The sequence below is a fragment of the Thiohalocapsa sp. ML1 genome (assembly GCF_001469165.1).
Lineage (GTDB): Bacteria > Pseudomonadota > Gammaproteobacteria > Chromatiales > Chromatiaceae > Thiohalocapsa.
Genome location: NZ_JABX01000006.1, coordinates 55,775 through 113,323 on the forward strand (window position 1 = coordinate 55,775; position 57,549 = coordinate 113,323).

The following is a 57,549-nucleotide window of genomic DNA, read 5'->3' on the forward strand; positions in this document are numbered from 1 at the left end:
GACTCCGCCTGGCGCAGATCGTTGCAGCGCGAGCGCCCCGCAGGCAGCAATGCCGCCCGATAGGTGTGCGCCGAGGCGCCATACAGGAAGCCGAGCGCACTGCCGGCGACCTCGCGGCGCGCGTCCTGCGCCGCCATCAGGAGCTTCTCGTTCTCGCGGTCAAGCTTCTTTTCCTTCCCGTCGTCGAGGCGGTTGCGTCGCTCGCTCAGGGTCAGCAGCAGCCCGCCGTGGTAGGACACGCGGCTCGTTGCATTGCGGTCCGGCTGTAGCTCCAGGGCTTTGCGATAGCCGGCCTCGGCGCAGTCGAGCAGCTCGCGCACCTTGGCGTCCTGCGCGGAGGCGGTCACCGGCTGCTGGATCGCGAGCTTCAGGCAGGCATCCCCCTTCACGGCATGGGACTTAGCGCACTCCTCGGTGCGGGTATTGCAGCGAATGTTGGTGACCGCAATGCTATGAAAGTCGCCGGCGACGGCTCTGGCCGTCATGGCCTCGTTGAGCTCTTTCTGATCGGCCGTGCCGGCGCAGCCCGTCAGCGCAGTCGTCGCGACCGCCGCCGCGAGCAAGAAGAAGTACCCAGATCTCACGCAAGCCCGCTCCGCAGTTCAGCCTAATCCAATGGGTCCCGGCCGCCGGGCGTCTGCGCCGACGGCGTCAAGCCGGCAATCATCGCACAGTTCAGCGCAACTGCCGCTCGCCGTTGGCCGCGTCCGGGCGTGTCTCCGGATCCTCTGCGCGGCAGAAAAGGTGCCGCAGCAGCAGGTAGCCAAGCAGCACCAGGAACATGGACGCCAGCACATCGCTCAGAAAATGCCCGCCCGCGGCCATCCGCGCCAATCCCACCAGCGCCGTGTAAAGCACCGCCGCGATGAACCAGCCCGAGCGCGGACCGCCGAGCAGGTGCGCGACGGCGATCAGGTACGCGGCCGCCGCGACATGCCCGGAACAGAAGGAGCCCCCCCGCGCGCCCGTGTGCACGAAGGCCGGCGTAAAGGGGCGGTCTCCGCCGAGGGCGCTCACCTGCACCGGCCGCGCCCGCCCCCAGTGCTCCTTGAAGATCTGGTTGACCACGAGCCCCGGCAGCAGGGCGAGCAGGCACAGCAGGAGCGCGAGCTTGCGCCCGCTGAGCCCGAGCAGCGCCGCGGCGCCCCGGCGGCGCTGGCGGCGGTTCAGGACCCAGACCAGGATCAGGGCCAGGTTGCCCGCGACCATCAGCACCTCCACCGAGTGGTAGAGGAGGCGCTCCCAGGGTGTACCCAGCGCCTCGAAGCCTGCGCCTGGTGTGTAGAACCAGCCGGCGACGGCCAGATCGATGCCGGGGAAGGCGAGCATGAGATTCGCAAAGGCCAGGAACAGCAGCAGCCAGCCGATGGGGATGCCGGCCACGGGCTCTCGCAGCGATGGCAGCCAGCGCTTCGTGCGCTCGCGCATGAAGCCCCAGGGGCCGTTCAGCAGATCCAGCATGGCATCGTCGCGGGTGGGTCGGTAGGTCGCCCGTGGCGGGGTTCGCGCAGGGTCGGCGCCGGCAGTTTAGCGGCTGCAGCGCGGCCTGGCGCGGGCGCGGTGCCGGCCAGACTCAGCCGGTCCAGTGGCGCGGCAGGGCGAAGGCGTCGAGATAGGCATCGGTGCCGCGCTCCACCGCGTAGGGCCGCACGGCCTCGCGCAGCCTGCTCGCGTCCGCTGGCGCTGCGAGCGTCGCGGCCATCGCCGCTGCCAGTGCCGGCGCATCGCCGACGGGCACGAGCTGCCCGACGCGCCCGTCGTCCAGTACCTCCCGCGGGCCGCTCGGGCAGTCCGTCGATACCACCGGCGTGCCCATGGCCAGCGCCTCCACCAGCACCAGGGGCATGCCCTCCCAGCGCGAGCTCAGCACGAACAGGTCGGCGTGGGCCAAGGCGCCGTAGGGGCGCGGCATGAACCCCGCCAGATCCAGGTCCGCGGCGACGCCGACCTCCGCCGCCAGCGCCGCGAGCCGCCCGCGCTCGGCGCCTTCGCCGAGGATCATCAGTCGGCAAGGCCGCTCGGCACGCAGCGCAGCGAAGGCCCGGACCAGCGTCGCGAAGTCCTTGCGCCGGCTGAGCTCGCCGACGCCGAGGATCAGCGGCGCGGCGGGGTCGTGGAACCAGGCATGGTTTGGTGCCGGTAGGGGGGTGTCGAACAGCGCATCCGGCACCACCGGCGTCGGCACCACGCGGATCAGCGCCGGGTCGAGGCCGGCGAAGCCGACGAGATCCTGCGCCGCGCCGCGGCTCGGCACCAGCACCCCGGCGGCGCGCGGGTACAGCCGCGCGACGGACTGACGCTGCAGCCAGCGCTCCAGCGCACCGCGGCTCGCGAGGTCCACGGACAGCGTGGTGCCCGAGCGCAGATAGAGCCGCGTGCCGCCGCCGGCCAGGGCTAGGGCCGCGAGCGCCGTGCGGTTGACCCGGTCCTTGTCGGACAGCAGCACCGCCGGGCGATGCCGACGCAGATAGAGCACGATGGCGGGCACGCAGGCGTAGGTGTGGCGGCTGCCCAGATCCACGATGCCGAGGTTGGGCGTCTCGACGGCGGCCTCGGCCAGGTCCGGCCCGTGCCCGCGCACCTTGAGCAGATCGACCCGATAGCCGCGCCGGGCGAGGGCCGGCAGCAGGTGCTTCGCGAGCCGGTCCACGCCGCTGTGCCCGGACGTCGAGAAGAGGCAAGCGATGCGGCCCGGGTCGGTGGTGGTGGGTCGAGCCGTCATTCGGCAATCCAGTCCAGCAGGCCCTCATCGACGCGCGGGCGCGCGGCGTCGGGCTAGATGAAACGCCGATGCAGGATCGCGAGCTGCCGGTTCCGAGCGCGGCATGCGGCCCTCTAGGCTTGAGGCCATGAACATTTCACGACAATAACCTGAGCTGGCGTAGCGGGTTGGGCGCTGTTGCCCTAGCGCGGGAAGAGGTCCGGCGGTGGCGCCTCTAGCGCGACGCCAGTTGCGCCCGCAATGCGGCCAGTTCCTGCTCTGCTGCGGCGCGTGCCGCGGCCTCGGCGTCGGCGCGCTTGTCTGCGGACTCGGCGCGGGCGGCTTCCGTCTCGGCGCGGGCGGCCTCGGCCTCGGCGCGAGCGGCCGCGTCGCGCGCCTCGCGTTCCAGGTGCCGCCAGCCGGGCAGCACGAAGTCCCAGTACACCGGGTCGCGACTCATCGCCTCGGGACCGGGGCGGGTGATGAGATCCGTCACGCGAAACTGCCAGCCCGGCAAGACCGACGAACGGATCAGGCCGTCCGCGGGCGCGATGGGCACATACAGGCCGCCGTCGTCCAGGCGGAAGAAGGCTTGGCGCGCCGGCTCCCGGTGCACGATGAAGTATTCTGGCACCCCGGCGGCGGCGTACTCGGCGCGCTTGAGCACCAGATCGCGGTCGACGCTCTGGCTGTCCTTGTCCGACAGCGCCTCGACACAGAGATCGAAGATGCCGTGATAGGACACATCGAGCGGCAGCAGCGGCTCGGGGTTGTCGTCGCGCACGATGCCGAAGTCGGGCCGGCGGATGACGGTGCCGCTGGGCAGCGCGAGCCGGAAGCCCATCTCCAGCCCCACCACCTGGGCGATGGGCTGGGCACGCAGGTAATGGCGCACCAGTTCCAACAGCCAGAGGTAAACGAGCCAGGTCTCGCAGTCCGACACGGGTTTCTCCTCCAGCCGGCCGTGGTTCCATTCGTAGGACCGATCGCCCGCCAGGTAGAAATCGGTCCAGTAGTCGCGCTCGCCGACCCGCAGGCCGTCGGCGGACGGCGCCGAGGTCGCGGCGAGCGGTGCCGACGTGCGCGGCTTATGGCGCGCGGCGGGGGCGTCGCGCAGGGCGGTTGGGCTCATGTCGGGAACCTCTTTGGAAACCTGTTCGGAAACCTGCTCGGAAACCTGCTCGGAAACCTGTGCGGAAACCTGTGCGGAAACCTCCGCGGGTCGCGGATGACGCGACTCGAAGCACGCGATGATGCCAGAGGGCCGCCGGCCGTGGCCACTCGGCGGGACGCTGCCGCGACCGTGCGTGCTCGATCCGGACCCCGGCCGCGGCTGTCGGCCGGCCCTTATTCGGCAATCCAGTCCAGCAGGTCCTCATCCGCGCGCGGGCGCTCGGCGTCGCCGTCGATGAAGAGCCGGTGCCAGATCGCGAACTGAAGCAGCCCGAACAGCTCGCGGTCGCCGCCGCGCCCGGCGCGGCGCGCGGCGACCAGCTCCGGGATGGCGGCGGCATTGAACCAGTCGCGGATGCCGCGGTTGCGCTGCAACAGCGCACCTAAATGGCTGAGTCTGTCCCCGGCGAGCCATTCCGCGACGGGCACGTGGAAGCCGCGCTTGGGCCGGTCCAGGTGTCCGGGCGGCAGCTTCGGTGCCGCCCAGCGGCGCAGCAGCCGTTTGCCAGTGCGCCCGCGGAGCTTGAGCCCGTCCGGCAGCGCGAGCCCGAGCTCAACGAGACGATGGTCCAACAGTGGCACCCGGCCCTCTAGCCCGAAGGCCATGAGCATGCGGTCGGTCTTCACCAGCAGGTTGTCCGGCAGCGCGGTGGTGAGATCGACGTATTGGCGCCGCTGCAGGTCCGACCAGGCTGGCGGCGTTGCCTGCCAAGCGTCCACGAAAGGCTGCCGCGCCCGCCCCGGCAGCCCCCGCAGCGCCGGCCCGAATAGCGCTCGCACCCAGTGCTGCGACCACTGCCCGCGGGTGCGAAAACCGCCGCTGCCGGGCCGCAGCAGGCCCTTGCCGAGCCGCTCGGCCAGGCTCGGTCGGTAGCGCCGATAGCCGGCGAAGGCCTCGTCGCCGCCTTCGCCCGAGAACACGACCTTGAGCGAGCGCGCCGCAGTCTCGGCGAGGATCGAGGTCGGCAGGCAGGCGTAGTCGCGCATGAGATCGTCCGCTGCCCAGATCGTCAGCGGCAGCCGCGCGCAGAGCTGCTCTGCCGTCAGTCGCAGTGCGGTGTGCTCGAAGCCGAACCAGTCCGCGATGCGCTCCGCGCCGTCCAGCTCATCCGCCATGGCGGTATCCTGGAAGCCCACCGAGAAGCTCTGGATGCGCCCGGCGCCGTGCTGCGCCAGCGCGGCGGCGAGCGTCGCCGAATCCAGCCCGCCGGACAGGAAGAGCCCGAAGGGCACGTCCGCGCGCATGTGCTCGGCCATGGCGGTATCGAGCAGCGCGTCCAGCGCCGCGGCGGCGTCGGCATCATTCATCGGTTGCGGTGCGATGTCCGTCAGCGACCAGTAACGGCGGTGCTCGACGGCGAGATCGGGGCCGATGACGAGCATCTCCCCCGGCAGCACGCGCTCGATGCCTTGGAAGATCGTCGCCCGGCCCGTGCTGAACTGCTGCAGCAGGAATTGTCGCAGTGCCGGGCCGTGCACCTGCGGCTTGCCCGGCAACAGCGGCAGCAGCGCCTTGAGCTCCGACGCGAAGGCGATGCGATCGGGCAGCCTGGCGTAGAACAGTGGCTTGATGCCGAGCCGGTCGCGCACCAAGATCAACCGCCGGCGCGCGCGGTCGTGCAGCGCGAAGGCGTACATGCCGCGCAGCACGTGCACCGAGGCGTCGGCGTGCACGGCGTAAGCGTGCAGAATGGTGGCCGAGTCCGAGCCCCGCGCCGGCGCCGGCGCGACGGCGCCGAGCTCGGCGTCCAGCTCGCGGTAGTTGTAGACCTCGCCGTTGGCAACGAGCGCGAGGTTGCCGTCGTTGCTCAGCATCGGCTGGTGGCCGGTGGCGAGCCCGATGATGGAGAGCCGGGTCTGCGCGAGCGCGACCCCGTCGGCGCAGTGGCTGCCGCGGTCGTCCGGCCCGCGATGGGCGAGCCGCGCCGCCATCGCCGCGAGCAGCTCGGGCTCGGCGGGGGTGCCGTCGCGCCGCATGAAGCCCGCTATGCCGCACATGGATGCGGCCTGCGTTGTGACGGGCGGGGCAGGTCGGTGGTCAAGGTCGCGGTGGGTCCGGTGGGGTGGTGCAAGCCCGGCTAGGCTTGTGGGCGCTTGGTACGCGGCATCTTGCCACGTGTGCGCGCCGCGCCATAGCGCGCCGACGTCCGTGGTGGGCGGCGCGTCTGCTACCATTCCGGCCGCGCGCCAGGGCGCTCCGGACATCGGCGTCCGGGCGGGCCGGGGGCGGCGACGCTTCAAAAACAAGTGGTTGCCGTCTCCATCGAAATCGAAATCGAAATCGGTACCGAAATCGCACCTCTCATCGCCTTACCCAATATCATGTCCGGTCGATCCCGATCCCGATCCCGATCCCGATTTCGATGCCCTTGACGTCGAGTTTCGCTGCGCTGATGCGATCCCGGGAGTGTACCGGTAGTTTCTGAACCGTCACTGACTGAGGAAGTGTCCGCCTTGAGCAACTGGATCGCGCGCCTGCAGCGCTTCGGGCTGTACCTTCTCGCATTGGCGCTCTTCCTCGCGCCCGCCGGCGTCTCCTGGGGGCTCGGCCTGCTTGTGCTGGGCTTCCTGATGGAGCTTGGCGTCCGCATACGGCAGCGCCGGCCGTGGCCCGCGTCGACTGCGCTCTGGCTCATCCTCGGCCTCGCGGTCTATGCACTTTTGCGCGGCTGGCTCGCGAACTATCCGGGCGGCACCTGGTCGGTCCGTTGGGGCGCTGGGCTGGATTGGGCGCAGCTCGCCGTCGTCGTGCCCGTGGCCTACGTGATCGGCGGCAATCAGCGCCGGCTGCTGCGCGTGCTGGCCTTGGCGCTGCTCGGGATGCTGCTCGGGGCAATGTACCGGCTGGACTGGGCGCTGCTCTGGGCGGACCCGGCGGCGTTCGCGGAGTCAAGACCCGGCTTCGGCGTGCCGACAATCGTGTTCGCGCTGTTCTCCGGCACGGCACTGATCGGGCTGTTCACCCTGCGTTGGCGCTGGTGGGGCGGGCGCCATGACTCTGTGCATTTGCTGCGGATCGGGCTGTGGCTGCTGGTGACGGCGCTGGTCGCGCAGGCCTTCCTGCTCACGCTGTCGCGTGGTGCCTGGCTCGCGCTCGCGGCCACTGCAGTGCTTGGGCTGCTGTTGGTGGCGAGCCGCCGCGGGCGCCGACGCAGCCCGCGTCTGCTGACCTGGCTGGGTGGTGGAGCGGTGGCGGTGCTGGTGCTGATGAACGCGGGCTCGATGGTGGAGCGCGTCACGGCGGAATTCGACACCGCGCGCGCGCTCGTGCAGGGGGAGGTCGGTTACGTGCCGGATTCCTCCTTCAGCCAACGCTGGCATGCGCAGCGCTTCGGCCTCGACCTCTGGCAGCAGCGGCCCTGGCTCGGCTGGGGCCCCGGCAGCGCCAAGGCGCTGCTCAAGGCCAGCGATGATCCGTCCGTGATGCTGACCGGCTACGGGCCGCTGGAGCACCTGCACAACACCTATCTGGAGGTGCTGGTGCAGCTCGGCGTCGTCGGCCTCCTGCTCTGGCTCGCGCTGTTTGCGGCGCTGTGGCGATCGGTGCAGTTGGCCTGCAGGGCCGGCAGCGTTGACGTCGATGTCGGCAATTTCCTGTTGCTGTCGCTCGTTTATCTCATGCTCTGGAGCCTGTTCGACTTCCATTCGATGCAACAGGCTTGGCGGGCCTACTGGGGCGTGCTCGCCGGGGGCATGCTCGCGGTCGGACTGTTCCCGCGCACCGCGCGCACCGAGCCCGGTGCGGGAGCCGGCTAATGCTGCCCGCGTTGTTCATTCGGCACTTCGAGGATGGGGGCGTCGAGCGCAAACTGACCAACCTGGCACGCGGACTGGTGCTGCTCGGTCAGCCTTGCGACCTAGTGGTAAGCAATGCGCGCCACGCATACGTGCAGGGCTTGCCGGCAGCGGTCACGCTGACGCCGGTCGGGGATGGCGAGGCAGCGCTGGACGCCTACCTGCTGGCGCGGCGACCGGATCTGGTCATCACCGGCAAGCTCGCCGATGATCGGGATCTGCTCGCGGCGCGGGAACGGCTCGGGCTGGGAGTGCGGCTCGTGACGACGGTGGGCACGCCGCTGTCGGCGAGCTTGCGAGCGCGGCGCTTTCGGCCGCTGCGGGTCTGGCGCGAGACGCGCCGGGTCCGGCGCGATTACGCCAAGCTCGATGCGGTGACGGCGGTGTGCGGCGAGGTCGCGGCGGATCTGCGGCGCCACTTCCTGACGGGCGAGGTGCCGCTGCGCGTGCTGCCGAATCCGACGTTGCCCGACGACTTCGAGCTGCGCGCCGCGTCGCCGTGCCCGCATCCCTGGCTGCAGCCCGGCGCGGGTCCGGTGCTGATCGCCGTCGGCGGGCTGCGCAAGGTCAAGGACTTCGCGACGCTGCTGCGCGCCTTCGCGCTGCTGCCGCCGGCGACGGGCGCGCGCCTCATCGTGCTGGGCGAGGGCAAGGAGCGCGCGCCGCTGACGGCGCTGATCCGCCGGCTCGGGATCAGCGACCGGGTGGACCTGCACGGGTTCGTGCCGGACCCCTTTCCCTACTTGGCACGGGCGTCGGCGCTGGTGTTATCGTCCCGGCGCGAGGGGCTGCCGAACGTGGTGGTGGAAGCAATGGCGCTGGGCAAGCCCGTCGCGGCGACGGACTGTCCGGGCGGTGTCCGCGATCTGCTTCAGGACGGTGCGCTGGGCCCGCTGACGCCCGTCGGCGACGCCGCGGCCTTGTCAGGCTCCATGGCCACGCTGCTGGCCGCGCCCGCCGACAGCGCGCGGCTGCGCGCGGCGGCCGTGCCGTACCGCATGCGCGAGGCGGCGGCGGCCTATCTGGAGCTGTTCGCCGCTCTGGCAGCCGGAGACGGGCGTGTCGCCTGACCTGGCCAAGCGTCGCGCACCAACGCCGGTGCCGCGCCGGGTGCTGCTCATCCGCCTGAGCGCCATCGGCGACATCGTGTTCGCCTCGCCGCTGATCCATGCCTGTCGGCGCGCGTACCCGGATGCGCATCTCGCCTGGCTCGCGCAGCCGGCCTGTGCGCCGCTGCTGCGCCGGCATCCGGAGCTCGACGCGGTCATCGAGTGGCCGGATGCCTTGCTCCGAGCGCGCTGGCGCGAGCGGCGTCCGGCGGCGCTGTGGGCCGAGCTCGGGCGGCTGCGGCGGGCGCTGCGGGCGCAGCGTTTCGACCTCGCGCTCGACCTGCAAGGGCTGTTCAAGAGCGCGCTGCCGGCCTGGCTCTCCGGCGCACCGGTGCGCATCGGGCTGGGTGCGCGGGAAGGCAGCCGGCTGCTGCTGACGCGCGTGGTGCCGCGGGCCGGGGATGACCGGCGCATCGGCTCCGAATACCGGCATCTCGCCGAGGTGCTCGGGCTGCCCGTCGATGACTTCGCGATGGCCGTGCCTGTCGGCCCCGCGGACGCCGCGGCGGCGCGCGATCTGCTGGCCGCACATGGGCTGGAAAACGGCTTCATCGCGCTGTGCCCGTTCACGACCCGACCGCAGAAGCACTGGATTGCGGCGCGCTGGGCCGCGCTTGCCCGCAGGCTCGCGGCCCAGACCGGCCAACCCGCGGTGCTGCTCGGCGGCCCCGGCGACCGGGCGGCGGCGGCGGAGATCGCCGTAGCTGCCGGCGCGGCGGTGGTGGACCTCGCCGGGCGCACGACGCTCCTGCAAGCCGCCGCCGTCATCGACCGCTGCGGGGCGCTGATCGGCGTCGACACGGGCCTGAGCCACATGGGCATCGCCCGCGAGCGCCCGACGCTGCTGCTGTTCGGCTCTACCTTGCCCTACATCGACACCGGGCGGGCGGATGCGCGGGTGCTCTACCACGCCCGGCCCTGCTCGCCGTGCCGGCGGCGGCCGACCTGCGACGGGCGCTTCGATTGCATGCGCGATATCGAAGTAGAAGAGGTCCTGGCGGCGCTCGCGGAGCTGCCGGGTGGGCCTTTCGCCGGCGCAGGCTCAGCGGGGCCACAGCCGTGAGGGTGCTGCACGTGGAGGGCGGCGCCGAGCTCTACGGCGGCGCACAGCAGGTGCTCTACCTGCTGGAGGGGCTCGCGCGGAAAGGCGTCGAGAGCCATCTTGCCTGCCGGCGCGGCAGCGAGCTCGCCCGGCGCGCGGCGCCCTTCGCGAGGGTGTACGAGCTGAAGCTCGGCGGCGATTTGGATGTCGGCATCGTGCGGCGGCTGCGGCGGCTGATGGCGGCGGCACCGCCCGACGTGCTGCACCTGCACAGCCGCATCGGCGCCGACGTGATGGGCGGCATCGCGGGCCGGCGCGCGGGCGTGCCCGTGGTGCATACCCGTCGCGTCGACAACCCGGAGCCGCGCTGGCTCGTGGCGGCCAAGTACCGGCTGCACGACCGTGTGGTCGCGATCTCCGAGGGCATCGCGCGCGTGCTGCTGGCCGAGGGGCTGCCGGCCGCGAAGCTCCGGGTCGTGCGCAGTGCCGTGGACGCCGCACCCTTCGCCCGCGGCTGCGACCGGGCGGCGCTCGCCGGCGCCCTAGGCGTGGACGCCGGCCGGCCGACACTGGCCGTGCTGGCACAGCTCATCGCGCGCAAGGGGCATCGTTATCTGCTCGCGGCGATGCCGGCGATCATTGCCGTGGAGCCGCGGGTGCAGGTGCTGCTGTTCGGCAAGGGGCCGCTGGTCGGTGCTCTGCAGGAGCAGATCGACACGGACGGGCTCGCGTCCCATGTCCGGCTCATGGGCTTTCGGGACGACCTGCCGCGGCTTTTGCCCTGTATGGATCTGGTCGTCCATCCGGCGATCATGGAGGGGCTCGGCGTGTCGCTGCTGCAGGCCTCCGCCGCCGGCGTGCCGGTGGTCGCGAGCGCCGTCGGCGGCATCCCGGAGGCGGTGCGCGACGGCGTCAACGGCGTCCTGGTGCCGCCGACGGACGTGCCCGCGCTGGCGGACGCGGTGGGCCGGCTGCTGTCGGACGCGGACGCGCGTCGGCGCCTGGGTGCCGGCGGGCAGCAACTCGTGGCGCAGGAGTTCTCGGTGGCGCAGATGGTGGCCGGCAATCTCGCGGTGTACCGGGAGCTGGTGGGTGCGTCGGCGCGGGTGACGCCCCGCGCTTGATCTGCAGCGAGGCGAAGCGGCGCCTTGATCAGGGCCGAGGGCCGAGGGCCGAGGGAGCTCTCCTCGGCCCTCGGCCCTCGGCCCTCGGCCCTTCCCCGCCCCTGTCATCGTGAAACTTGATTCATCTGCAAGCATTTGGCGCCGTCAAGGAACCTAGTCATGCTGCTGTCCCAACCGGGCTCGCAGACCACGCTACGCATCATTGCCGCGGCGCTCGCCTACTTTTCGCTCAATGCGCTGCTGCTCGGCAGTGTGACGCCCACGGCGGAGTGGGACCACGCCGAGCAGCTCATCCTGAGCCAGTTCCCGGCGCTCGGCTACAACGGCCAGCCGCCGCTCTATACCTGGCTCGTGCAGGGGCTCTTCGCCGTCACCGGTCCGAGCTTGTCGGCGTTGCTCGCGCTCAAGGCCGCGCTGTTGACGCTGCTCGTCGCCGGCGTCGCGCTGGCCGCGCGCGAGCTCGGCTTGACCCCGGCGCAGCAGTGGGTTGCTGCGCTCGGGCTCGCGCTGATGCCGCAGCTCGTCTGGGAGGACCAGCGCAACTTCACGCACACGGTGCTGGCGGTGGCCGTCGCGGCCTGGACGCTTGTGGTCTTCCTGCGGCTGCGATGGCGGGCGGACTGGTGGGGCTATGTCGCGCTCGGTGCCCTATTCGGCGTCGGGGCGCTGGGCAAGTACAACTACGGCATGTTCGTCGTGGCCCTGCTGGTCGCGGCGCTGTCGCTGCCCGACTGGCGACGGCGCCTGTTGTCGCTGCGCTTCGGCGTCTCGGTGGTCGTCGCGACGTCGCTGTTGGCGCCGCACGCGCTGTGGGTGCTCGGCAACCGTGCCGCGGCCGGGGAGGGCTTTCGCAAGCTTCAGATGCAGACCGGCGTTGGCTGGGAAACGCTCTTGGACCTGGGTGCCGGGCTCGCCGCCAGCCTCTTGCCGTTGCTGCTGCTGTCGCTCTTGGTCCGCCGCCGTGTCGGCAGCGCCGGCGGTGAGGTCGTGCCGGGCTGCCGGCTGCTCCGGCGCACGCTGCTCGTGGCGCTCTTGGTCGCCGTCGCGTTGATCATCGCGAGCGGTGCGCGCGATATCAAAGAGCATTGGCTGCAGCCGCTGGTCTTCTACGTGACGCTCCTGGTGGCCTGCTGGGCCGACCCGGACGGGCGTGGGCTGCGGGTCTTCGTCGGCATCGCTGCGGCGGCGCTGCTCGGTGTGTCCATCGCGTTGCCGGGGCAGGCGCTGTGGGCCGACCCCGCGCGGCCGTCGCGGCTGAACGCACCCTATGCGGACATCGCCGCACGAATCCGCCAACAGATCCCGCCGCCGGCGCTGGTGCTGGCGGACAAGGACCCGCTCGCTGGCAATCTCCGGCTCGCGTTCCCGACGGCGGTGGTGATGTCGGAGCGGAGCTTCTTCCCGGCGCGGCTCCCGGAGGGGGCTTGGCTCGTGATCGGTGAAGGGCTGGCGGATGCCCGATCGACGTTTCGCGGCTGGCTGCGCGAACGGCTGGGCGTCGGCGAGCTGGCGGTGACGACGACGGAAGCGCCGCTCTATCATCGGCCGGACGGGCGCCTGCGGCTGCAATGGGCGGTGCTGCCGGCGGGCGCGGACGTTGTTCGCTAACGGCCATGGCGATCAGCCGCGGCCGGCGGCCTGCGCGGCCAGCCGGTCGAGCAGCGCCACATAGGCCCGCGCGCTGACCTCGGCCCGGTAGGCATCGACGGCGGCGGTCAGCCGCTCGGGCGGCGGCGGTGTGTCGAGCACCGCGGCCATGGCGGCGGCCATGGCAGCCGCGTCGCCCACGGGCACCAGCGGTGCGATGCGCCCACCGTCTAGGATCTCACGCGGGCCGCTCGGGCAGTCCGTGGCGACCACCGGTGTGCCGAGGGCCAGCGCTTCCGTCAATACGTTGGGCGACCCCTCCCAGGCCGACGACAGCGCAAACAGGCTGGCCCTTGTCAGATAGGGGTAGGGGTTGCTCTGGAAGCCGGGCAGGTGGAGGTCGTCGCCGATGCCGAGCTCCGCCGCGAGCGCCAGCAGGCGCTCGCGCCAGGCGCCGTCGCCGAGGATCACGAGCCGGCACAGTCTTAGTGCGCGCAGCCGCGCGAACGCCCGCAGTAGGGTCGGGAAGTCCTTCTGGCGCTCCAGCCGACCGGCGCCGACGATGACGGGTGTCCCGGCGCGGCTGGCGTCGTTGAACCACGGGTGCGGGCAGGGCTCCGCCGCGCGAAAGGCCAGCGACGGCGTGATGACGGGATTGCGGATCACGCTGATGCGCTCGCGCGGATAGCGGGCGACGCGGACGGTGTCGGCGGCGACGCCCTCCGAGACGGCAACGATGTGCTCGATGTCCGGATAGAGCCGGCGGATGGGCAGGTAGCGCAGCCAGCGCTGCAGCGGATGCTTGTGCACCATGGCCGCGGACAGGTTGGTGCCGAGGCGTAGCGCCAGCGCCGTCGGTACCTCGGCGCGCCGGCGTGCCAGCACGGCGGCACGGCCGGCACGGTCCTTCGCGGCGAGCAGCACCGCCGGCCGCTCGCGCCGCAGGTGGCGGGCGAGGGCGCCGACCGCGGTGCGACTGTGGCGCGCGCCGAGGTCGATGCGGCGCACCCCGTCGGGCAGCTCCGCGAGGTGCGGGCTGTCGGTGCGGATGGTCAGCAGATCGACCTCGCGACCCAGCGCCGCAATGCCGTGCAGCAGGTTGACGAGCATCCGCTCGACGCCGCCGGCACCGGAGAAGGAGGCGAGAACACTGAGCCGCACCGGCGGATCTGGTTCGGGTGACATGAATCCTGCCGTTGCGGTTGCCGCCGGGCTGCTCCGCACGCGGCTGCGTGCGTTGACACTGATCTTGAGCAGCCGAAAACCGCATCTCCAGCCGGTATTGCCCTGCTCGCCCCGTTACAATGGCCCGCGGTGTGGCCAGTCGGGTGACCCCGGGGCCATTGTCCTATACTCGATCCCGCGCGTGAGTGAGGAATCATCGATGGCAAAGAAAACGAAGAATCCCGGGGAGACCGACGCCGCCGCGGCGAAATCGCCGCAGACCAACAGCCCCTTCCTCTGGCTGCTGACGTTGCTGCTTGCGGTGGCGTTCGTCTCCATGGGTTTGGTGGGGCATGCGCCATGGACCGAAGAAGAGGCCTATTCCCTCGCCGCGGTCGAGAGCATTCTCGAGAGCGGCGATTATCTGGTGCCGGAGGTGGACGGCGAGCCCGCGCTGGAAACCCCGCCGCTCTATTACATGACCAGCGCCGCCCTCGCGGAGGCGCTCGCGGATCGCATGCCGGCGCCGCAGGCGGCGCGTCTCGCCACCGGCGTCTACCTCGCGCTGACGCTCTTTTTCACGGCGCTGTTCGCGGGCGCCGCCTGGCGGCCCGGCAAGGAGCAGAGCGCGCCGGTCGGCATTGGCCCCGCGGCGGTGCTGGTGCTGATCAGCACGCTCGGCATCGTCTGGTACGGCCATGACATGTCGGCCGACAGCGCACTGATGGCCGGCATGGCCATGGGCCTCTACGGCATGACCATGGTGCCGCGCAAGGTACTGACCGGTGGCCTGTGGCTCGGCACTGGCGCCGGCATCGCGTTCATGGCCAAGGGGCTGTTCGGCCCGGTGGTGCTGCTCGCGGGCGTCGTGGTGATGATGCTGATCGGCATCGCGAAGCTCTGGCGCTATCTGCGCGGCATCGTCGTCGCCTTGTTGTTCGCGCTGCCCTGGCTGGTGATCTGGCCGATCCTGCTGCAGCAGCGCGATCCGGCGCTGTTCGATGCCTGGCTCGCCACCAGCTCGCTCGACACCTTGCTCGGGAGCTTCTCCCTCGGCACGCCCGAGCAGCAGTTGCAATGGCTGTGGATCTTCCTGGTCATGGCGTTTCCGGCCTGGCTGCTCGCCGTGATCGCGCTGGTGGTGCGGCCCGGCGCCCTGTTCGGCTTCGCCGGCGTGCGTGCCGCGCTCATCGTGGCGGTGCTCGGCTGGGCTGCGATCATCACCTCCACCGCCGTCGGGCTCATCTACGGGCTGGCGCTGCTGGTGCCGCTCGCGGCGCTCGGTGCCGGTGGCCTGCACCGGGTGCCGCGCTGGGTCGTCTGGCCGGTACACTGGCTGTCCGTACTGCTGTTCGGCGCGCTCGCCGTGGTGCTCTGGGCCGGCTGGATCTGGATCCTGTACCAGGGCTCGCCGCCGCCGATCGCCGGGCTCGCCAAGTACCTGCCGACGGACTACGAGTTCCAGTGGCAGCCAGCGGTCTATGTCACGGGCGCCGCGGTGTCCTTGATCTGGCTATGGGTGGTAATGCGCTTCCGCCCGTCGCGCCCGGCGGCGCTGCTGGCATGGCCGGTGGGCATCGTGATGTTCTGGAGCCTGCTTGCGCTGCACCAGCCGTGGATCGATGCCGCCATTGCCGAAGGCAAGCTCGCGAAGACCGTGCCTGCCGAGCTGCTGCCGGATGCGAGCCCTGCCGCTCTGCCCGCGGAACCCGCCCCGAGCGACACGCCCGCCGCCGGCGACGCGCCAGCGGCGGCCCCGGCCACGGGCCCGATGTAACGCGATCCGCTGCCCGAGCGGGCCGGCCCGCTCGGGCGCTTCGACAGCCGCCCGCTCCCGCCTTGTCTCGTCGTCTCTACTCCTTGCTCGTCGCGCTCGTCGTTCCCTTCGCGCTGCTCCGCCTGCTGTGGCGCAGCCGACGCGCGCCGGCCTATCGCGAACGCTGGCGCGAGCGCCTAGCCGCCGAACCGAAGCCGCCCCAGGCCGCGGATGTCTGGGTCCACGCCGTCTCGGTCGGTGAAGTGCAGGCGGCGCTGCCGCTGCTGCGCCATCTGCTCGGGCAGGATCTGCGCGTGCTGGTGACGACCACCACGCCCACCGGCGCCGCCCGCCTCAAGGAGCTGCTTGGCGATGCCGTGCAGCATCGCTATACGCCCTTCGATCTGCCCGGGATCGTTCGCCGCTTCCTCGGGCACGTGCGCCCGCGGCTCGTGTTGATCATGGAAACCGAGGTCTGGCCCAACCTGCTTGCCATGTGTGCGCACCGTGGCATCGGGACCATGCTCGTCAACGCGCGGCTCTCGGCACGTTCCGCGCGGGGCTACGCGAGGTTGCCGCGGTTCAGCCGGCAAGTCATGCGGAGCTTCTCGCACATCGCCGCGCAGTCGCAGGCGGACGCCGTGCGCTTCCTCGGTCTTGGTGCGGACCCCGCGCGCATCAGCGTGACGGGGAGCATCAAGTTCGATGCCCTGTTCGACACGCTGGAGCCGCCCGGGGACCTGACGGACCGCGCCGAGGCGCTGCGCCGCACCTGGGGTAACGACCGGCCGGTCTGGGTGGCGGCGAGCACCCGCGAGGGAGAAGAGGAGCAGGTGCTTACCGCCCATGCCGCGGTGCGCACCGCGGTACCCGGCGCGCTGCTGGTGCTGGTGCCGCGGCATCCGGAGCGCTTCGAGCGCGTCGCGACACTGGTGCAGCGGCGGGGGCTCGCGCTCGCGCGGCGCAGCCGCGACCAGACCTGCGGCGCGGAAACGGCCGTCTACCTAGGGGACAGCATGGGCGAGCTGGGGCTCTTCTACGCCGCCGCGGACCTGGCCTATGTCGGCGGCAGCCTGGTCCCCACCGGCGGGCACAATCTGCTGGAGCCGGCCGCCGCCGGCCTGCCGGTGCTGGCGGGGCCGCACACGTTCAACTTTGCGGAGGTGACCCGACTGCTGGCGGACCGCGGAGCGCTGCGCCAGGTCGAGGATGCCGACGCGCTCGCGGCTTGGGTCGGCGCCTGGCTCGGTGATGCGACCGAGCGGGCGCGCATCGGCGAGCTGGGTCGGCGCGTCGTCCATGAGAACCGTGGCGCGCTCAAGCGGGTCACGGCGCTGGTGGACGCCTGCCTCGTCGGCGACTGCGCGCCGCGGACGCCGCTTATCCCCTAAACATCCGCGACACCTCGCGGAACCGGGCGTTGGACGAGTCGCTGAGCCACTCAAAGGCGACGGACTCGGTGTTGGTGACGTGAATGCCGCTGTAACGCATGCGCTCCAGGGCGTTCTGCCGGTTCGCCGGGTGGCGCGAGCAGATGGCGTCCGCGGCCACGAAGACCTGATAGCCCCAGCGTTGCAGGCCGGAGGCGGTCTGCACGATACAGATGTGCGCCTCCATGCCCACCAGCACCACCTGCTTGCGCTCGGGCTGGCTGGTGAGCGCGCGCTCGAAGCCGGCCGCGGTGCAGCAGGAAAAGCAGGTCTTTTCCGTGGGCGCGGCGTCGGCGGGCAGGTTGTCGCGAATGGCGTCGATGGTCTTGCCTAGGCCCTGCGGGTACTGCTCCGTCGAAATGATCGGAATCTCCAGGGCTTGCGCTGCGTGGACGAGGCGGTTGATGTTGGCGACGCTGATCGCGACTTCGTCCTTCGGCATCGCGGCCGCGAGCCGCTCCTGCGCGTCAATGATCAGGAGCTGCGAGTACGCAGCGTTGCACAGCGGCATCGGGGCCTGGTGAATGCTCATGGCGGACAATGACCTCGCTCGTCTCGTTGTTGGGGCCGTGCACGGGCATCAGCCCTGGCCGACCTGATTGTTGTTGGCGCCCGTCAGTACGTCGCTATGTCCGCGTCGACCTCGCGCGCCCAGGCGTCGATGCCGCCCTGCAGGTTGATGACCTGACGGAAGCCGCGTTGATCCAGGAACAGCGCCACCTGCTGGCTGCGGATGCCGTGGTGGCAGATGACGACGATCGGGCGCTCGGCATCGAGCGCCGCCAGCGCAGCCGGGACCTGACGCATCGGGATGTGGGTGCTGCCAGTGAGCCGGCAGACCCCGACCTCCCAGCTTTCGCGCACGTCGAGCAACTGCGGTGCCGGCACGTCGCTGCGCAGCAGGGCATCGAGCTGCCGAGCCGTGATCTGTTGTACCACCTTGGGCAGGCCCGTTAGAACACGAACCGCTCGGGCTGCGGGACATTGCGCAGCGCCGGCACCGAGGTCTCGAACAGATCCTGCCGGCGCAGATCGGGTCCGTGTCCGACGCGGGTCTCAAGCCGTGCCTGCATCAACGGCTCCTCGCCGACGATGACGAAGAGCCGCCCGCCCGGGGCCAGTTGCTGCGCCAGCGCGGGTATCGGTTCGTCCGTGGGCACGGAGCCGGTCACGGCGATGACGTCGAAGGGGCCGCCGTCTACCGGGCCCGCCAGCGCATCGCCGGTGCGTACCTCGACCCGGCGCAGGCCCAACGCGTCGAGCCGCTCGCGCGCGCCCTCGGCCAAGTCGGGGTCGATCTCGACGCCGATGACGCGGCCGCCGAGCCCCGCCAGGCAGGCCGTGGTGTAGCCGGTGCCGGGGCCGATCTCCAGCACGCGATCGCCCTCGCGCACGTCGAGCGCCTGCAGCATGCGGCCGACGAGCTTCGGCGCCAGCATCGAGGTGCCCGCGCCGATCGGGATGTCCAGGTCCGCGTAGGCCAGTGCCCGATAGGCGCTGGGCACGAAGGCCTCCCGCGGGAGCTCGGACAGCACCCGCAGCACCCGCTCGTCGAGCACGTTCCACGGGCGCACTTGCTGCTCGATCATGTTGAAGCGTGCGATCTCGGCGGGTGACGTCATGGCATCTCCGACAAAAGCCTTAAATCGGGAGGGGAATGCAACCTTGGCAGGCTACGGATTTTCGCGGGCCGCGGCAAGCTGTCCGATGCCGCATCCATGCTGCACCCCGTCCGCATGCGTCCGACGGCAGGCGCAGGGTGCGCTGCCGGGTTGCCGCGTGCCGGGTACAATCGGGCACTTCCATGACCGACGTAATCGGGCACTTCCATGACCGACGTGACCACCAGCATGACACCGACACCGCGTATCCGACCCCGAGCCGCCTGGCTCGCTTGCCTGCTGGCGCTTGCGGCCGGGCAGTCCTTGGCAGAGGACGACACCGGCGAGGTCGCCGCCGCCCCCGCGGTGGAGGAGCCCACCGAGGAGGAGATCCGCAACGCCTATGCCGCGAGCCTCGCCGCCGTCAACGACCGCACCATCGCCGTGATGGGGGGCGAGGACGGGGCCATGCTGACGGTGGCATTGGAGGCCCTCACAAAGCTCGGCTGTCGCGGCATGAACCGCCCCGGCGCCCAGTATGACTGCCGGGTCGAGCGTCGCATCAAACAAGGCAAGCGCACGGCGAAGACGGATGTGGTGCAGTTGTGGCTCGCGCACGAAGACGGCGAATGGGTGGCGCGCTGAGACGGCCGCACGGCACGGCACTTGCCGCCGCACCCCATCCGGGCGGCGCTACACGAGCACCAGGTTGTCGCGGTGGATCAGCTCCTCGTCGTCGATGAACCCGAGCACCGCCTCGAACCGGCTGCTCGGGAGCCCCTTGATCCTTAGCGCGTCGCCGGCGTCGTAGTTGATCAGGCCGCGGGCCACCTCCTGGCCGCTGCCATCGACGCAGGCCACCACCTCGCCGCGGGCGAACTGGCCATGCACGGCCGTCACGCCCACGGCCAGCAGGCTCCTGCCCTGAACCCGCAGCGCCCGCACGGCGCCATCGTCGAGGGCCAGCCGGCCGCGGACGCTGAGATGCCCCGCGAGCCAGCGCTTGCGCGCCGCCTGCGGCCCCTGCGCCGGCACCAACAGGCTGCCGACGAGGGCGCCGGAGGCGATGTCCGTGAGGCTGTCGGCGCGCCGCCCTGGTGCGATGACCGTCGCGCAGCCCGAGCGGGCGGCGAGGCGCGCGGCACGCAGCTTGGTCACCATGCCGCCGGTGCCGAGCGCGCTGTTGCTGCCGCCGGCGGCCTGGTCCAGCCGCACGTCGTCGACGCGGGCCTCGCGGATCAGCGCCGCGTCCGGGTCCGTGTGGGGGTTTGCGGTGAACAGGCCGTCCTGGTCCGTGAGCAGAATCAACAGCTCCGCCTCGACCAGATTGGCGACCAGCGCGGCGAGCGTGTCGTTGTCGCCGAAGCGCAGCTCGTCCGTGGCGACCGTGTCGTTCTCGTTCACCACCGGGAACACGCCGATGCCGAGCAGCGTGCGCAGGGTGCTGCGGGCGTTCAGGTAGCGCTTGCGGTCGGCGAGGTCGTCGCGGGTGAGCAGCACCTGCGCCGTGTGCAGCCCGTGGCGGGAGAAGCCGTCCTCGTAGGCGCGGATCAGGCCCATCTGGCCAATGGCCGCTGCGGCCTGTAGCTCGTGCAATGCCTGCGGGCGCTTGTGCCAGCCCATGCGCGCCATGCCCTGTGCCACGGCCCCGGACGACACCAGCACCACTTCGCGCCCGGCCCCGCGCAGCGCGGCCATCTGCTCGATCCACGGGGCGAGGATGTCCGGGTCGAGCCCGGCGCCGTCGCGGGTGAGGAGCGCGCTGCCGATCTTGATGATCCAGCGGCGCGTGGCGGGGATCTGCGTGCGGTGGAACACGGTCGGGCGGGAGCTGAGTGGCGATGACGGCGCGCGCGGCCGGGTCAGCCGAGCGGATGCCACGGCGCTGCCGCCGCATCCGCCGGGGGCTCCGCGCGCAGCGGATGGGGTAGGACCGTGAGCCGGTCCATCAGCGCGGCCGCGAGCGCCGCGGTGCCGGCGCCGGAGGTGGCGGAGATGGCGTGCACCGGGCCTTGCCAGTCGAGGGCGTGCAGCAGCGCCGTGCGGCGCTCGGCGAGGGTCGCCTCGTCGATGAGGTCGGTCTTGTTCAGCACCAGCCAGCGCTCCTTGGTCGACAGCTCGGCATCGAAGGCGGCAAGCTCGGCGGCGACGGTGCGCACGGCGTCCGCGGGGGCCTGGCTGCCGTCGGGCGGTGCGATGTCCACCAGATGCAGCAGCAGCCGGGTGCGCGATAGGTGTTTCAGAAAGCGCGTACCGAGCCCGGCGCCGCCGGCGGCGCCTTCGATGAGCCCCGGGATGTCCGCGATGACGAAGCTCCGCTTCGGCCCCAGGCTGACGACGCCCAGGTTCGGATGCAGGGTCGTGAACGGATAGTCGGCGACCTTCGGGCGGGCGCTTGACAGCGCGCGGATCAGGCTCGACTTGCCGGCGTTCGGCAACCCGAGCAGCCCTACGTCGGCGAGCAGCAGCAGCTCCAGGTGCAGGTCGCGCTGCTCACCCGGCGTGCCCGGCGTGAACTGCCGCGGGGTCCGGTTGGTGCTCGACTTGTAGCGCGCGTTGCCGATGCCGTGGAAGCCGCCCGCCGCCACCAACAGCCGGTCGCCGTCGCTCAGGATCTCGCCGATGACCTCGCCCGTGTCGGCGTCCATAATGCGCGTGCCCAGCGGTACCGCCACCACCTCGTCGGCGCCGGAGCGACCGGTGCGGTTGCGCCCCATGCCGGGGCGTCCGGACTCCGCGCGGTGGCGGCGCTGATGGCGAAAGTCCACCAGCGTGTTCAGATTGACGTCGCCGACCAGGTAAACGCTGCCGCCGTCGCCGCCGTCACCACCGTCGGGGCCGCCCTTCGGGATGAACTTCTCGCGCCGAAAGCTCACGCAGCCGGAGCCGCCGTTGCCGGCCTCGACGCGAATCTTGGCTTCGTCGACGAATTTCATGGTGTTGGCTCAATGCCGCGGCGCGCGGTCTGCGCGTCGGCCAACGACACAAGCCCCGGCGGGGCGGGGCTTGTGGCGGAGTTCGGTCCTCGGCGGCGGCGCTAGCCGCCGCCGCGAGCCGGGCGATGCGGGTCTGCGTGCCCCGGGATGCGACTCAGGGCTGCTCAGCTCTCGGCGCGCGGTACAACGCTGACGTAGCGGCGGTTGCGCGGCCCCTTCACGTCGAAGCGCACCTCGCCGTCGGTCAGCGCGAACAACGTGTGGTCGCGACCGCAGCCGACATTGACGCCGTTGTGGAACGGCGTGCCGCGCTGGCGCACCAAGATGCTGCCCGCGGTCACGCGCTCGCCGCCGAAGCGCTTGACGCCCAGGCGCTTGCTTTCGGAATCGCGGCCGTTGCGGGAGCTGCCGCCTGCCTTTTTGTGTGCCATGAGCCTCTACTCCTCGACTGAATTCGTCGCGGCCGCTGCCGCCGCGCTGCCGCCGGGGATGCCGGTGATCTTGAGCTCCGTGAACCACTGCCGGTGGCCCTGGCGCTTCATGTGATGCTTGCGGCGACGAAACTTGATGATCTTCACCTTGTCCGCGCGACCGTGGCCTGCGACCTCGGCGGTGACCTTGCTGCCCTCGATGAAGGGCTTGCCGACGGTGACGCTGGCTCCGTCGGCGATCATCAGCACCTTCTCGAAGTCGATGGTGCTGCCGGTCTCGGCGTCGAGCTTCTCGACGCGGACCTTGTCGCCCTCGGCGACGCGGTATTGCTTACCGCCTGTTTCGATGACTGCGTACATGGCTCCAAATTCCATACCGACATGCGAGCGCCCTGATGTGGGGCGGCTCCAGGATAACGGGGGTGCCTGGACCGATCCGCAGATGACGCCCGCCGGTCCGTGAGAGGAGCGAATACGAGCAGCGAGCCTGGCAGCGGTCGCAAACGAGACTCGCCAGTATGGTGGCTAATGCCCAGTCCAGTCAAGCAGCCCTGGGCGTCGATTGGGCTCATCCGCACCGCCGAGACTTCGCGGGCGCCGCGCGCCGACACCGCCCGCGGCGCCGGCGAGCGCCGGCTGGGTGCGCGCACACTGCGCCTGCGCCCCCTGGGTCTTCTGCGACAGCAAGGGCCAGCGCATCGCCAGCATCAAGAAATCCTTCGCGAGCGCCTGCCGGCAGGCCGACATCGAGGACTTCACCCCGCACGACCTGCGCCACACCTGCGCCGCCTGGCTCGTCTCCTCCGGCAAGGTCACGCTGCCCGAAGTCCGCGACCTCCTCGGCCACAGCACCATCCGCATGACCGAGCGCTACGCACACCTCGCCCCCGAGCGCGTGCGCGCCGCGGTCGAAGTGCTGGACGAGGAGGGCGCGAGTGCCGGGCGGGCGTCCGGCCTGCGCGTGGTCGGCGGCGACGATGCCTGAGCGCGCGCGCTACAGCGAGCGTCGCGCCGCCGGCCTGTGCGTCGCCTGCGGCCAGCAACCGGCCGCCGCCGGCACCTGCTGCAGCACCTGCGCCGCCGCCAAGCGCGCCGCCGAAGCCGCACGCCGCGAGCGCCTGCGCCGAGCTGGAATCTGTGTGGATTGTGCCCGCAAGCCCGCCGCAAGCGCCGCCTACCGCTGCCCGACCTGCCTGGAGCAGCAGCGCCGACGGGTCAGCGTAGCCCCCTGCAAGGGGCGAGATGTCACGTTGGATGTCACGCTGCCTTGCCGCGAGATCGAGAAACCGGCGACAAGTGCTTGATTAGACTGGTGGGCGCGGCTGGGTTCGAACCAGCGACCCCTGCCGTGTGAAGACAGGGTCCGCCCGGAAGGGCACGTTTCTAGGTGCCGACGCTATCGGCGTTTTCTCGTTAAGTCAAGGGCTTGCCCGGCATGCTGCTCGGGCGGCCAGCCCTTTGGACGCCGGTCTATCCCACTTTTGAGCGGTTGGCGTGGGCTCAGGCGCGCAAATGCTAATGGTGCGTTTTGCACCATTCTTCCGACTCCAATCCTGCCGCAGCGTTGCGTTCTCGTGCCCACGGGGCTGGGTGGCGAATCGTTCGGATGACAGGACGCGGGGGTAGCGACCAAGCTTCTCGCCTCGGCGCCTGAAACAGACCCTTTACGGCGGTGGCCGCAGCGGCTTGCGCCGTCCGCGCCGCTTGGTTGGTTTCTGGACGACGCCGGCACAAACGGTCGCGTGACGATTCGATGCATGCCATAGGGAGCAACTCAGGCACTCGCCTGAGCCCTGCCCCTCCGCACGGCGCGACCAACGAAGGCACAACTGAGGCCGTCGTCACCAGCAGCGGCGAGGTGCTGGTCCGACAGCCCGATGGCTCCGCGCACCGCATCCGCGGGCGTGAGCTGCTCGGCGGCGAGTGACGTGCGGATGACGTAGAGGCGTCGGCGCTGTTGCCGGGGAATGCCGAGATCGCCACCGGGCAGCCGCGCGCATCGGTGAGCAGCCCGCAGTTGACCGGCAGCGTGCCGCGCTTGCCGTCGCGCGATTACACGCGCGCCGCCAGCGGGCAGGTCTTGCCCTTGAAGTAGCTTGAGGACAGGTCATAGAGCAACGCCCTGGCCGCCACCCGCGCGCCAAAATCTGCTCGTCGTCAGGTCAAGCCCCAAGGACGCAGCGTGAACTATGCGGAACGTGTCCGACCGGCGCGGGCCGGCGTCCCGCCGCCCGGTAGCGCGCCCCGGCAGGCGTCAGCCGCACAGCATCTGCTCGATCTCTTCCGGGCTCAGCTCCGCGAGCAGCCGCTCGAGCTCCTGCACCTGCATGGCGTCGCCGAGCACCTCTACGCCGTCCGCCGAGGCGCGGATGCGCAGCCGCAGGCGCCGTCCGCGCGGGTCGGCGGCGTAGTCCTCGGGTTGAATCAGGTCGGGCAGGTCCGCGACGAAGCGCCGTGCGGTCATGTCGTTTCAGCTCCAGACCCCGGCGAGGGGTCGCCCGCAAGCCGGGCAGCCGTCGCCGTGGAGTCGGTTGTCGGTGAGGCGCCAGCGCCCGCGCTCGATCAGCGCGGCGCCGCAGCCGGGGCAGCAGGTGCGCCTGCCCGCGTCGCCGAGGGCGCGCTCCACGTAGACGTGGCGCAGGCCCAGATCCCGCGCCATCGCCACCGCGTCCGCCAGCAGGGCCGGCGGCGTCGGCGGCAGCGCGGCGAGCCGATGCTCCGGCAGGAAGCGTACCAGATGCCAGGGCGTCTCCGGCCCCAGGGCCAGCACCCGGCGGGCCGTGGCGCGGATGGCCGCGGGCCGGTCATTGATGCCGTGGATCAGCGGCGTGCTCACCTCCAGCCAGACCCCGTGCCCGCGCAGCCCCTCCAGCGTCGCCAGCACCGGCGCCAGCGGTGCGCCGGTGAGGCGCCGGTGGCTCGCGTCGTCCGCGCACTTGAGGTCGACATTCACGGCGGCGAGGCAGGGCGCGAGCAGGTCCAGCGCCGCCCGGGTCAGATAGCCGTTCGACTTCCACAGGATCGGCACCGCGCCGCCCTGCGCCTGCGCCGCCTGGTGCAGCGCCAGCGTCAGCTCCGCGGCGAGCCCCGGCTCCGAGTAGGACAGCGCGATGCCCGCGCCGCGCGCCGCGGCCGCCGCCAACAGCGCGGCCGGGTCCGCCGCGGCGCCGGTCCAGGGCAGGTCCGCGTCCCGGCCGTACTGCGACAGCGGGGCATTCAGGCAGTAGTCGCAGCGGAAGGTGCAGCCCGGCGCGGCCAGGGTCAGGGTCGGCAGCCCCGGGCGAAAGTGATACAGGGGCTTGCGCTCCACCGGCTGCCAGTGCCGCACCGCGCTCGCGAAGGTCGCCGTCTCCAGCACCCCGCCGCGCCGCCGGCGCACCCGGCACGCGCCCGGCCCATCCGCCGGCAGCACGCACGCGCTCGGGCAGAGGTCGCAGACCAGCCGCCCCCCGTCCCGGTGCCACAGCACCGCCGGCCGCCAGCTCGGCCCGCCCGCGTCCTGCCCCGCGTCGCTCATCGCATCGACCTCCGAATCAGGTGGTGGACAAGGGCGATTCCGCCGGCTCGCGGCGCCAGGCGCCGCCTTGCCTTCCGGTGCCGAGGCTCACCCTTTCCTTCTGGTGCCGAGGCTCCGCCTCGGCACCGGGCGCGGCGGCTCTGCCGCCAGTGCGCGGCGCCGGGGCGGCAGAGCCGCGAAGAGGCGTACCGAGGCAGAGCCTCGGTACGAGCTGAAAAAAGAAGGCTCGGCTCGCACGGAGGCACGGAGACACGGAGAAGAGAAGAATTCTGCCTCCGTGGTCGCCGTGGCTTTGCGGCTCCGTGTGAGCCCTTCTTCCTTCTGGTGCCGAGGCGGAGCCCTGGAAGGGCGTCCAGGCCAGCGGCACGGCGCGGCGTTGACGCACCGGCACGATGCGGCCGGTGGCGCCTTCGAGCTCCAGCAGGTCCGGCGGGACATCGAGCCCCATGACGTGCCGCAGTCTGCCTCGGCACGCCTATTCGCGGCTCTGCCGCCCCGCGCTGCGCGCCGTTCCCGCGCCTGAGCGCACCTGAGCGCCTGAGCGCACCTGGGCGCAGAGCGCCCGCGGACGCGCGACACCGCTGGAGCGGTGTCGCGAGAGTGAATGACTGCTGCAGGCGACCCACAAGGCCATGATCAACGACCGGCCGGATCTCGATCCAGGATGCCGTTCGGGCGGCCACCGCGCCCGGAATCTGATCACCATGGTCGGTCAGCTCCCGGAATACGGCCTCCGGAATCACGATACGACCGAAGATACGTTGCATCAGGTCCAGCCGACCCACCGCGGCCAGGTTTGTAACAGCGGTGGTATCGCTCACGTGAACGGGCGGCGATCGACTCATGAATCGATGCCGCGTCGCAGTGTCTCCAGGTCGGCGTCGAGCGTCTCCTCGGGGTAGTAGAGGTCCACGCCGGCATGAGCCAGCAGACGTTGAAACGCGATCTCGCTGAGCCCGGTTATCCTGCAGCCGTGACCGAGCGTGATCCTGCCGTCTCGATAGAGTGTGATGGCGAGTGCCTCCAGCAGCGCCTGCTCATCCAGGCTCTGGCCGATGAGGATCTCGTCCGGAATCGTCAGTTGCATCGTGTGGCTCCTGGAGTTGCGCGTGCCGACGCGCCGCCTCGGCTCTTCGCCTTGGCGGCTTTGCCGCCGGTTCTTCGCAGCCTGGCCGGGGTCGGTGCCAAGGAGGATTGAGGCTCACGCGGGGCACGGGGGCTTGATCATAACTCCGACCATCGCGTGGACGGTCCGCGAAGCGGACGACCCTACAGCTCACGCGATCAACCGTCCGATGGCCGCCGCCACGCGGCCGAGCTCGTCATGCCCCAGGCACTCCCAGCGCTCGCAGTGGCGGGCGAAGGCGGGGTGGGTGCGGGTGTCGCAGCGGTAGCTGTCGGGCGCGCTCGGGCGTTTCGGCGGCGGATAGCGGACGAACAGCGCCCGCAGGCCCGGCAGCGCCGGCAGGCGCTCGGCCTCCGCGGCGAAGAAGCAGTGGGTCAAGAGCAGCACGATGGGCGCGAGGGCGTCGCCGTCGAGCCCGGCGAGCAGGGCCCGGGCCTTGGTTAGGCAGGCGACGGGGTCCGCGGGCTCCAGGGTGCGGGCGGTGAGGATCTCGAGCCGCCCGGCCGGGTGGTCCAGCAGGTGCAGCTGGTGCGCGCCGGTGCCGAGCAGCACGGCGGGGATGCGCCGGTGCGCCAGGGTCTCTGCCAGGGCATAGGCGCCGGGGCGGGTGAGGGCCTCCACCGGGCCGTAGCAGGCGGGGCCGGTGTCGAGCAGGATCAGCGTCGGGCGCAGCCGCGGCGGCTCGCGGCCGGTGCGGGCGCGATACAGCAGGCCGCCGTTCAGGTGCCGATGCAGCAGCAGCGCCGGCGGCAGCGCGAGCTGCGAGGGCAAGAGCGCCGTCACCGGCCCGCGGCTGGCGAGCCCGGCGCGGTCAAAGCCGGCGCCGCCGCCCTGCGCCGGCCCGGCCTCCACCGGCGCGATGCGGGTCGCGAGCAGCCGGCGCTGCGGCGCGGCCAGCGCCGGCAGGTGCCCGACGCGGTGGCGCAGCCGCAGCACCAGGCCCGGGTCGGCGGCCAGCGCCCGCGGGCCCAGCGCCGCCAGCAGGGCCAGCAGCCGCTCGTCCACCGCGGCCAGGGCCGGCAGCAGAAAGCCCACCGGCGGCGGCGGCGCCGCGGCCGGCACCGCCGGCGCGCACAGCGCCGCGTGCAGGCGCTCGGCGAGTTGGCTTGGGGCGAGCGCCGCGGCGGCGTCGGCCCCCCCGTGGGTGCGGCTTCCAGCCGCGAGCGGCGGCGCCCAGGCCGCACCGCCCGGCCAGGGCCCATCCCGATTGCTGAGCAGCAGCGCCAGCAGCGCGGGCCAGGCGCCGCCGGGCCAGCGCAGGGCGCGCAGCCGGGCGAGGCCGGGGTGCACCGCCACCGGCGCCAGCGGGCCGTCGGGCTCGGCGGCGGGGGGCAGCCGCCCGGAGAGCAGCGCATGCAGGTCCGCGAGCAGCGACAGCGGGCAGTCGATGCCGAGGCGGTGCAGGGCGGACCACAGGCGCGGGAGTGGGGCGAGGGCGGCGGGGATGACTGTGGGTGCCGCCGCGGGAGCTGAGGTGGGAGCGGCCTCCGGCCGCGCCGCGCCGACGCCCGTTGCCGGCTCGGCCGCGATCGCTTCGTCCGCGGCCGACGGGACGCTGGAGCGTCCGCCCTGGCTCCCACGCTGGAGCGTGGGAGCGAGGTGGGCTGGGCGGCCTGGGCTTGCCGCGCGCGCCGGCAGGCTGTCGCGGGTGTCCCAGAGGCGGAGCCCATCCCCGGCGCAGGCGGCGGCGAGGAAGGCGCCGTCCGGGGACCAGGTGAGGTGGCTCCCATACCCGCGCTCGAAGCGGAAGCAGTGCAGCTCGGCGCCGGTGGCCGGGTCCCAGAGGCGCACGGTCTGATCGCTGGAGGCCGAGGCGAGCCGCTGGCCGTCCGGGCTGAAGCGCAGGCAGAAGGCGGCCTTGGTGTGGCCGGTCAGCCGCCGGACCTCGCGGGCGGGGCTGGTCTGCGCGCCGGCGCCAGGCCCGGGCAGGTCGGCCCAGAGGCGGATGCTCGGGTCGGCGGTTGCGCCCGCCGAGGCGAGGAGCCCCGCGGCCGGGCCGTGCCGCGGCGCGAAGGCGACGGACCAAACGTTGTCCGCGTGCCCCGCCAGCACCCCGAGGGCGCCGCCGCGGTCCGGATTCCAGAGCCGGACGCGTTGGTCGCCACCGCCCGAGGCGAGCAGCCGCCCGTCGGCGCTGAAGGCGACGGTGAGGGCGGCGCCGCGCTGGCCCTCCAGCCGCGCGACCTCGCGGCCGGCGCGCGGGTCCCAGAGCCGCACCGTGCCGTCGTCCGATGCGGAGGTCAGCAGCGCCGGCGCGGTGGCGTCGCCGGGGCGGAGCGCGATGGACCAGACCGTACCCTCGTGACCGGTCATGCGCCGCACCTCGGCGCCGCCGGCCGGGTCCTGGATGCGGATGCTGCGATCATAGGAGCAGGACAGCAGGCCCAGGTCCGGGTCCGGCAGCAGGTCCGTGATCCAGTCCTGATGCGCGCGGGTCTCCCACAGCAGGCGGCCGTCGGCGAGGTCCCAGGCGCGCAGCCGGCCGCCGAAATCGCCGCTGTAGGCCCGGCGCCCGTCGGGGCTCAGCGCGACGGCCGTGACCCGATCGTCGTCCGTCCCGCCGCCGAGCCGCCCGAGCGAGCCCGGCGTGGCGTCGTTCGGCAGCCCGGTCGGCACCCAGGGCGGGGGCGGCGCGGGCTCGGGGTCCGGCGCCGGCGCGCGCCCGACCGTGCGCGCCTGACGCGCGAGCCAGTGCGCGAGGCTCGGCTCGGTGCGCAGCGCCGCCGGCCGCGCCGGCTGCACCAGGTCCGTGCAGTCCCAGAGGCAGACGCTGCCGTCTTCGGACACGGAGGCCAGGGTGCCGTCGGGGGCGAAGGCGACGGACCAGACGAAATTCTCGTGCGCGTCGAGCCGTGCCAGCTCGCGGCCGGTCTCGGCGTCCCAGAGGCGGACGGTCTTGTCCCCTGAGCCGGAGGCGAGGATGGGCCGGCCCGCGCCCGGGGCGAAGGCGACGGAGATGACTTCGCGCTTGTGCCCGGTCAGCACCCACAGCTCCCGGCCGCTGTGCGGGTCCCAGAGGCGGATGGTCCGGTCGCTCGAGCCCGAGGCGAGCAGCGGGCGGTGCGGGTCCGGGGCGAAGGCGACCGACCAAACCACGTCGGAATGCCCCTCCAGCCGCCGCAGCTCGCGGCCGGTGGCGCAGTCCCAGAGCCGAACCGCACGGTCAGAGGAGCCGGAGGCGAGCAGCAGGCCGCCGGGGGCCGCCCGCGGGTCCGGGCTGAAGGCGACCGATCGGACCAAGTCCCAATGGCCTTCCAGCACGCGCACCTCGACCGCCCGTTCCGGGTCCCAAATCCTGATCGTGTAGTCGTGCGAACCCGAGGCCACAACAGTCTCCGATGCGCCCTCCCAGATCGCAACCGATGCCATCCAACCCGTGTGCCCCGCCAGACGGGCAAGCTCATCGCCGGTCTCTGCGTCCCAGAGCCAGATCGAGCAAGCATCGTGTCCGGACCCGGCAGCGACGAGCTGCCGGGCCCGTCTGTCGGTTCGGCGCCTCTCCGACGTAGCGACCGATATCACCCAGTTGTTTCCCACATCTCCACGCCAAACGACCTCGCCGGTACGGCTCATCTTGTACAGGGGGCTGTCATTGCCGCCGGCAAAGAGCCATTCCCCATCCGCCGACCAGGCGCAAGCGAGCAGCGGCGTCTCGCCCGGCCGAAAACGCCGCAGCAGCCGTGCGCCCCCCGCCGAGACCGCCTGCGACAGGGTCATCCTGAGCACCGCACCGGCGCCGCCCGGGTCCGCCGGCCTTCAGCCGGCCGCGCGCGCCCTGCGGCACCGGCGGATGGACCGGGATGCCACGCCCGGCGACCGCCCGCGCCCGCGCCCCCGCACCAGCCCGGCCGCCGCCGATCCCGCATCGATCCGGACGATCGCCGAGCCGGCCGAAGGCCGCTGCGCCCAGCGCCCGCGAGCCGGCCGGCATCGCGACCGCCCGTCGCCCATCGCCAAGCCGTACCAAGCCACTGCATGGTCGGCGACCGAGCCGGGGACGCCTCGGGGCTAAAGGCCGCTCGCGGGCGCGGCCTCGGGTGCGCGCCGGGCCTCACGACGCCGCCCGCTCCGCCGCCCGCTCGTACAGCCGCCCGGCCGCCGCCGGCTCGCCGAGCTGCTCCAGGCGCTGCGCGGCCTCCACCAGCCGGCCCGCGCGCTCCAGGGCCAGGGCCTCGCGCAGCAGGGCGTCGCGGTCCGGGGGCGCCTCGCGGCGGCGGACGAAGGGCAGGCGGAGCTTGCGCTTGGGCTGCTCGGGGGCCTTGGGCTCCAGGGCCGCGGCCAGGGCCTGCAGCCGGGCCGCGGCGGCGCCGTCCACGCCGGCGGCGATGGCGGGGGGCGGGCCGGCCCAGAGCGTCCAGACCGGCAGCGCGTCGGCGGCGGCGAAGCGGTCCGCGCGCGGGTGGCCGCCGGCGGCGGCGCCGGTGAGGCTGTCGGTGTCGGGAGCGGGGTCCGCGCTGACGGCCAGCAGGGCGTCGTCGCCGGTGGGGAAGAACCGGGCGCGGGCGGTCTCGGGCAAGGGCGGGCTGAAGGCGAGCCCCTGCTGGAGGTAGAGCCCGCCGGGGCCGAGCAGCGCCAGCGGCAGGCCGAAGGGGATGCCGGCCAGCAGCCCGCCCGGCGCGAGCAGCAGGTGCCGGCCGGGGCCGAGCACCAGGTAGGCGCTCTCGGCGGCGGGGCGGCCTTGCAGGTAGACGGCGAGCGCGGAGAGCTCGCCGTCGTCCAGCAGCACTGCGTCCGGTGCCCGGGTCGGGCCGTGGCGGCGGACCAGGCGCAGCGGCAGCGGCGGGGTGGGCAGGGCGCCGGCGACGGGGGCGGTCCCGGGCGCCGGGCGGGGCGCGCCCTGGGGCGTGCTCGTGGCCGTGGCTGCCGGGGCCGGCACCGCCGCGGCGGCGGGCGGCGCCACCAGCTCCGCGGCGTCCACGAGCCGGCCGCGGAGCCGCACCCGCCAGTGGCCCGCGTCCGGGCCGGCCAGCAGCCAGTGCTCGCCGGCCGGCACCAGCGGGGCGATGAGGCCGCTGGAGAGCGGCGTCGCGTGGCGGTAGTCCACCAGCAGCGGCGGCAGGTCGGCGTCGGCGGCCGGCGCCGGCGGGCGGTCCGGGGCCGGCTCGGCGCCGGTGGCCTGCCCAGGCGCCCGCGCGACGATGGTGTAGGGCAGGCGCATCAGGGCGTCCAGGAAGGCGCCCGGCACCCGCTCGCCGCCCCAGGCGATGCAAAGCCACGCGGCGGCGCCGCTGCCGGCGGCGGGGGCGCCGGGGGCGAGGGGCTCGCGCTCCGCCGCGCCCAGGCGCACCGCGAGGCCGAGGTTCAGGGCGCGGCGCAGCACGGTGCGGGCGAGGGCGGCGGGGGTGATGCAGACGACGTGGTCCAGCCGGCGCGCCCGCGCCGGGCGCAGCGCGGTGGCGATGACGAGGTCCGCGAGGCCGGCCTCGGGCCAGTCGGCGGCGGACAGGGTGAGGTCGCCGGCCGGCTCGTGCAGCCGCAGGGCGCCGCGGGTTGCCTCGCCGACCGCCTTGCCCGGTGCGGGCGGGGGCGCGGGGGCGCTGCCGTCGGCGGGCAGCAGGGTCCAGTCGGTGCGCTCGCCGGCATAGGCGCGGGCGCCGGCGGCAGCGGCGTGGGCGGCGAGCCGCGGCCAGGGTGCCGGCACCTCCACCCACCAGGCGCCGGCGGGGCCGCGCCGGGCGCGCGCCTCGGCGGCGAGGCCGGCGGCGGCGACGGCGCCCAGGAAGGCGAGCGCGGCCTGCGCCGAGGCGAAGCGGCAGCCGGTGTGGGGGGGCGGGGGTGCGCCGGGGTTGGGCGGCGCGGGGGGTGGGGCGGGTGCGGTGGGTGCGGGGCGGTTGTCGGCCCCGGCAGCGGCGGATGCGCTGCGCTTATCCGCACGGGGGGCGGCGGTGGATGTGCCTGGTTGGTCCGTTCGGCCCTCGGTGGTGCCGAGCGGGCGGATGCGAAAGCCGAAGCCCGAGTCCTTGCCCTCCGTCATGGGGCGCCTCCGTTAGCTGTGCGTCGTGGGTTGTGCGTCGTGCTCGCGCGCGGGGGCCGGGTCGGGCACGGGGCCGGTGGGGTCGTCAGGCCCCGCCGGCGGCTCGGGCACGCCGGTGCTGTCGCCGAGCCGGCCGTGCGCCCAGGCCTCCCAGCGGGCGGCGCCGTCCGGCAGGCCGGCGCGGTGGGCGGCGGCGTGCAGCTCGGCGGTGAGGTCGGCGCGCTCCAGCACCTGCTCGGCCAGGGTATGTGCCCAGCCCCAGGGCCGCGCGTGGCCCGGCGATGGCGCGAGCGCCGCCAGGTCGGCCGTGGCCCGGCGCAGCAGCCGGGCGGCGGCGGCGTGGTCGCGGTGGGCGGCGATGCGGGCGCGGACCAGGGCGCGGGCGATGGGCAGCGTGGTCGCGGGCAGCGTGGTTGCGTTCTGGTCGGCGCCGGCCGCGTCGGGGTTGGGCCGGTCCTGGGCCGTCGGCGCGGCGGGCGAGCGCGCCAGCACGGCGTCCGCGTGCTGCGGTCGCCCGGCCAGGTGCGCCAGCAGCCAGGCGGCGCCGGGGATGTCGCCCGCCAGCTCCAGGCAGCGGGCGGCGGCGTCCGGGCGCCCGGCGCGCAGGTGGCAGTCCGCGGCGTCGGCGTGGCGCCCGGCGCGCTCGAAGCAGTCCGCGGCGCGGCTCGGGCGGCCCGCGTCGCGGTGCATCAGCGCGGCGCCGAGCCAGTCGCCGGCGAGCTCCAGGCAGCGCACGGCGTCGGCGCCGAGCCCGGCGTTGTGGTAGCAGCGGGCGGCCTGGGCCAGCAGGCGGGCGCGGGTGGGGGCGTCGGTCATGGGTCGTCGCCGCCGCCCTGCAGGGTGGCGCGCTCGTCCGGGGCGCGCTCGCGGTCGCGCGCGCCGGGCTCGTCCTCGGCGGGCTCGGGCGCGGCGGGCGTGGGTGGGCCGAGGACTTCTTCCAGCACTGGGTTGCGGGCGATGACCCGGCCCACCTCGGCGGCGATGCGCTCGTGCTCGGCCTCCGGCAGGGTGCGGTCCTGGTCGTCCACCAGGAACTCTTCCACCTCGCCGGTGAGCTTGTTCAGACGGAAGCGGATACGGGTTGGCATTTGGTGGCGATTCTTTTGATGGCGATTGTCCGATTGCGATCTCGGTTCCGATGTCGATCCCGGTAGCGATCCCGATGTCGATGTCGATCCCGATCCCGATGTCGATCCCGATGTCGATCCCGATCCCGATCCCGATCCCGATGTCGATCCCGATCCGGTCTCGGGGGCGCTAGTCCGGCAGCAGCAGGTCGATTTCCAGGTAGTCGTCGGTCTCGCGGGTGTCGATGTCGCCGGGGGCGACGCCGCGGCGGCGGGCGAGGCCTTCCAGGGCGTCGCGGTAGCCGAGGGCGAGGAGGCGGTGGAAGGCCTGGCGGGCGCGGATGCCGACCTCGGCGAGGTGCTCGCGGGCGCGCTGCTCCAGCTCCGCGCGGTGCAGCTCGGCGCGGGCCTCCAGGCGGCGGCGGCCGTCGGCCGCGGCGGCGGCGGTCAGCGCGGGGTCGGCGGCCTGTTCGGCGGCGTCGGCGGCGGCGTCGAGGCGTTGGCGGGCGCCGGCGTCGGCGTTGCGCGCGGCGGCCTGCTCGGCCTCGCGGCGGGCGGCGGCCTCGGTGTGGCCGCCCCAGCCGTCGTCGTAGTAGCCGGCCTCGGCGGTGGCCTCGATGTCGGCCTCCAGGGTGCCGCCCAGGGTCTGGCTCGCGACGCCGGTGCCGGTGAGGGTCGCGCTGGCTGTGGCGACGATCTCCAACTGGCGCTCGGCCGGGTGGTACAGCACGTAGCCGCCCTCCACGTCGTGGCGATAGGCGCCGTCGGGCTGGGCCACCCAGCCGTCGCAGCCGCCCTCGGCGCCGCGCGCCAGGCGCAGCTGCATCGCCATCAGCGCCGGCGCGCCCACGGAGGCGTCGAGCTGCTGGCGGATGCGCGCCTCGCCGCCGACCGTGAGGCTCACTGTGGCGGCGCGGCGCACCTCGCGCTCCCAGGCCTCGCGGACCTGGCGGGTGGCGGTGACGCGGACGCGTCTGGGGTTGCACATGGCGGGGTTCCCGGGTCGAGGTGCTCGTGAAACGATGGGCGCGGGGGATTATCACACGCGAGATTCGGGACAGCGGTGGTGTCGCTTACGTGAAGGGTCGGCGATCGCGGGTCAGCCTTGCCTGCTGGTGCCGAGGCTCCGCCTTTCCTGCTGGTGCCGAGGCTCCGCCTCGGCACCGGGCGCGGCGGCTCTGCCGCCAGTGCAGGGCGCCGGGGCGGCAGAGCCGCGCAGAGGCGTACCGAGGCAGAGCCTCGGCACGAGCTGAAAAAAGAAGGCTCGCACGGAGGCACGGAGACACGGAGAAGAGAAGAATTCTGCCTCCTTGGTCTCCGTGGTCTCCGTGGCTCTGCGGCTCCGTGTGAGCCCTTCTTCCTTCTGGTGCCGAGGCGGAGCCCTGGAAGGGCGTCCAGGCCAGCGGCACGGCGCGGCGTTGACGCACCGGCACGATGCGGCCGGTGGCGCCTTCGAGCTCCAGCAGGTCCGGCGGGACATCGAGCCCCATGACGTGCCGCAGTCTGCCTCGGCACGCCTATTCGCGGCTCTGCCGCCGCGCGCCGCGCGCCGTTCCCGCGCCTGAGCGCACCTGAGCGCCTGAGCGCACCTGGGCGCACCTGGGCGCAGAGCGCCCGCGGACGCGCGACACCGCTGGAGCGGTGTCGCGAGAATGAACTGCTGATCGTCACGGCGCTCCAGCGCCGTGACGCATCCCTCGGCCGCTCCAGCGGCGCGTCTGATCGTCGTTCTGGTGCCGAGGCTCCGCCTCGGCACCGGGTCCGGCGGCTCTGCCGCCAGTGCAGGCGCCGGGGCGGCAGCGCCGCGAAGAGGCGTACCGAGGCAGAGCCTCGGCACGCGCTGAACGGTCGGCGTGGGGCTCACGCGATCAACCGCCCGATGGCCGCCGCCACGCGGGCGAGCTCATCGTGCCCCAGGCACTCCCAGTGCTCGCAGTGGCGGGCGAAGGCGGGGCGGGTGCACTGGGTGCGGTCGCCGCCGGCTGTGGCCGCTTGGCCCCGGCGCGGCGGATAGCGCACGAACAGCGCCCGCAGGCCGGGGACCGCCGGCAGGCGCTCGGCCTCCGCGGCGAAGAAGCAGTGCGTCAAGAGCAGCACGATGGGCGCGAGGGCGTCGCCGTCGAGCCCGGCGAGCAGGGCCCGGGCCTTGGTCAGGCAGGCGGCGGGGTCCGCCGGCTCCAGGGTGCGGGCGGTGAGGATCTCCAGCCGCCCGGCCGGGTGGTCCAGCAGGTGCAGCTGGTGCGCGCCGGTGCCGAGCAGCACGGCAGGGATGCGCCGCTGCGCCAGGGTCTCCGCCAGCGCATAGGCGCCGGGGCGGGTGAGGGCCTCCACCGGGCCGTAGCAGGCGGGGCCGGTGTCGAGCAGGATCAGCGTCGGGCGCAGCCGCGGCGGCTCGCGGCCGGTGCGGGCGCGATACAGCAGGCCGCCGTTCAGGTGCCGGTGCAGCAGCAGCGCCGGCGGCAGCGCGAGCTGCGAGGGCAGCAGCGCCGTCACCGGCCCGCGGCTCGCGAGCCCGGCGCGGTCGAAGCCGGCGCCGCCGCCCTGGGCTGGGCCGGCCTCGACCGGGGCGATGCGGGTCGCGAGCAGCCGGCGCTGCGGCGCGGCCAGCGCCGGCAGGTGCCCGATGCGGTGGCGCAGCCGCAGCACCAGGCCCGGGTCGGCGGCCAGCGCCCGCGGGCCCAGCGCCGCCAGCAGGGCCAGCAGCCGCTCGTCCACCGCGGCCAGGGCCGGCAGCAGAAAGCCCACCGGCGGCGGCGGCGCCGCGGTCGGCACCGCCGGCGCGCACAGCGCCGCGTGCAGTCGCTCGGCGAGTTGGCTCGGGGCGAGGGCCAGCGTGTCGTCGGCCTCCCCGTGGGAGCGGCTTCCAGCCGCGACGCCGCGGTTTGGCGGTTCGGGCGGTTCGGTCGGCGGCGCCCAGGCCGCACCGCCCGGCCAGGGCCCATCCCGATTGCTGAGCAGCAGGGCTATCAGCGCCGGCCAGGCGCCGCCGGGCCAGCGCAGCGCGCGCAGCCGGGCGAGGCCGGGGTGGGCGGCGACCGGCGCCAGCGGGCCGTCGGCCTCGGCGCCGGGGGGCAGGCGCCCGGAGAGCAGCGCGTGCAGGTCCGCGAGCAGCGACAGCGGGCAGTCGATGCCGAGGCGGTGCAGGGCGGACCACAGGCGCGGGAGCGGGGCGAGGGCGGCGGGGATGACCGTGGGTGCCGCCGTGGGGGGTGATGTGGCAGCGGCCTCCGGCCGCGACGCGCCGGCGCCCGTTGTTGCCGGCTCGGGCGCCATCACCTCGCCCGCGGCCGACGGGACGCTGGAGCGTCCGCCCTTGCTCCCACGCTGGAGCGTGGGAGCGAGGCGTGTCGGGCGGCCCGGGCTTGCCGCGCTTGCCGGCAGGCTGTCGCGGGTGTCCCAGAGGCGAAGCCCATCCTCTAAGCAGGCGGCGGCGAGGAAGGCGCCGTCCGGGGACCAGGCGAGGCGGCGGCCATAATACCCGAGCTTGAAGCGGAAGCGGTGCAGCTCGGCGCCGGTGGCCGGGTCCCAGACGCGGACGGTGCGATCGCCGGAGGCCGAGGCGAGCCGGTGGCCGTCCGGGCTGAAGCGCAGGCACAAGACGGCCCCGGTGTGGCCGGTCAGCCGCCGGACCTCGCGGCCGGGGCCGGTCTGCGCGCCGGCGCCAGGCCCGGGCAGGTCGGCCCAGAGGCGGATGCTCGGGTCGGCGTTTGCGCCCGCCGAGGCGAGGAGCCCCGCGGCCGGGCCGCGCCGCGGCGCGAAGGCGACGGACCAGACATCGTCCGCGTGCCCCGCCAGCACCCCGAGGGCGCCGCCGCGGTCCGGGTCCCAGAGCCGGACGCTGTGGTCGCGACCGCCCGAGGCGAGCAGCCGGCCGTCGGCGCTGAAGGCGACGGTGAGGGCGCCGCCGCCGTGGCCTGCCAGGCGCGCGACCTCGCGGCCGGCGCGCGGGTCCCAGAGCCGCACCGTGCCGTCCTGCGACGCGGAGGCCAGCAGCGCCGGCGCGGTGGCGTCGCCGGGGCGGAGCGCGATGGACCAGACCAAATCGTCGTGACCGGTCATGCGCCGCACCTCGGCGCCGCCGGCCGGGTCCTGGATGCGGATGCGATCACCGGAGCAGGACAGCAGGCCCAGGTTCGGGTCCAGCAGCAGGTCCGTGATCCAGCGCTCATGGGCGCGGGTCTCCCACAGCAGGCGGCCGTCGGCGAGGTCCCAGGCGCGCAGCCGGCCGCCGAGATCGCCGCTGTAGGCCCGGCGCCCGTCGGGGCTCAGCGCGACGGACGAGACCCGATCGTCGCCCGTCCCGCCGCCGAGCCGCCCGAGCGACCCCGGCGTGGTGTCGTTCGGCAGCCCGGTCGGCACCCAGGGCGGCGGCGGCGCGGGCTCGGGGTCCGGCGCCGGCGCGCGCCCGACCGTGCGCGCCTGCCGCGCGAGCCAGTGAGCCAGGCTCGCCTCGCCGCGCGGCGCCGCCGGCCGCGCCGGCTGCACCAGGTCCGTGCAGTCCCAGAGGCAGACGCTGCCGTCGTCGGACACCGACGCCAGGGTGCCGTCGGGAGCGAAGGCGACGGAGTTGACCCAATCCTCGTGCGCGTCGAGCCGCTGCAGCTCCCGGCCGGTGTCGGCGTCCCAGAGGCGGACGGTCTTGTCCGTTGAGCCGGAGGCGAGGATCGGCCGGCCCGTGCCCGGGGCGAAGGCGACGGAAAGGACCAAGTGCTCGTGCCCGGTCAGCACCCGCAGCGCCCGGCCGCTGTGCGGGTCCCAGAGGCGGATGGTCCGGTCGTGCGAGCCCGAGGCGAGCAGCGGGCGGTGCGGGTTCGGGGCGAAGGCGACCGACCAAACCACGTCGGAATGCCCCTGCAGCCGCCGCAGCTCGCGGCCGGTGGCGCAGTCCCAGAGCCGGACCGTGCGGTCATCGGAGCCGGATGCGAGCAGCAGGCCGCCGGGGGCGGCCCGCGGGTCCGGGCTGAAGGCGACGGATCGGACCGTCATGGGGTGGCCCGCCAGCACCCGCGGGCTGGCGGATCCTGCTGACGTTGCTGCCGCGGCCAGGGCCGCCCGCGGGTCCCAAAGCCGGATGGTGTTGTCGTCCGCGCCGGAGGCGAGCAGCAGGCCGTCCGGTCCGTCGGCGAAGGCGAGCGACCAGACGTTGTTTCCGCCGCCGTGCCCCGCCAGCCGCAACAGCTCCGCGCCGGTCGCGAGATCGCGCAGCAGAATCGCATCATCATGCTCCGCGGCCAGCCAGCCCCGGCCGTCGTCGCTGCCGCCGCCGGGCGTCGCCTCGGAGGGCGGGAAGGCCACGCTGGTGATGTAGCCACGCGCCGCCTCCCCCTGCCATCGCTGCGCACCGTCCCGGTCCAGCAGCCGAACCCGGCCGTCCATACCCCCCACCGCCAACCAGCGCCCATCCGGCGACCAGGCGCAGCACCGAAGCGCCTTCGCCCCCGGCGAGAACCGCCGCATGAACCGCACCGGCTGCGCTGCCACTGTCTGGCCCTCAGCCCAGCTCCTCGCGCATCCCCTCCAGCACCCGGGCGATGACGGCCTCGGTGCGCCCGCGCAGCTCGGCCTCGTCCGGGTGGTGCAGCAGCAGCTCGCGGCGGATCTGGGCCAGGGCGCCTAAGTGCGCGGTCTGGGCGCCTTGGCCGGTCAGGTCCGCGGCGCGGCTCTCCAGCAGGTCCAGGGCGTCGGTGAGGTCGGGGATGGAGCGGTGGGTCTCGCCGGCGGGGCCGCCGGCCTCGTCCACCAGGGGCTGGATGACCTCGGCGAGCACGGCGCGGTCCTCGGGGGCGTTCCAGCAGTGGAGCAGGGGCCAGAGGTCGGCGGGGGTCGCTTGGTCGCGGCCTTCCAGCAGCGCGGCGCCGCGGATGAGCTTGAGGCCCTTGACCAGGCGGCGGTCGGAGAGCTCGACGCCCTCGGCGCGCAGTTGCCGGGCGAGCTCCTGGTACTGGGTCTGGAGGGGGCCGAGCTTGACGGCGGCCAGCTCGCGGTGCAGGGCGCCGAGCTGCTCCGGGGCGAGCAGGGCGGCGGTGTCGTCGGCGGCGGCGGTGAGGCGCCGCTGCTCCAGCGCCCAGCCGCGCTCCAAGAGGTCGCCCAGGTGCTCGTCGGCGACCGGGGTCATCTCCAGGCGCAGCACGAAGCGGTCGGAGAAGGCGCGCAGGGTGGGGTCGTCCGGGAGCTGGTTGGAGGCGCCGAAGAGCGCGATCAGCGGCACCTGCGTGCGTTGCGCGCCGTTGTGGAAGATGCGCTCGTGCACGACGCTGAGCAGGGTGTTGAGGATGGCGCTGCTGGCCTGGAAGACCTCGTCCAGGAAGGCGATCTCGGCCTCCGGCAGCATGCCGGCGGTGTTGACGACGTAGGTGCCGCCCTGGAAGCGCTCGATGTCGATGGGGCCGAACAGCTCCGAGGGCTCGGTGAAGCGGGTCAGCAGGTAGTCGAAGCGGCGCGCGTTGACGCCGTCCGCGAAGCGCGCCACCAGCTCGGACTTGCCGGTGCCGGGCGGGCCGAGCAGCAGGCAGTGCTCGCGGGTGACGAGCGCGAGGCGCAGCAGGTCCACCGCGGCGTCGCGGCGGGCGAACAGGAGCTTGAGGTTGGTGGCGACCCGGTTCAGGCGCGCGATGGTGTTGGCGGCGTCGTGGGAGAGGGGCATGGCTGGGTGGTCCTTGTGCGGTGCGTGGGCGTCGGGTGGCGGTGCGAAGGCGGTGGTGAAGGTGCGTGGGCGGAGCCGGTTGGTGGATGCGCTTCGCTTACCATGAAAGTCGCGCGCAGCGCGCTCCTTAATCTCCCTCTCCCTCTGGGAGAGGGCCGGGGTGAGGGAAACGGCCATGGCGAGCAGCGCCTTTCATCTTCCGGGGTGGCGCTGGTCGCCATGGTCGTTAGTCACAGTTTTCAAAAACAAGCAATGCAGTTTTTTCAACTACGAAACACGCGAAATACGCGAAAGGACAGCCGGACAGTCAGGGTTCACCGCAATTTCGCGCTTTTCGCGTGTTTCGTAGTTTCAAGAGGATGTGCAACTTGTTCTTGAATCGTTAGTAAGGGTCGGGCTCGGCGGCTTCGCCGGTGCGGCGCCGGTAGGGGATCATGCCGTCGCTGGGCTGGCGGCGCTCGCCGCGGCGGGGCGGTGGGCGGGGCTCGGTGGCGCCGCTGCGCTGGGTGTCGAGGCGGGTGCGCAGCCGGCCGACCAGCCAGCCGAGCTGCCAGGGGTCCATGGGCTGCGGCGGGTCTTCGAACCAGTGGCCGACGCAGGCGTCGCGGAACAGGGAGCGAATGTCGTCGCCGCTCAGGCCCTCGGTGGCGTCGGCGATGACGTCGAGCAGGCCGTCGTCGGCGGGCACCTGGAAGTGCTCGGCGTGGATCGCGGCGATGTGCCGGCGGGCGGTGCGCATGGGCGGGCCGATGTGGATCGGCTGGAAGCGGCTCGGGCGCAGCAGGGCCGGGTCGATGAGCTCCAGGCGGTTGGTGGTGCCGATGACGAGCATGGGCACGTCCGGGCGGAAGCCGTCCATCTCGGTGAGGATCTGGGCGACCAGGGCGTTGCCGGCGCGGGAGCCGCCGTCGTCGCGGCCGGTGCGGCTGGCGGCAATGGAGTCGATCTCGTCGAAGACGATGACCGACGGGGCGTTGCGCCGCGCCTCGGCGAAGATGGCGCGCACCTTGCGCTCGCTCTCGCCGACGTACATGTCCGTGACCTCGGGGCCGGAGACGACGCGGATGGTGGCGTTGAGCCGGTTGGCGACGGCCTTGGCGAACAGGGTCTTGCCGGTGCCGGGCGGGCCGTGGAACAGGAAGCCGCGGGGGATCAGCTCGCTGCGCAGGGCGTCCAGCCCCGGGTTGTCCTGCAGCCGCCCGCCGCCGGTCATGAGCGTGATGGCGCGCCCGAGCAGGTGCTTGACCTCGTCGTAGCCGCCGATGTGCTCGAAGCCGATGTCCGGCACGGCGAACTGCTCGGCGGACTGGGCCTTGAAGGCGCGCAGGGCGTCGATCAGGAGCGCCGTCGGGGCCGGGTGCTCGGGGCCGTGGCCCTGATCGCGGGCGGCCTGGGTGGCATAGGTCATGGCCTGGCGCAGCCGCACCGGGTTCAGGCCGGCGATGTTCTTGTAGAGCTCCTCCGGGGACAGGTCGGCGAACAGGGCGGCCTCGCCGGCGGTGATGAGGGCGCGGCCGATGGGCACCGCGGGCGCGTCCGCGGCGGCCGCCGGGTCGGCGACGGCCGCCGGCAGGCCCTCCACCTCCGCGCGCACCGCGAAGCGCGCGGCCACCACCTCGGGGGGCGGCAGGGTCGGGTCCACGAAGGCGAGCACCAGGGCGTCCAGGGCGCCGTAGATGGCCTCGGTCAGCTCGCGGGACTCGCGGCCCAGGGTCTTCTCGCCGCCGCCGCCCAGGAGGTCCAGGTTCGGGATCACCAGGACCTCGTCGGGCTTCAGCTCGGCGATGGTGGCGCGCAATTGCGCGAGGCGGTTGGGGCCGCCGCCCAGGCCGGGCTGTTCCGCCTCCGCCGGCAGGTCCAGCAGCCGCGGGGTGAGCTTGATCTCGCGCGGGCTGCCGTCCGCGGCGGGCACGAAGAGATCGGCGACGATGCGCGGCCACAGGTGCGGCACCACGAGCTTCTCGCAGGCGACCAGCACGGACAGGCGCGCGCGCAGGAAGCTCGCGAGCTTGCCGACCTCGGCGCGGTAGGCGATGGCGACGGCGCGGGCCTCGGTCATGGTTGGCGGGTGCCCGGTGCCGAGGCCCGCGGCCGGGTCCGGCGCGGCGCCGGGCTGCGCCGCACCGGCGGCGGGCGGGGCGGGTGCAGTGCCGTCGCCGGTGTCGGGGCGGGCGTCGCCGGGGCCGGCGGGGTCGCGCGCCGCGGCCGCATCGGGCGGGACCAGGCCCGCCTTGGCGGGGTCGACGACGCTGATAAGCAGGAGCGACAGGGGCGTGCCGAGGGTCTTGGCATCCAGCACGGCGTTGGTGGCGATGGCGGGGGCCAGGGCCAGCAGCTCGGCCAGGGTGCGGCGGTCGTCCGCGACCAGGAGGTCGGTGAAGGCCTGCGGGTCCAGGGTGAGCGGGGCGAGGTTCATCGATGTGGGGCGGGTGCGGGTTCTGCGGGAGGCGAGCTGGGGGGACGACAAGGGTCGCGTCGGACTAAAGGGCAGGCGCGAAGCAACAGGTCCGCACAGCGGACCCTACGCGGCGCCCTCGGCCGCGGCGCGCAGCGACGCGGTGAGGGCGGCGAGGCGCAGGCCCTCCAGGTAGACGTGGAAGTCCAGATAGCCGCGCTCGCGCACCGCCCGCGGGTCGTTGCGGTAGACGGCGCGGAAGGACTCCCACCAGCGCCCGGCGGCGAGCGCGAGGTGGAGCCGCGCGGGGTCGGTGTCGGCGCCGAGGCTGGCGAGGGCGCGCCGGATCAGCGCGGCCCAGTCGGCGCGGTGCCCGGCGAGCGCGGCCTCGACGATGTCGACGATCAGCTCGGGCCGCGCCGGGGCGCCGGCGGAGCCGAGCCGCAGCGCCTCCATGAGCCGCCCGCGCCAGGCGAGCAGGCCGGGGTGGTCCTCGGCGGCGGCGAAGGCGTGCACCAGGAGGCGCCGCCCGGCCGCGGTCGCGGCCAGGCGCTCGCAGAGCAGCACGGCCTCGTCCTCGCCGCCGCGGGGCGGCAGCATCAGCACCGCGGTGAGCGGCGAGCAGAGCAGCAGTTGCTCGGCGGTGACGGCCGGCAGGTGCAGCAGCGCCGGGCCGACGACGGCGTGGCGGGCGATGAGGTCGGCAAGGTCGCGAGTCGGCGGGCAGGCGTCGATGAGCCGCTCGGCCGCGGCCTGCGGCGCGGCGCCGATGGCGGCGGCGAGCCAGAGCGGCTCGGGGGCCAGCGGCGCGGCGGGCTCGGCGAGCAGCGGCGCGAGGCCGAGCCGGGCGGCGGCGATGGCGACGGCGCGGGCGAGGGCGGCGCGGGCGGCGGCGCCGGGGCGGGCCAGCTCCGCCAGGTCGCCCAGGTCGCCGCGCGGCGGCGGGCCGTCGGGGGCCTCGCACCAGGCGAGCACGGCGATGGCGGAGCGCTCAGCGGTCATGGGCTGCTTGCACCCGCAGAGGGAAGGGCGGGGTGATTCGGGATCGGGATCGGGATCGCTATCGGTATCGAGATCGGTATCGGGCTCAGGCTCGGCCTCGGTATCGACCTCGGTATCGACCTCGGCCTCGGCCTCGGTTGCGATGGCGAGTGCATCGGCAAACCGCAGCCGCCACGGACCAGGACGGCGGATGCGCTTCGCTTATCCGTACGGCGGGCACCCTGTTGCCGAGTCATGGCCGAGCACCACGGGTTTGATGGTGGCACAGCAGCATGTCCTCCCCCCGGCGCACGTACCAGCGCAGCACGCGGTGCGGGCCGTCCAGGTTGACGAGGCCCGCGACCTGCCAGGGGATGCGGAAGGTGGTGAAGTGCAGCCGGTAGTCGATGGACGACAGGCCCATGGCGTCGGTCGCCGGGAACAGGTGGGTGTGGTACCAGCCGAGCAGCACGGCGCCCTGGTGCTCGGTGGCGAGGCGGGCCTTGATGGCGTCGAAGGAGTCGCCGGTGAAGGTGAAGTGCAGGAAGGAGGCGCCCACCTGCTCCGCGGGGACGGCGGCCCTGACCAGGACGATGAAGGTCTCGGGCGCGTCGGCGTCGGCGAACACCTCGCCCACCAGGAAGCCGCCCTGCTCGACCTGATCCGAGAAGGGCCGGTCGCGCTCCAGCTCGGCGGCGACGACGGGCTCCATGACGACCTTGACGAAGCCGGTGTGCAGCGCGGCCTCGGCGAAGCCGGGCGGCGGCGGCGCGGCGCCGAGGTCGGCCAGGCGCCGCGCCGGCGGCGGGGCCGGCGGGATGGGGCGGATGCGAAAGCCGGGCCGCTCGCCCCGGGCGTAGGGCGTGACCTCGGCGACGCCGAGCGGGACGGGGGCGGGGATGTGCAGCAGCCGCTCGATGCCCGGCCCGTCGATGCGGAAGGCGCGCACGCGCCTGCGCTCGGCGGGGTCCAGCGCCTGTACCCAGGCGCGCACGCCAGGCCCCAACACCTCGACGGCGGTGTGCGGGTGGCGATAGTGCCAGTGGCCCGCGATGTGGACCCGCACCTGGATGTAGCCGATGGCGTCGCTGGCATAGGCGAGCGGCGGGTCGCCGCCGATGCCGGTGTCGTCGCTCGGGTAGGGCAGCAGCAGCAGGAACGGCGGGTCCGCGCGGCGCCAGTGCGGGCCGAGCCAGCCGGTCAGGAAGGGGTCGGCGACCTCGACGATGGGGCGCGCCGGCGCCACGGGGTCGAGGGCCGCGTCCAGCAGCACCACGGTGTAGCCCGGCTGGTGCCCCGCCGGCTGCGGGTCCGCCGCGGGCGCCGGCCCGGCGTGGTCGTCGCCGCCCGGCGTGCTCCCCGGCGTGCTCCCCGGCGTGCTCCCCGGTGTGCTCATGGCGTCACCCGCCGGATGCGCAGCCGCCGCTCGGGCGCGCCGGCGAGCACCATGCGCCCGGTGAGGGAGATGCCGCCGCGGGCCTCGATCGCCCGCTGCCCGTCCGGCGTCATGGCCCAGCGCGCGGCCTCGGTGTCGAGCGCGGCGCCGCGCAGCGCGCCGGGGCGCTGCGGGTCGTCCTCCACCACCGCGTAGTTGCGGTAGGCGGCCAGGTCCACGAGCATCTGGCACAGCTCGCCGAAGTCCATGCCCGGCACATAGTGCTCCTTCAGCGCCCCCAGGCAGACGTAGCCGGTCTCGCGGTGGATGTTCGGGTGGAAGATCTCGGTGAGCCACCAGGCCGCCGGCGCCTGCTCCGGGAAGTCCGCCGGCACCTCCACCAGCACGCGATGCCGCTCGATGGGCACCGGCGGCCCGCCGGGCGCGGGCGGCGGGCCGAAGCTCGGCGCGCTGAAGTCGAATTCGTATTCCGTGGGGGCGACCAGGGAGTTGGCGCTCATCTCGAAGCCGGGGTGGGCCTCGACGTAGTCGATGACCTCGTTGCGCGCCTTGGCGAGCGCCTCCTCGCGGCGGTTCGGGTCGATGGCGCCGGCGGTGCGCTCCGGCGAGACGTTGAGCACGTCGCCGGGGCGCACGCCCGCGTCGTGCAGGGTGTCGCGCGGGTCGAGGCGATGGCGCTCGCCGCTCGGCGTGACGCGGTTGACCACGGCCTGCGTCCGCTGCCCCTGGGACATGGGCCAGGCCGCATCGCTGTAGGCGTTCATGATGCCGCGGGCGACGTCCTTGACCGTCGTCGACGCCCGGATGCGGTCGAGCCCGAAGCGCTGGCCGTCCGGGCCTTCGGCGGTGAGGGGGTCGGAATAGTAGTCCCGGAAGTGGTAGGGCTCGACCGTCATGCGCGATTCGACGCCGCGCTCCCGACAATACTCATGCACCTCGCGCATGACATCGTCGACCTGCGTCTCCGACAGCCCCTCGAGGGTGACGTTGAATCGCGAGCTGCCTTCTTCGCCGAGATTGATCAAGGCCTTGCCCCCTTGCGTCTGTGCCGAGTCTCCCAGGCGCTGAAGGATCGCCAGCAACACATCAGGCGGCAGCTCGCCGGTGATGCGCAGCTCGACGTTGATGCCGGTGTGCCCGCGGCGATCCGGGGCGTCGGCGGGATCCCGGCAATTGGCGAACACCGAGTTGCCGGCGAAGATGGACGCGGCAGCCCGGCACAAGCGGCTGACGCCGTCATGGCCCCCCATCCCCTTCTTGAGCTTGTTGACCACGTCCCGCCACCAGTCGAGGATCGATGGCGTTCCGAACGCACCGAAGAAGACGTGCTTGACGTCGATCTGCGCCAGCAACGCCGTCGCACCGGAGCTGTTGTCGAAGCACTCCGCGAGCTCGGTGATGAATCGGTTTTCCCAGTCCTGTGTCATCGTGATCAAACGCCCGCGACCAGCCATGCCGCCAAGTCGGCGAAATCATGCGGCGCCGCCGACATGCGCCCCTGCCGGCTGGACAGGTAGGAGGCGGCGCTGTTGGGGTCGAGGCCGTCGACCCAGATGGGGACGATGGCCGCACCGCGGCTGTCCGCGACGCCGATCTCGTAGGCGCAGAAGGTGCGTTGCAGGAAGTCCGGGGTCACCCAGCAGGCGAGCACGGAGGCGCTGCCGGCGGCGTCGCGGATGACGTCGAGCCAGCGCTGGCCCGGCCCGATGGAGCGGTGGTCGAGGAACAGGGCGAGCCCGGGCGCGGCGGCGGCGAGGGCGTCGTAGAGCGCGTCCACCTGGTGGCGGTTCGCCGACGCGTAGCTGAGGAAGATCCCGCGCTCCCCGGCGGCCGGGGCGGCTTGGGCGCCGGCGCTGCCGAGGTCGAAGAAGAGCCGGGACAGCTCGGGGTTGCCGGGCAGGCGGTCCGCGACGCGCTCGACGACCCGGGCGACGGCGTCGGCGCGAAAGCCGGCGGTGCTGCTCATGCCGGCATTGGCGGCCTTGACGGTCGCGAGCCAGTCGCCGAGCGGGGTGCCGCCGGGGGCGAAGCGCTCGCCGGGGAAGTCCAGCTCCATGCGCACGGTGGGCGCATTGACGGCACCGTCGGGCGCGACGCGGGCCAGGGTCTCGGCGACGCGGTGCAGCTCGGAGGGTTTCAGCTCGCGGGGTCCGTTGGACATGGTCAGCTCCGTTCGGTGCGCGGTGGCCGGTAGGGGTCGTCAGCAGAGCTCGACGTAGTCGAGCCCCGCCGGGCGGCGCACGGCGAGGATCTCCGCCGCCGGAACGCCAAGTGTCCGAAGTTTAGCGCCTTGCGGCGCCCGGTCCAGTTCCAGCGACGTGCGCGGGTGCAGCCGGGCACCGCAGCGCGGGCAGTCGGCGGCGGCGACCCGGCCGGGCCGCTCCGCGCGGAAGCCGCAGCGCCGGCAGGCCACGGCGAGCTGGAAGGGCGTCCAGGCCAGCGGCACGGCGTCCGCCGGCAGGCCGGCGCAGAGGTCGCCGACGCTCGGGTCGGGGCCGAGGGAAAGCGGCCGGGCCGCGGGCAGGCGGTGGTGATACGGGCAATGCGGGTCGCGGCGTTGACGTACCGGCACGCTGCGGCCGGTGGCGCCGTCGAGCTCCAGCAGGTCCGGCGGGACATCGAGCCCCATGACGTGCCGCAGCGCGAGCAGGGCCATCAGGTTGCCCACCAGGGCGGACAGGGGCGCGGTGGCGCCCGCGCTGTCGGGCTCGGCGGGCAGCCCGCAACCGCGGCGCACCTGGGCCAGGGCATCGTCGGCGGCACGCTCGCCGGGCGTCAGGCCGCAGCCGTAGCAAGGGCCTTCCGGGGCCAGGTACGGGCGCACCTCGCCGCTCCAGGGGCCGGTGGCGCCGTCGATCCAGGGCGCACCGGCGAGGCCGCGGCGGCCGGCCAGCGCGAGCCGGGCGGCGCGGCTGTCCAGACAGCCCATGACGAGGCTCGCGGCGCGCAGCTCGGCCAGGCCGATGCCGTGCTCCAGCCGGTCAGCGCGGATGTCCACGACGGTGTCGGGGGCGATGCGGGCGAGGCCGTCGCGGGCGGCCTCGACCTTGAGCCGGCCGATATCGGCGCCCGTGAACAGCGGCGCGCGGCTCAGGTTGGAGGCCTCGATGCGGTCCATGTCGCACAGCAAGAGCCGCCCGACGCCGGCGAGCCCCAGGGCCTGGGCCACGGCGTTGCCGAGGGCGCCGACGCCGACGACGATGATGGTGGCCGCCCGCAGCCGCGCCTGATCCCAGCCGGGGAGCCGCAGGTGGCGGTCGAAGCGGCCGTCCGCGATCATGGCGCCGGCGGCGGACCTCAGCTCATGCCCGGGCAGGAGCCCTGGTGCCGGCTGGAGCGCAGCCAGAGGTCCCAGCAGTGCAGTTGCTTCAGCACATCGCGGTGCACGGCCGCCTGGCAGCGCGGGTGCAGCGGGTCGCAGGGGCAGATGACAACCAGATCCAGCGGCCGAAAGGTGTGTCCGCAGACCTTGCAGGCGGCGCGCCCGTGGCCGCGGTGCGGCGGCGCGAGCAGCGGATGGCCGGCCTCCAGGCGGGTGAGCGGGACCTCGTCCGGCATGGGCCAGGCGGTGATGAGGCCGTCGTAGAAGCCGGCGGCGGCGCTGAGCGGTGGCGCGTGCGCCGCCGCCGCGGGGTCGGCCGAGGCGCAGTGCAGCCCGGGCATGTCGTGCCGGGCGCGGCGGTCCGGCAGCGTCAGCACGGTATCGCCGAGCCGGAAGCTGTGGCCGCAGACATCACAGCGCCGGTGCAGCCAAGGCGAGCGCAGCGTCGTCTGCACGCGCTGCGGCGCGGGTGCGCCCGCCCCGGCGGCGCGCGGCGCGCCCTCGAGCCCCGCGGCCCTGCCCGCGTCGAAGGCCGCTCTTACCAGTCCGGCCTGGTGTTCCGGCATCTGTGTCGTCCTCTCATACCGACTTCGCGCATCGAACGCACGCCGTATGCCGCTTGCCGCCGACGAGATTCTGCGTCGGTTGCGCCAGTCGCATGCGGATTTCCATCGGCTCGTCGTCCCGCCCCCGCTTGGGGTGCTCGCACGCTATTGGGCCGCCTGCCTGCATGACCGACCCACCTTAACAGAACCCAGTCGGCCCACTGCCGGCGGCGGCGTGCATTCAGGTGCGCATCGGTCCAGATCGCGCAAAGCACCCTTGTCACCGCCGATTGCGACGTCACGAAGAACGCTACCTCGCCTTGCCGACTTTGATCTTCACCCATCCAAGGCAGCCGCGCGCGTGCAAAGGAAAAGGCGCTGGAAGCGGCAAAGAATACCTGCACTGGATCTGCGAGCGCATCGTTCACGCCGCGGCTGCGCCCGGACCCGGGCAGTCTCGCTCCGACCGCCGCTACCTTTCGCAGCCTCTTGCTCGGCAGTTTTGCTGCCGCAAGCGACGAGCTGTTGCCGCTGTTCGGCTCTTGGCTCTCGAGGTTCGCCGACGCGCGGTACCTCGACCGCGAAGCCGCCTTTCGGCGACAGGACGTGATGTCGCTCGACAGCGGTAGGCTCCGCTGTGCGGACCATTTGCCCGGGTGAGGCACCTTGGGCGGAGCTTCGACTGGTACGAGGCGGTCGCCTTCTGCCGCTGGCTCACGGCGCGGCTCGCGCTGCCTGAGGACAGCGTCCGCCTCCCGACAGAGTTGGAATGGGAGAAGGCGGCGCGGGGCGAGCAGGGGCTCGAGTATCCCTGGGGTGCGGAGTACCGGTCTGGCTTTGCCAACGTTGATGAGACGGATCGCCACGACATCGCCAAATCAAAGGCCGGCCCCTGGTTTCTGGATCAGACCACCGCCGTTGGCGTGTACCCGCACGGCGGCTCGCCCTACGGCGTCGAGGACCTGGCCGGAACGGTCTGGGAGTGGTGCCTGAACAGGGGCGACAACCTGGACGTCGTCGCGGCCGACACCAGCGGCCCCGCGCGGGCGTTGCGCGGCGGCTCCTGGCTCAATCCTCCGCGCGACGCCCGCGCCGACTTCCGCCCCTGGCTTCTTCCCGACGATCGCTTCGACCTCGGGGGGGTTCGGTTGTTGTCGTCGGTCCCCATCGACGCTGACCGCTGATCTGCTGTGCGCTGTTTGCTGTTTCCTGTCCGCGAGTCCCTGGCTCCGTCGCACAGCGGCGGAGCCCCGCGCATTTTTTCGCATCGTACACGATAACGCGAAGCCCGTAGGGCATAGGCTGGGTTGCGGCACGCAACCCAGCGCCCGGGATCACCACACAAACCGCTTCCGACTGGTGCCGAGGCTCCGCCTCGGCACCGGCCTCGGCGGCTCTGCCGCCAGTGCACGGCGCCGTGGCGGCTGAGCCGCGACGAGGCGTACCGAGGCAGAGCCTCGGCACGAGGTAAAAAATGCGCGGCTTCGCCGCTTCGCGGCCGAGCCGAACTCCCACGCTGGAGCGTGGGAGCGAGGCGGGATGTGTTTCCCGGCGACGAGCTGCTCGCCGCTTGCCGCCCGCGGGGCCTGCCCATCGGCAATCTGACCTCCCAATTCCCACTGGTGCCGAGGCTCCGCCTCGGCACCGGCCCCAGCGGCTCTGCCGCCAGTGCACGGCGCCGCGGCGGCAGAGCCGCGAAGAGGCGTACCGAGGCAGAGCCTCGGCACGAGGTAAAAAATGCGCGGCTTCGCCGCTTCGCGGCCGAGCCGAGGACTCGCGGGCAGGAAACAGCAAGCTCGGGTTCCGACTGGTGCCGAGCCTCCGGCCCGGCACCGACGCCGGCGGGTCCAGGCTCGCGACACCGCTCCAGCGGTGTCGCGCGTCTGTGGGCGCTCTGCGCCCCGGTGCGCCGAGGTAACCGGAACGGCGCAGAGATGAGGGCAGGCACGACTGGTGCTGAAGCTCCGCCTTGGCACAAGATGAGCCCGAGGCCATCACGCCGCTCCAGCGGCGAAGGGGTGGAGTCGTGAGCGCCGGTCGCGAGCGCGCATTGTCGCTGCGCGGTGCATGCCCTATGCTCGGTCGCACCGTCGACGCCGTCGGCGCCCAGCCGATCCGCGTTCGGCAATGGCGCGGCGGCGCCGTTGTCAGGCCACCGAGGGGGGAGACCCGCATGCCCGAGGACACGCCGCGGCCATGGCACCGCCTGTTCGGTGTCACGCTGACGGATCTGTTCGCCGGCACGCCGTGGCGGGTGGAGCTGGAGAAGGAGCTGGCGCTGCGGAGCCAGTTGCTCGACGTCGTCATTATCGAGCAAGGCGCCGGCGGCGAGCGCACCGACGCCGTCGCGGGGCTTGAGCTTCCCGACGGTCTGGAGGGGCTTCGCGCGCACAACCTGCTGACCTACAAGTCGCAGCACGAGGCCTTGGACGGCTGGGCCGTCGAGGAGCTGATCGGCCACTACGTCAACTATCGCAAGCTGCTGATGTCTGCGTCCAAGCAGCAAGCGCTGCCGGCGGCGGCGAGCTTCCAGCTCTACGCGGTCGCGACCCGCCATCCGGCCAAGCTTGCGGCCGGCGTACAGCTCGCGGCGACGCCGTGGCCGGGTGTCTTCGACCTCCACTGGGGTACGCGCCGCATCCGGCTCATCGTGCTCGGTGCGATCGCCAAGCATCCGCGCAACGCCCCGTGGGAACTGTTCAGCGCCGAAATGGATCGGATTCGCCACGGGGTGGCGCATTATCGCGCCCGTACCCCGCAGACCGCAGCCCTGCTGCACGAGCTCTATTTTCGCTACCGACTGGAGCTGCCGACCATGGCCTACACCCTGGATGACTATGCCCGCGACAGCCACCGCTTCATCCTCGATCACCTGACCCCTGAGCAGCGGCGCGCCTTCCTGCGAGAGGTGCCGCCGGCAGAGCGCCTTCGCGATCTATCGCCGGAAGAGCGGCGCGCCTTTCTGCGAGAGGTGCCGCCGGAAGAGCGCTTGAGCGGGCTGCCGCCGGAAGAGCGCCTGCGCGGGCTGAGCCCGGAGGATATCCGCAAGCTCAAAGCGCATCTCGATCAGCTCGGCGTCACAAGCGACGCGGAAGACGTGCCGGGGTCGTAGGTCGAGCCGACGTGAGCGGGCCCGACAGTCGCCCCGGACGCAGCGCCCTAGTAGAGCCTCGGCACCAGCTTGGAGCCGGGGCGTCCCGCCCCGGACCCATGGAGCCGGGGCGTCCCGCCCCGGGCACAGCGCGCCAGACCCGCCCAATGCCCAGCATCCATAGGACGCGCAGCCGCCGCGCCCCGTCCCGAACCCGGCCTTCTCCGATACCGCAACACTGCAGCGGCACACAATGCTCCGACTGCTTCCCCGAGGCCCCTCTCGCGCCCAGGCTCCGGCGTGGGACTGTCTGGCAGCCCCTCCAGCGGCGCGTCGCACCGGACGCGCGATGCATTGGACGCGACGCTGGAGCGTCGGCCCGTGCGCCCACGCTGGAGAGATTGTGAAAGTATTCCCTTATGAGCCACAAAACGGCCTCGTCGTAGGGTGGGTCAAGCGAAGCGGACCCACCGTTGTGCGTATCGAATCCAATGAAAGTCAATGCCTTACAGGCAGCGCTGAAGCTGGGTCAGGTGGAACCGCTGCGCTTGTTCCACCCTACATCCGAATACTTTCACAGTCTCTGGAGCGTGGGAGCGAGGCGGGAAATAATACCTGGCTCCGCCGCTTCGCGGCGGAGCCGCGGACTCGCAGGCAGGAAACAGGAAACGAAAAGATGTTCCGACTGGTGCCGAGGCTCCGCCTAGGCACCGGCTCCGGCGCTCTGCCGACAGCGCAGGGTCGGACTGCTGCGGAAAGGAGGTATCTTCCTAGGTCACGGCCTACTCTCGAATGGCCCAGAGCTCCAACTGGAGCCCCGGAAAGTCGCCGCCCACGTGCAGCCCGAAGCCCCCGCCGCTGGCGGTCTGCCGCCACAGCTCGGCGCTGCGGTCGAGTTCGAAATAGACGAAGCCCGCGCGATAAGGGATTTCGCGCGGCGCAACCGGCAGTGGGTGTAGCGCGACACCGGGCAGCGCGAGCTTGACCAGATGCAGGATCATGTCGATGGGGCCGATCTTGACCTGGGCCGGGAAGCGGTTGCGCAGCAGCTCGGAGGACAACTGCGCTTGGCCCGCTAGCACGAAGTGCGCGCTCGTGAACAGCGACGGGTCCGGCACCAGCGCGATGCGAAAGCCGTACTTGCGGTCCTGGATCGCGATGGCGACGGCGCGCTCGACGCCCTCCGTGGGCACGCCGACGCCGGGTCTGGGGTCGCCCAGTTCCGCGAGGCGGTCGCCGACGGCGCGGCGGTTCGGCGGCTCGGTGGCGGAGCCGTTGACTTCGTCGAGCAGTTCGCGGATCTCCGGGGACGATTTGGGCTGGGCTGGGGGCTCGGCGAGGTCGACTTGCGGTGGCCCGGAATTGCTCCGGGCTGCATCCTCATCCGGGCTCCCGGGCTGTGGATCTTGCTTTGCGTCATCACCGATGGGGCCTGGGCTGTCTCTTCTCGCAGCGGCGACGAAGCAAACCTGTCGTCCCTGCCCACGAGGCTCAAGGAGGCCCCGCTTCACCATGTCGCGGAGAGAGCGCACCGCGGTGGCGTGGCTCACCTGGGCCACCGTCATGTAGTCCGCTGCCGTCAGTCGGCCCTCGCGGTGCAGGTGATCCATGGCTTGGCGCTGCGCCTCGGACAACCCTTGCTTGGCAAGCGCGTCAGCGTCGTTGCCATTGCGCAAGACGATTGGTGTGTCAGGGACTCTGCGCCGCTGTTCGGTTGCGGTCTGGTGTGGAGTCTCCACCGGCTGCGCGAGCAGCCACTCGATGCCGCGGATCAAGTGCTCCATGTGGCCGCGAAAGTGGCGCCCGGCGGCGTGCACCGTCGCCGCGTTGCGGTACGCGAGCGGCGCGATGCTGGCGGGCAATGCGGCCTCGTCCGGCATCTGGGCGTCGTCCAGCAGCACCGGGATCAGCGGGATGCCGCGCCGGAGCGCGATCTCGATCTCGGTGCGGACGAAGTCCCGCGGCGCATCGAGCCGGCGCTGCCCGTTCGCGTCCTCGGCCGTGAGCCAATGCCGCCCCATCACCACGAGCACCAGGTCGCATTGGCGGATCTGCCGATCCAGCCAGTCCCGAAAGTCGACGCCCAGGGGGATATCGTCCACGTCCATGAACAGATGCTCGCGCCCGAAGTGCTGCTCCAAGCGCATGTAGATGGCCAATGCGGCGTGCGCGCTGTCCTCGCGGCGGTAGCAGATGAAGATCTTGGACAAGACTGCGCGTCCTCGTGGCGGGCTTCTCGGTATTCGACGGCCATCGGGGGAAGTCCCGGCAGTGTAGCCGGGGCAGCCGGGAGGTCCAATGTTTGCGCAGGACGTCGGACGTAGGCTGGGTTGAACTTGCGAAACTCAGCGGTGCGAGCGGGTGTGCGGGTTGGTGCGGCGCTCGGGGACGCTGGGTTTCGCGCCTCAACCCAGCCTACGGCCTGGGTTGCGTTGATGGGTCACCATCTGAGTCGGCTCGGTGGTGACCGACGGCTCAAACGTGTTGAAAGTTGATATGCCTCTAATGAACATGTCAAGCGAAACCCCCTGTCGATGCTTCGGCCGGGCAGGTGGTCATCCCGGTAATCTATCCTTGCCAGCCTTGGTGGTACGCGCCAAGACCCACCTCGCAGAGCCGATGCATATGTTTTCTCTCTCGTCTCGGGGTCCATCAGTTCATCTAAACACCACTCCCATACGGTCCCACACATGTCCTCAACCCCGAAAATAGAGCGTCCATGCGGATACATACCTACCGCAGTGACTGCCTCCAAGTACGTGGCCCGAGCACCATGCTGAGGGTCGCCAGTCTCCTCAACGTTCGCATACCCCCACAAGTAGGAGCCACCCCATGGATACGCAATCTCTGTTTTTCCGCGGGCCGCAAACTCCCATTCGAACGTAGTTGGCAATCGCACGCTACCGGTAGCGGCGTCAATCTGCTCACCAAACCAGTTGCAGAAAGCAACGCATTCTTCCCAGTGCACAGAAACCATTGGCCGGTTCCAAAACGCAGGCTCTCTGCTTGGGGGCTCCGGCGGGACCCATTCCCCCCACCAATGTTCATCTTCGTAACCCCCGTGTTCGACGAAAGACCAGAACTGTTTGTTTGTCACAGGGTATCGACTAATCCAGAAACGCGGCACGTCGACCTCTGCGCCCCAAGGGGCTCGCATGCGTCCACTGGGGATTTCGATCCAAGAAATATCGGGGAGCCCGTCCGCGAGTATTCCTACTCCAGGCCGTGGATCACCCAACTCATCCAATCTATCGCCTATCGTCAGTCGCCGCTTGGGTGATGTCGCGGGATCGATGATCTCCTCAAGCAGCGCTTGGATTTCAGGCGGGTACAGCGGCTCGGGGGGCATCCCGGGGGCCTTGCCTGCGTCATCTCGGGCGGCGGGCGCCTCGATCGGCACCTCGAACTCGACAGTCCCAACCCCCGGCCTCGGGTCGCCCAGCGCGTCGAGCCGGTCGCCGATCTCAAGGCGGCGCGGCGGTTCGGTCTTGGGGTCGGCGATTTCATCGAGCAATCGCTGGATCTCTCCGACGGGGTCCGCGTCTGCATCGCCCTCCGGGCCTCGCGCTCCCTTGGCCCCGGCGGCCGGAATCTCCGACTCGCCGGCTTCGGCCGGCGGCGGCAGCGCTCCCTCGCGCCACCAGCGTTCCAGGGCTTTGGCCAAGTCCGGGGCGGTGGGCGACTCTGCGAGCCGCTGCCAGTCCAGCCAGTCAAGCAGCGGTCCGCTCGTGCTGCCGGAGCCGGGCGGTGCAACGTCCTCGGTACGCAGCAGCAGTCCGCCGGTGTCGTCTGCCGGGGGCTCGGCGCCGGCCTCGGCCCACAGCGCCCGCGCCGCGCTGGTCCAGAGCCGCACGGCGCGGGCCTGGTCGGCGCGCGGGGCGATGCGGCCGGGCTCGGTCTCCGCCAGCAGCTCGATGGGGATGCCTTGGCCGCGCAGCCAGTCGGCGATGGCCTTGGCGGCGGCCTCGTCGGCGGCGGCGTGGACCAGCCGCAGCGGGGGCGGTGCTGCCGCGGCGAGCTGGTCGGCGGCCTCGGCCCTCGGCAGCTCGGCTTGCAGCAGCCAGCGGCGGCCGGTGAGTGTGGTCAGCTCGATGAGGGTGCCGGGTGGGTCTAGGGGGATGCAGGTGCCGCGGGTGATGCTGTGCCAGGCGCCCTCGGCGCCGCCGGCGCGCACGTGCAGGCGGGCCGGCAGCGGGCTCGGCAGGGTGATGACCGGGGTGTCCGCCGTCGTCGGGTCCAGCAGGTGCAGCACGGGGTTGTCGGCGCCGCCGCGCACGGTGACGCCGAGCTCGGCCTGCGCCAGCGGGGGCGGCAGGCGCTCGGCGAGCCAGCGGGGCAGGGCGGCGGGCTCGCCGGCGGCGTCGGACCAGCCGCCGCCGTCTTGCAGCGCCAGCGCGGCGTAGCGGGCGAGCTGCCGGGCTTGCGCCTCGGCCGCGGGGCCGAGGCGCCGGCGGATGCCGGGCAGGGTGCGCTTGGCGAGCCGGGACAGGCTGATGCGCCGCGCCTCGTCGCCTTCGCGGGCGATCTCGGCGAGCAGGCTGCCCAGGCCCTGCGCCAGGGCCTGGTCGTCGCCGCGCAGCGCGTGGTAGCGCAGGTCGCGCTCCAGGCGGTCGGCGGCGGGCCAGTGGCGGGTCTGCTCGCGGGTGAAGGCCCAGAGGGTGTCGAGGTGCAGGGGCGGCGTGGCGGGGTCATCCGGCAGCGCGAGGTCGTCGCCGTCTGCCGGGCGGGCGTCGGCAGCGCGGGCGACGCCTTGGAGTCCGCCGGCGAGCACGGCGGCGATGCCGAGGTGCAGCACGATCTCGGCGCTGCTGCGGGCGGCCACCAGCGGGCTCCGCCAGAGCCGCGCCTCCAGCTCGGCGCCGGCCGCGGGCAGGAATGCGAGCCGGGCGTTGCGCAGCAGCAGCGGCTCGATGCGCGGGGCGAGCACCAGCGCGCGCGCCAGGGCCAGCACCCGCGCATCCAGGGGCTGGCGGAGCACGAAGCGCTCCAGGTCGTTCGGGCCGCGCCAGGTCATCGGGGCCTGGCGTCGGCGCCGCGGCGGCGCACCAGGCCGGCGGTGGTGCGCGGCGACCAGTGGATGAGCGTGACGTTGGCCGGCAGGCGGCGCGCGCGGTGGTCGAGGGGCAGCGGGGTCAGCAGTAGCAGGGGGCTGCCGGTGCGCGCGCAGTCGGCCGCGAATGCCTCCCACCCGTCCCGGGGCGCGGCGGCGCTCGGGCTCTGCAGGCCGAGGTCGCTCGCGGCCAGCACCGGCCGGCCGTCCGGCGTCCAGGGCGCGGGCGCGCCGGCGGCGCCCCAGTGCTCGGCCGTCAGGGGGTCGCCGTCGAAGCCGAAGGTGGTCACGGCATGCCGGCCCAGCACGTCGCGCACCTGCTCGTCCAGGTCGTGCAGGTCCGGCCAGAAGGGCACCATGGACCCGCTGTAGTCGAGCAGGAGCTGGCAGCCGGCGGCGACGGTGGGCTCCGCCTGCCGCGGCAGCTCAGGCAGCACGCGCCGCCGGACGATGGCCGCGAGCAGCCGCGGCAGGTCCGCGGTGCCGCCGCGACGGCGGGTGGCGAGCGCGGCGGAGAGGACGTGGCGGGCGCCGGGCTCCGGCAGCAGCCGGGCGCGGGCGACGACGGGCTCCGGGGCCTGCGAGAAGGGGTT

At 72.9% G+C, this 57,549-nt stretch carries 45 protein-coding genes (2 of these 45 only partly in view); 12 read left to right on the forward strand and 33 right to left on the reverse strand.

Going from position 1 to position 57,549, the window contains the following annotated elements:
• The 5 genes from ML01_RS05375 to asnB all read right to left on the reverse strand — a co-directional run.
• Positions 1–584, reverse strand: partial view of a hypothetical protein gene (locus ML01_RS05375; protein WP_156427570.1) — the 5' portion only. 118 nt of this gene lie to the left of the window's left edge; only the first 584 of its 702 coding nucleotides appear in the window; its start codon is at positions 582–584; its stop codon lies beyond the left edge, outside the window.
• 91 nt (positions 585–675) lie between these two features.
• The gene (locus ML01_RS05380) at positions 676–1,461 is read right to left on the reverse strand and encodes a phosphatase PAP2 family protein (RefSeq protein ID WP_254045142.1); all 786 of its coding nucleotides are present in this window, start codon (positions 1,459–1,461) and stop codon (positions 676–678) included.
• Between the two features lie 112 nt (positions 1,462–1,573).
• Complete coding sequence (locus ML01_RS05385; RefSeq protein ID WP_058554379.1) at positions 1,574–2,722, reverse strand: glycosyltransferase; 1,149 nt, start codon at positions 2,720–2,722, stop codon at positions 1,574–1,576.
• A gap of 214 nt (positions 2,723–2,936) precedes the next feature.
• A complete protein-coding gene (locus ML01_RS05390; RefSeq protein ID WP_058554380.1) occupies positions 2,937–3,833 on the reverse strand; it encodes a Uma2 family endonuclease in 897 nt (298 codons plus the stop codon).
• Positions 3,834–4,048: 215 nt separating this feature from the next.
• Positions 4,049–5,872, reverse strand: coding sequence for an asparagine synthase (glutamine-hydrolyzing) (gene asnB / locus ML01_RS05395; protein WP_058554381.1), 1,824 nt, complete (start codon positions 5,870–5,872; stop codon positions 4,049–4,051).
• Positions 5,873–6,328: 456 nt separating this feature from the next.
• On the opposite strand from asnB, the gene ML01_RS05400 reads away from it, so the two are divergent.
• From ML01_RS05400 to ML01_RS05420, 5 genes are all read left to right on the forward strand, one after another.
• Positions 6,329–7,630: an O-antigen ligase gene (locus ML01_RS05400; protein ID WP_156427571.1), complete on the forward strand. Its 1,302-nt coding sequence runs from the start codon at positions 6,329–6,331 to the stop codon at positions 7,628–7,630.
• Positions 7,630–8,739 (forward strand): glycosyltransferase, encoded by a 1,110-nt coding sequence (locus tag ML01_RS05405; RefSeq protein WP_058554383.1) that lies wholly within the window; start codon positions 7,630–7,632, stop codon positions 8,737–8,739. The genes ML01_RS05400 and ML01_RS05405 overlap by 1 nt, the downstream gene beginning before the upstream one ends.
• Positions 8,729–9,841, forward strand: a complete 1,113-nt coding sequence (gene waaF, locus ML01_RS05410; RefSeq protein WP_254045143.1) for a lipopolysaccharide heptosyltransferase II — start codon at positions 8,729–8,731, stop codon at positions 9,839–9,841. The genes ML01_RS05405 and waaF overlap by 11 nt, the downstream gene beginning before the upstream one ends.
• Complete coding sequence (locus tag ML01_RS05415) at positions 9,838–10,944, forward strand: glycosyltransferase family 4 protein (protein ID WP_058554384.1); 1,107 nt, start codon at positions 9,838–9,840, stop codon at positions 10,942–10,944. The genes waaF and ML01_RS05415 overlap by 4 nt, the downstream gene beginning before the upstream one ends.
• Positions 10,945–11,103: 159 nt before the next feature.
• The gene (locus ML01_RS05420) at positions 11,104–12,552 is read left to right on the forward strand and encodes a glycosyltransferase family 39 protein (protein WP_058554385.1); all 1,449 of its coding nucleotides are present in this window, start codon (positions 11,104–11,106) and stop codon (positions 12,550–12,552) included.
• 12 nt (positions 12,553–12,564) lie between these two features.
• Here ML01_RS05420 and ML01_RS05425 read toward each other — a convergent pair whose 3' ends face one another.
• Positions 12,565–13,716, reverse strand: a complete 1,152-nt coding sequence (locus ML01_RS05425) for a glycosyltransferase (RefSeq protein ID WP_058554386.1) — start codon at positions 13,714–13,716, stop codon at positions 12,565–12,567.
• Between the two features lie 199 nt (positions 13,717–13,915).
• Here ML01_RS05425 and ML01_RS30445 point away from each other — a divergent pair, with 199 nt between their 5' ends.
• Together ML01_RS30445 and waaA are read left to right on the forward strand one after the other, a co-directional pair.
• The gene (locus tag ML01_RS30445) at positions 13,916–15,472 is read left to right on the forward strand and encodes a glycosyltransferase family 39 protein (RefSeq protein WP_058554387.1); all 1,557 of its coding nucleotides are present in this window, start codon (positions 13,916–13,918) and stop codon (positions 15,470–15,472) included.
• Positions 15,473–15,534: 62 nt separating this feature from the next.
• Positions 15,535–16,842, forward strand: a complete 1,308-nt coding sequence (waaA, locus tag ML01_RS05435; protein WP_058554388.1) for a lipid IV(A) 3-deoxy-D-manno-octulosonic acid transferase — start codon at positions 15,535–15,537, stop codon at positions 16,840–16,842.
• Here waaA and ML01_RS05440 read toward each other — a convergent pair.
• The 3 genes from ML01_RS05440 to ML01_RS05450 all read right to left on the reverse strand — a co-directional run bounded on the left by ML01_RS05440 (position 16,832) and on the right by ML01_RS05450 (position 18,503).
• The gene (locus tag ML01_RS05440) at positions 16,832–17,413 is read right to left on the reverse strand and encodes an isochorismatase family protein (protein ID WP_058554389.1); all 582 of its coding nucleotides are present in this window, start codon (positions 17,411–17,413) and stop codon (positions 16,832–16,834) included. The genes waaA and ML01_RS05440 overlap by 11 nt on opposite strands.
• Positions 17,414–17,496: 83 nt before the next feature.
• A complete protein-coding gene (locus tag ML01_RS05445) occupies positions 17,497–17,820 on the reverse strand; it encodes a rhodanese-like domain-containing protein (RefSeq protein ID WP_058554390.1) in 324 nt (107 codons plus the stop codon).
• Positions 17,821–17,834: 14 nt separating this feature from the next.
• Complete coding sequence (locus ML01_RS05450) at positions 17,835–18,503, reverse strand: protein-L-isoaspartate O-methyltransferase (protein ID WP_058554391.1); 669 nt, start codon at positions 18,501–18,503, stop codon at positions 17,835–17,837.
• A gap of 207 nt (positions 18,504–18,710) precedes the next feature.
• Here ML01_RS05450 and ML01_RS05455 point away from each other — a divergent pair, with 207 nt between their 5' ends.
• A complete protein-coding gene (locus ML01_RS05455) occupies positions 18,711–19,127 on the forward strand; it encodes a hypothetical protein (protein ID WP_058554392.1) in 417 nt (138 codons plus the stop codon).
• 48 nt (positions 19,128–19,175) lie between these two features.
• Here ML01_RS05455 and proB read toward each other — a convergent pair whose 3' ends face one another.
• The 4 genes from proB to rplU all read right to left on the reverse strand — a co-directional run bounded on the left by proB (position 19,176) and on the right by rplU (position 22,209).
• Complete coding sequence (proB, locus tag ML01_RS05460) at positions 19,176–20,300, reverse strand: glutamate 5-kinase (RefSeq protein WP_058554393.1); 1,125 nt, start codon at positions 20,298–20,300, stop codon at positions 19,176–19,178.
• Between the two features lie 44 nt (positions 20,301–20,344).
• Positions 20,345–21,418, reverse strand: coding sequence for an Obg family GTPase CgtA (gene cgtA, locus ML01_RS05465; protein WP_058554394.1), 1,074 nt, complete (start codon positions 21,416–21,418; stop codon positions 20,345–20,347).
• A 164-nt stretch (positions 21,419–21,582) separates the two neighbouring features.
• On the reverse strand, positions 21,583–21,849 hold the full coding sequence (gene rpmA / locus ML01_RS05470; RefSeq protein WP_058554395.1) for a 50S ribosomal protein L27: 267 nt from the start codon (positions 21,847–21,849) through the stop codon (positions 21,583–21,585).
• Positions 21,850–21,855: 6 nt separating this feature from the next.
• Positions 21,856–22,209, reverse strand: coding sequence for a 50S ribosomal protein L21 (gene rplU, locus ML01_RS05475; RefSeq protein ID WP_058554396.1), 354 nt, complete (start codon positions 22,207–22,209; stop codon positions 21,856–21,858).
• 280 nt (positions 22,210–22,489) lie between these two features.
• On the opposite strand from rplU, the gene ML01_RS05480 reads away from it, so the two are divergent.
• A complete protein-coding gene (locus ML01_RS05480) occupies positions 22,490–22,834 on the forward strand; it encodes a site-specific integrase (protein WP_058554397.1) in 345 nt (114 codons plus the stop codon).
• Complete coding sequence (locus ML01_RS05485; RefSeq protein ID WP_058554398.1) at positions 22,827–23,153, forward strand: hypothetical protein; 327 nt, start codon at positions 22,827–22,829, stop codon at positions 23,151–23,153. The genes ML01_RS05480 and ML01_RS05485 overlap by 8 nt, the downstream gene beginning before the upstream one ends.
• Positions 23,154–24,103: 950 nt before the next feature.
• Here the strand turns inward: ML01_RS05485 and ML01_RS05490 are convergent.
• The 17 genes from ML01_RS05490 to ML01_RS05575 all read right to left on the reverse strand — a co-directional run bounded on the left by ML01_RS05490 (position 24,104) and on the right by ML01_RS05575 (position 48,836).
• Positions 24,104–24,313, reverse strand: coding sequence for a radical SAM-modified peptide, FtsH ternary system-associated (locus tag ML01_RS05490; protein ID WP_058554399.1), 210 nt, complete (start codon positions 24,311–24,313; stop codon positions 24,104–24,106).
• 6 nt (positions 24,314–24,319) lie between these two features.
• On the reverse strand, positions 24,320–25,366 hold the full coding sequence (locus tag ML01_RS05495; RefSeq protein ID WP_058554400.1) for a radical SAM protein: 1,047 nt from the start codon (positions 25,364–25,366) through the stop codon (positions 24,320–24,322).
• 841 nt (positions 25,367–26,207) lie between these two features.
• On the reverse strand, positions 26,208–26,453 hold the full coding sequence (locus ML01_RS05500) for a UPF0175 family protein (RefSeq protein WP_058554401.1): 246 nt from the start codon (positions 26,451–26,453) through the stop codon (positions 26,208–26,210).
• A gap of 189 nt (positions 26,454–26,642) precedes the next feature.
• A complete protein-coding gene (locus ML01_RS05505) occupies positions 26,643–30,209 on the reverse strand; it encodes a WD40 repeat domain-containing protein (RefSeq protein WP_082673981.1) in 3,567 nt (1,188 codons plus the stop codon).
• Positions 30,210–30,543: 334 nt separating this feature from the next.
• Complete coding sequence (locus ML01_RS05515; protein ID WP_058554404.1) at positions 30,544–32,466, reverse strand: hypothetical protein; 1,923 nt, start codon at positions 32,464–32,466, stop codon at positions 30,544–30,546.
• A 12-nt stretch (positions 32,467–32,478) separates the two neighbouring features.
• Positions 32,479–33,282 (reverse strand): hypothetical protein, encoded by an 804-nt coding sequence (locus tag ML01_RS05520; RefSeq protein ID WP_058554405.1) that lies wholly within the window; start codon positions 33,280–33,282, stop codon positions 32,479–32,481.
• Positions 33,279–33,554, reverse strand: coding sequence for a hypothetical protein (locus tag ML01_RS05525; RefSeq protein WP_058554406.1), 276 nt, complete (start codon positions 33,552–33,554; stop codon positions 33,279–33,281). The genes ML01_RS05520 and ML01_RS05525 overlap by 4 nt, the downstream gene beginning before the upstream one ends.
• A gap of 169 nt (positions 33,555–33,723) precedes the next feature.
• Positions 33,724–34,521: a hypothetical protein gene (locus ML01_RS05530; protein ID WP_058554407.1), complete on the reverse strand. Its 798-nt coding sequence runs from the start codon at positions 34,519–34,521 to the stop codon at positions 33,724–33,726.
• 872 nt (positions 34,522–35,393) lie between these two features.
• Positions 35,394–39,014 (reverse strand): WD40 repeat domain-containing protein, encoded by a 3,621-nt coding sequence (locus ML01_RS05535; RefSeq protein ID WP_082673982.1) that lies wholly within the window; start codon positions 39,012–39,014, stop codon positions 35,394–35,396.
• Positions 39,015–39,024: 10 nt separating this feature from the next.
• Positions 39,025–40,176, reverse strand: coding sequence for an AAA family ATPase (locus ML01_RS05540; RefSeq protein ID WP_058554409.1), 1,152 nt, complete (start codon positions 40,174–40,176; stop codon positions 39,025–39,027).
• Between the two features lie 382 nt (positions 40,177–40,558).
• Entirely contained in the window at positions 40,559–42,592 is a 2,034-nt protein-coding gene (locus ML01_RS05545) for a 26S protease regulatory subunit (protein WP_058554410.1), read from the reverse strand.
• A gap of 105 nt (positions 42,593–42,697) precedes the next feature.
• Positions 42,698–43,573, reverse strand: coding sequence for a hypothetical protein (locus ML01_RS05550; RefSeq protein ID WP_058554411.1), 876 nt, complete (start codon positions 43,571–43,573; stop codon positions 42,698–42,700).
• Between the two features lie 232 nt (positions 43,574–43,805).
• Positions 43,806–44,948, reverse strand: coding sequence for a JAB N-terminal domain-containing protein (locus tag ML01_RS28410; protein WP_058554412.1), 1,143 nt, complete (start codon positions 44,946–44,948; stop codon positions 43,806–43,808).
• Positions 44,945–46,375: a ubiquitin-conjugating enzyme E2 gene (locus ML01_RS05560; protein WP_216819112.1), complete on the reverse strand. Its 1,431-nt coding sequence runs from the start codon at positions 46,373–46,375 to the stop codon at positions 44,945–44,947. Before ML01_RS05560 ends, ML01_RS28410 begins: the two co-directional genes overlap by 4 nt.
• Before the next feature lie 5 nt (positions 46,376–46,380).
• A complete protein-coding gene (locus tag ML01_RS05565; RefSeq protein ID WP_058554414.1) occupies positions 46,381–47,109 on the reverse strand; it encodes a TIR domain-containing protein in 729 nt (242 codons plus the stop codon).
• A gap of 39 nt (positions 47,110–47,148) precedes the next feature.
• Positions 47,149–48,228, reverse strand: a complete 1,080-nt coding sequence (locus tag ML01_RS05570; protein WP_058554415.1) for a ThiF family adenylyltransferase — start codon at positions 48,226–48,228, stop codon at positions 47,149–47,151.
• A 17-nt stretch (positions 48,229–48,245) separates the two neighbouring features.
• Complete coding sequence (locus tag ML01_RS05575; RefSeq protein ID WP_058554416.1) at positions 48,246–48,836, reverse strand: hypothetical protein; 591 nt, start codon at positions 48,834–48,836, stop codon at positions 48,246–48,248.
• A gap of 635 nt (positions 48,837–49,471) precedes the next feature.
• On the opposite strand from ML01_RS05575, the gene ML01_RS05580 reads away from it, so the two are divergent.
• Together ML01_RS05580 and ML01_RS05585 are read left to right on the forward strand one after the other, a co-directional pair.
• Positions 49,472–49,999, forward strand: a complete 528-nt coding sequence (locus ML01_RS05580; protein WP_058554417.1) for a formylglycine-generating enzyme family protein — start codon at positions 49,472–49,474, stop codon at positions 49,997–49,999.
• A 989-nt stretch (positions 50,000–50,988) separates the two neighbouring features.
• Positions 50,989–51,927, forward strand: a complete 939-nt coding sequence (locus tag ML01_RS05585) for a hypothetical protein (protein WP_082673996.1) — start codon at positions 50,989–50,991, stop codon at positions 51,925–51,927.
• Positions 51,928–52,688: 761 nt separating this feature from the next.
• Here the strand turns inward: ML01_RS05585 and tssK are convergent.
• From tssK to ML01_RS05600, 3 genes are all read right to left on the reverse strand, one after another.
• Positions 52,689–54,116, reverse strand: a complete 1,428-nt coding sequence (gene tssK / locus ML01_RS05590) for a type VI secretion system baseplate subunit TssK (RefSeq protein WP_058554419.1) — start codon at positions 54,114–54,116, stop codon at positions 52,689–52,691.
• A gap of 230 nt (positions 54,117–54,346) precedes the next feature.
• Positions 54,347–56,920 (reverse strand): SUMF1/EgtB/PvdO family nonheme iron enzyme, encoded by a 2,574-nt coding sequence (locus ML01_RS05595; RefSeq protein ID WP_058554420.1) that lies wholly within the window; start codon positions 56,918–56,920, stop codon positions 54,347–54,349.
• On the reverse strand, positions 56,917–57,549 hold the 3' portion of the coding sequence (locus ML01_RS05600) for a hypothetical protein (protein WP_058554421.1). 390 nt of this gene lie beyond the right edge of the window; the window shows 633 of its 1,023 coding nt (coding positions 391–1,023); its start codon lies beyond the right edge, outside the window; the stop codon is at positions 56,917–56,919. Before ML01_RS05600 ends, ML01_RS05595 begins: the two co-directional genes overlap by 4 nt.

What these genes read in the sequence shown, in the direction of transcription:
- cgtA (WP_058554394.1), bottom strand. Translation starts at nt 21,418, where the DNA reads ATGAAATTCGTCGACGAAGCCAAGATTCGCGTCGAGGCCGGCAACGGC.
- ML01_RS05525 (WP_058554406.1), bottom strand. Translation starts at nt 33,554, where the DNA reads ATGCCAACCCGTATCCGCTTCCGTCTGAACAAGCTCACCGGCGAGGTG.
- ML01_RS05440 (WP_058554389.1), bottom strand. Translation starts at nt 17,413, where the DNA reads ATGAGCATTCACCAGGCCCCGATGCCGCTGTGCAACGCTGCGTACTCG.
- ML01_RS30445 (WP_058554387.1), top strand. Translation starts at nt 13,916, where the DNA reads ATGGCAAAGAAAACGAAGAATCCCGGGGAGACCGACGCCGCCGCGGCG.
- ML01_RS05485 (WP_058554398.1), top strand. Translation starts at nt 22,827, where the DNA reads ATGCCTGAGCGCGCGCGCTACAGCGAGCGTCGCGCCGCCGGCCTGTGC.
- ML01_RS05570 (WP_058554415.1), bottom strand. Translation starts at nt 48,228, where the DNA reads ATGATCGCGGACGGCCGCTTCGACCGCCACCTGCGGCTCCCCGGCTGG.
- ML01_RS05405 (WP_058554383.1), top strand. Translation starts at nt 7,630, where the DNA reads ATGCTGCCCGCGTTGTTCATTCGGCACTTCGAGGATGGGGGCGTCGAG.
- asnB (WP_058554381.1), bottom strand. Translation starts at nt 5,872, where the DNA reads ATGTGCGGCATAGCGGGCTTCATGCGGCGCGACGGCACCCCCGCCGAG.
- ML01_RS05490 (WP_058554399.1), bottom strand. Translation starts at nt 24,313, where the DNA reads ATGACCGCACGGCGCTTCGTCGCGGACCTGCCCGACCTGATTCAACCC.
- ML01_RS05385 (WP_058554379.1), bottom strand. Translation starts at nt 2,722, where the DNA reads ATGACGGCTCGACCCACCACCACCGACCCGGGCCGCATCGCTTGCCTC.
- ML01_RS05565 (WP_058554414.1), bottom strand. Translation starts at nt 47,109, where the DNA reads ATGTCCAACGGACCCCGCGAGCTGAAACCCTCCGAGCTGCACCGCGTC.
- ML01_RS05520 (WP_058554405.1), bottom strand. Translation starts at nt 33,282, where the DNA reads ATGACCGACGCCCCCACCCGCGCCCGCCTGCTGGCCCAGGCCGCCCGC.
- ML01_RS05530 (WP_058554407.1), bottom strand. Translation starts at nt 34,521, where the DNA reads ATGTGCAACCCCAGACGCGTCCGCGTCACCGCCACCCGCCAGGTCCGC.
- ML01_RS05595 (WP_058554420.1), bottom strand. Translation starts at nt 56,920, where the DNA reads ATGACCTGGCGCGGCCCGAACGACCTGGAGCGCTTCGTGCTCCGCCAG.
- ML01_RS28410 (WP_058554412.1), bottom strand. Translation starts at nt 44,948, where the DNA reads ATGAGCACACCGGGGAGCACGCCGGGGAGCACGCCGGGGAGCACGCCG.
- ML01_RS05420 (WP_058554385.1), top strand. Translation starts at nt 11,104, where the DNA reads ATGCTGCTGTCCCAACCGGGCTCGCAGACCACGCTACGCATCATTGCC.
- ML01_RS05575 (WP_058554416.1), bottom strand. Translation starts at nt 48,836, where the DNA reads ATGCCGGAACACCAGGCCGGACTGGTAAGAGCGGCCTTCGACGCGGGC.
- ML01_RS05425 (WP_058554386.1), bottom strand. Translation starts at nt 13,716, where the DNA reads ATGTCACCCGAACCAGATCCGCCGGTGCGGCTCAGTGTTCTCGCCTCC.
- rplU (WP_058554396.1), bottom strand. Translation starts at nt 22,209, where the DNA reads ATGTACGCAGTCATCGAAACAGGCGGTAAGCAATACCGCGTCGCCGAG.
- ML01_RS05550 (WP_058554411.1), bottom strand. Translation starts at nt 43,573, where the DNA reads ATGACCGCTGAGCGCTCCGCCATCGCCGTGCTCGCCTGGTGCGAGGCC.
- ML01_RS05450 (WP_058554391.1), bottom strand. Translation starts at nt 18,503, where the DNA reads ATGACGTCACCCGCCGAGATCGCACGCTTCAACATGATCGAGCAGCAA.
- ML01_RS05540 (WP_058554409.1), bottom strand. Translation starts at nt 40,176, where the DNA reads ATGCCCCTCTCCCACGACGCCGCCAACACCATCGCGCGCCTGAACCGG.
- rpmA (WP_058554395.1), bottom strand. Translation starts at nt 21,849, where the DNA reads ATGGCACACAAAAAGGCAGGCGGCAGCTCCCGCAACGGCCGCGATTCC.
- ML01_RS05455 (WP_058554392.1), top strand. Translation starts at nt 18,711, where the DNA reads ATGACCGACGTGACCACCAGCATGACACCGACACCGCGTATCCGACCC.
- ML01_RS05495 (WP_058554400.1), bottom strand. Translation starts at nt 25,366, where the DNA reads ATGAGCGACGCGGGGCAGGACGCGGGCGGGCCGAGCTGGCGGCCGGCG.
- ML01_RS05380 (WP_254045142.1), bottom strand. Translation starts at nt 1,461, where the DNA reads ATGCTGGATCTGCTGAACGGCCCCTGGGGCTTCATGCGCGAGCGCACG.
- ML01_RS05545 (WP_058554410.1), bottom strand. Translation starts at nt 42,592, where the DNA reads ATGAACCTCGCCCCGCTCACCCTGGACCCGCAGGCCTTCACCGACCTC.
- ML01_RS05560 (WP_216819112.1), bottom strand. Translation starts at nt 46,375, where the DNA reads ATGACACAGGACTGGGAAAACCGATTCATCACCGAGCTCGCGGAGTGC.
- ML01_RS05390 (WP_058554380.1), bottom strand. Translation starts at nt 3,833, where the DNA reads ATGAGCCCAACCGCCCTGCGCGACGCCCCCGCCGCGCGCCATAAGCCG.
- ML01_RS05500 (WP_058554401.1), bottom strand. Translation starts at nt 26,453, where the DNA reads ATGCAACTGACGATTCCGGACGAGATCCTCATCGGCCAGAGCCTGGAT.
- ML01_RS05515 (WP_058554404.1), bottom strand. Translation starts at nt 32,466, where the DNA reads ATGACGGAGGGCAAGGACTCGGGCTTCGGCTTTCGCATCCGCCCGCTC.
- ML01_RS05505 (WP_082673981.1), bottom strand. Translation starts at nt 30,209, where the DNA reads ATGACCCTGTCGCAGGCGGTCTCGGCGGGGGGCGCACGGCTGCTGCGG.
- ML01_RS05585 (WP_082673996.1), top strand. Translation starts at nt 50,989, where the DNA reads ATGCCCGAGGACACGCCGCGGCCATGGCACCGCCTGTTCGGTGTCACG.